At 66.7% G+C, this 54,497-nt stretch carries 51 protein-coding genes, 1 tRNA gene and 2 pseudogenes (1 of these 54 running past the window's edge); 30 read left to right on the top strand and 24 right to left on the bottom strand.

Annotated features, from left to right (window positions below; all coding sequences use genetic code 11):
* From apaG to AVHM3334_RS02865, 5 genes are all read left to right on the top strand, one after another.
* On the top strand, nt 1–231 hold the 3' portion of the coding sequence (gene apaG / locus AVHM3334_RS02885) for a Co2+/Mg2+ efflux facilitator ApaG/CorD (protein WP_284409490.1). It extends 177 nt beyond the left edge of the window; only the last 231 of its 408 coding nucleotides appear in the window; its start codon lies beyond the left edge, outside the window; the stop codon is at nt 229–231.
* Nucleotides 228–2,207, top strand: a complete 1,980-nt coding sequence (gene tlpB, locus AVHM3334_RS02880; protein ID WP_502869838.1) for a transporter-like protein TlpB — start codon at nt 228–230, stop codon at nt 2,205–2,207. The genes apaG and tlpB overlap by 4 nt, the downstream gene beginning before the upstream one ends.
* 179 nt (nt 2,208–2,386) lie before the next feature.
* Nucleotides 2,387–3,646: a cation:proton antiporter gene (locus AVHM3334_RS02875; RefSeq protein ID WP_284409489.1), complete on the top strand. Its 1,260-nt coding sequence runs from the start codon at nt 2,387–2,389 to the stop codon at nt 3,644–3,646.
* Nucleotides 3,636–4,760: a YbdK family carboxylate-amine ligase gene (locus AVHM3334_RS02870; protein WP_284409488.1), complete on the top strand. Its 1,125-nt coding sequence runs from the start codon at nt 3,636–3,638 to the stop codon at nt 4,758–4,760. Before AVHM3334_RS02875 ends, AVHM3334_RS02870 begins: the two co-directional genes overlap by 11 nt.
* Nucleotides 4,761–4,798: 38 nt before the next feature.
* Nucleotides 4,799–5,308, top strand: coding sequence for an O-acetyl-ADP-ribose deacetylase (locus tag AVHM3334_RS02865; RefSeq protein ID WP_284409487.1), 510 nt, complete (start codon nt 4,799–4,801; stop codon nt 5,306–5,308).
* Nucleotides 5,309–5,395: 87 nt separating this feature from the next.
* On the opposite strand, the gene rbp is transcribed toward AVHM3334_RS02865, so the two are convergent.
* Nucleotides 5,396–5,746, bottom strand: a complete 351-nt coding sequence (gene rbp / locus AVHM3334_RS02860; RefSeq protein WP_284409486.1) for an RNA-binding regulator — start codon at nt 5,744–5,746, stop codon at nt 5,396–5,398.
* A gap of 115 nt (nt 5,747–5,861) precedes the next feature.
* A complete protein-coding gene (locus AVHM3334_RS02855; RefSeq protein ID WP_284409485.1) occupies nt 5,862–6,071 on the bottom strand; it encodes a hypothetical protein in 210 nt (69 codons plus the stop codon).
* A gap of 318 nt (nt 6,072–6,389) precedes the next feature.
* Between AVHM3334_RS02855 and thiL the strand changes: the two genes are divergently transcribed.
* From thiL to AVHM3334_RS02830, 5 genes are all read left to right on the top strand, one after another.
* The gene (gene thiL / locus AVHM3334_RS02850; protein WP_284409484.1) at nt 6,390–7,364 is read left to right on the top strand and encodes a thiamine-phosphate kinase; all 975 of its coding nucleotides are present in this window, start codon (nt 6,390–6,392) and stop codon (nt 7,362–7,364) included.
* A 374-nt stretch (nt 7,365–7,738) separates the two neighbouring features.
* On the top strand, nt 7,739–9,511 hold the full coding sequence (locus AVHM3334_RS02845) for a pectate lyase (protein WP_284409483.1): 1,773 nt from the start codon (nt 7,739–7,741) through the stop codon (nt 9,509–9,511).
* Nucleotides 9,512–9,648: 137 nt separating this feature from the next.
* Complete coding sequence (locus AVHM3334_RS02840) at nt 9,649–11,325, top strand: DUF4139 domain-containing protein (protein ID WP_284409482.1); 1,677 nt, start codon at nt 9,649–9,651, stop codon at nt 11,323–11,325.
* On the top strand, nt 11,322–11,861 hold the full coding sequence (locus AVHM3334_RS02835) for a phosphatidylglycerophosphatase A family protein (protein ID WP_284409481.1): 540 nt from the start codon (nt 11,322–11,324) through the stop codon (nt 11,859–11,861). The genes AVHM3334_RS02840 and AVHM3334_RS02835 overlap by 4 nt, the downstream gene beginning before the upstream one ends.
* A 116-nt stretch (nt 11,862–11,977) precedes the next feature.
* On the top strand, nt 11,978–12,415 hold the full coding sequence (locus tag AVHM3334_RS02830; RefSeq protein WP_284409682.1) for a CinA family protein: 438 nt from the start codon (nt 11,978–11,980) through the stop codon (nt 12,413–12,415).
* 443 nt (nt 12,416–12,858) lie between these two features.
* Here the strand turns inward: AVHM3334_RS02830 and AVHM3334_RS02825 are convergent, their stop codons facing one another.
* Nucleotides 12,859–13,494, bottom strand: coding sequence for a TetR/AcrR family transcriptional regulator (locus tag AVHM3334_RS02825; protein WP_284409479.1), 636 nt, complete (start codon nt 13,492–13,494; stop codon nt 12,859–12,861).
* An 80-nt stretch (nt 13,495–13,574) separates the two neighbouring features.
* Here AVHM3334_RS02825 and AVHM3334_RS02820 point away from each other — a divergent pair, with 80 nt between their 5' ends.
* Nucleotides 13,575–14,471: an alpha/beta fold hydrolase gene (locus tag AVHM3334_RS02820; protein ID WP_284409477.1), complete on the top strand. Its 897-nt coding sequence runs from the start codon at nt 13,575–13,577 to the stop codon at nt 14,469–14,471.
* A 309-nt stretch (nt 14,472–14,780) separates the two neighbouring features.
* Here AVHM3334_RS02820 and AVHM3334_RS02815 read toward each other — a convergent pair whose 3' ends face one another.
* Complete coding sequence (locus AVHM3334_RS02815) at nt 14,781–16,268, bottom strand: SulP family inorganic anion transporter (protein ID WP_284409475.1); 1,488 nt, start codon at nt 16,266–16,268, stop codon at nt 14,781–14,783.
* Nucleotides 16,269–16,356: 88 nt separating this feature from the next.
* Nucleotides 16,357–17,199: a UPF0149 family protein gene (locus AVHM3334_RS02810; protein WP_284409473.1), complete on the bottom strand. Its 843-nt coding sequence runs from the start codon at nt 17,197–17,199 to the stop codon at nt 16,357–16,359.
* Between the two features lie 227 nt (nt 17,200–17,426).
* Here AVHM3334_RS02810 and AVHM3334_RS02805 point away from each other — a divergent pair, with 227 nt between their 5' ends.
* On the top strand, nt 17,427–18,254 hold the full coding sequence (locus tag AVHM3334_RS02805; protein WP_284409471.1) for a BUD32 family EKC/KEOPS complex subunit: 828 nt from the start codon (nt 17,427–17,429) through the stop codon (nt 18,252–18,254).
* 90 nt (nt 18,255–18,344) lie between these two features.
* Here the strand turns inward: AVHM3334_RS02805 and AVHM3334_RS02800 are convergent, their stop codons facing one another.
* Complete coding sequence (locus AVHM3334_RS02800) at nt 18,345–19,646, bottom strand: UDP-N-acetylglucosamine 1-carboxyvinyltransferase (protein WP_284409469.1); 1,302 nt, start codon at nt 19,644–19,646, stop codon at nt 18,345–18,347.
* Between the two features lie 336 nt (nt 19,647–19,982).
* Between AVHM3334_RS02800 and AVHM3334_RS02795 the strand changes: the two genes are divergently transcribed.
* From AVHM3334_RS02795 to AVHM3334_RS02785, 3 genes and pseudogenes are all read left to right on the top strand, one after another.
* Complete coding sequence (locus AVHM3334_RS02795; RefSeq protein ID WP_284409467.1) at nt 19,983–20,252, top strand: hypothetical protein; 270 nt, start codon at nt 19,983–19,985, stop codon at nt 20,250–20,252.
* A gap of 17 nt (nt 20,253–20,269) precedes the next feature.
* Complete coding sequence (locus AVHM3334_RS02790) at nt 20,270–20,407, top strand: hypothetical protein (RefSeq protein WP_284409465.1); 138 nt, start codon at nt 20,270–20,272, stop codon at nt 20,405–20,407.
* Nucleotides 20,407–20,538 (top strand): annotated as a pseudogene (locus AVHM3334_RS02785) (hypothetical protein); the annotation flags it as partial. The gene AVHM3334_RS02790 and the pseudogene AVHM3334_RS02785, both read left to right, overlap by 1 nt.
* On the opposite strand, the gene AVHM3334_RS02780 reads toward AVHM3334_RS02785, so the two are convergent.
* From AVHM3334_RS02780 to AVHM3334_RS02770, 3 genes are all read right to left on the bottom strand, one after another.
* A complete protein-coding gene (locus tag AVHM3334_RS02780) occupies nt 20,487–20,696 on the bottom strand; it encodes a hypothetical protein (protein WP_284409694.1) in 210 nt (69 codons plus the stop codon). The pseudogene AVHM3334_RS02785 and the gene AVHM3334_RS02780 sit on opposite strands and share 52 nt — an antisense overlap.
* Before the next feature lie 272 nt (nt 20,697–20,968).
* Nucleotides 20,969–21,448 (bottom strand): putative toxin-antitoxin system toxin component, PIN family, encoded by a 480-nt coding sequence (locus tag AVHM3334_RS02775; RefSeq protein WP_284409463.1) that lies wholly within the window; start codon nt 21,446–21,448, stop codon nt 20,969–20,971.
* A complete protein-coding gene (locus AVHM3334_RS02770; RefSeq protein ID WP_284409462.1) occupies nt 21,438–22,709 on the bottom strand; it encodes a THUMP domain-containing class I SAM-dependent RNA methyltransferase in 1,272 nt (423 codons plus the stop codon). Before AVHM3334_RS02770 ends, AVHM3334_RS02775 begins: the two co-directional genes overlap by 11 nt.
* Nucleotides 22,710–22,924: 215 nt before the next feature.
* On the opposite strand from AVHM3334_RS02770, the gene AVHM3334_RS02765 reads away from it, so the two are divergent.
* Together AVHM3334_RS02765 and AVHM3334_RS02760 are read left to right on the top strand one after the other, a co-directional pair.
* Nucleotides 22,925–23,458, top strand: a complete 534-nt coding sequence (locus AVHM3334_RS02765; protein ID WP_284409460.1) for a hypothetical protein — start codon at nt 22,925–22,927, stop codon at nt 23,456–23,458.
* 141 nt (nt 23,459–23,599) lie between these two features.
* Nucleotides 23,600–24,160: a TspO/MBR family protein gene (locus AVHM3334_RS02760; RefSeq protein WP_284409458.1), complete on the top strand. Its 561-nt coding sequence runs from the start codon at nt 23,600–23,602 to the stop codon at nt 24,158–24,160.
* Between the two features lie 103 nt (nt 24,161–24,263).
* On the opposite strand, the gene AVHM3334_RS02755 is transcribed toward AVHM3334_RS02760, so the two are convergent.
* The 6 genes from AVHM3334_RS02755 to argS form a co-directional block, all read right to left on the bottom strand.
* Nucleotides 24,264–25,868: an RNA polymerase factor sigma-54 gene (locus AVHM3334_RS02755; protein ID WP_284409456.1), complete on the bottom strand. Its 1,605-nt coding sequence runs from the start codon at nt 25,866–25,868 to the stop codon at nt 24,264–24,266.
* A gap of 88 nt (nt 25,869–25,956) precedes the next feature.
* Complete coding sequence (gene lptB / locus AVHM3334_RS02750) at nt 25,957–26,745, bottom strand: LPS export ABC transporter ATP-binding protein (protein ID WP_284409454.1); 789 nt, start codon at nt 26,743–26,745, stop codon at nt 25,957–25,959.
* A complete protein-coding gene (gene lptA, locus AVHM3334_RS02745; RefSeq protein ID WP_284409449.1) occupies nt 26,745–27,389 on the bottom strand; it encodes a lipopolysaccharide transport periplasmic protein LptA in 645 nt (214 codons plus the stop codon). The genes lptB and lptA overlap by 1 nt, the downstream gene beginning before the upstream one ends.
* A gap of 106 nt (nt 27,390–27,495) precedes the next feature.
* Nucleotides 27,496–28,155, bottom strand: coding sequence for a thiol:disulfide interchange protein DsbA/DsbL (locus AVHM3334_RS02740; protein WP_284409447.1), 660 nt, complete (start codon nt 28,153–28,155; stop codon nt 27,496–27,498).
* A 57-nt stretch (nt 28,156–28,212) separates the two neighbouring features.
* Complete coding sequence (locus AVHM3334_RS02735) at nt 28,213–28,857, bottom strand: SPOR domain-containing protein (protein ID WP_284409446.1); 645 nt, start codon at nt 28,855–28,857, stop codon at nt 28,213–28,215.
* A gap of 12 nt (nt 28,858–28,869) precedes the next feature.
* Nucleotides 28,870–30,579, bottom strand: a complete 1,710-nt coding sequence (gene argS, locus AVHM3334_RS02730; protein WP_284409445.1) for an arginine--tRNA ligase — start codon at nt 30,577–30,579, stop codon at nt 28,870–28,872.
* Nucleotides 30,580–30,695: 116 nt separating this feature from the next.
* On the opposite strand from argS, the gene AVHM3334_RS02725 reads away from it, so the two are divergent.
* Nucleotides 30,696–31,034, top strand: coding sequence for a PsiF family protein (locus AVHM3334_RS02725; protein ID WP_284409444.1), 339 nt, complete (start codon nt 30,696–30,698; stop codon nt 31,032–31,034).
* Between the two features lie 69 nt (nt 31,035–31,103).
* Here the strand turns inward: AVHM3334_RS02725 and AVHM3334_RS02720 are convergent, their stop codons facing one another.
* The 3 genes from AVHM3334_RS02720 to AVHM3334_RS02710 form a co-directional block, all read right to left on the bottom strand.
* Nucleotides 31,104–31,559 (bottom strand): DUF2214 family protein, encoded by a 456-nt coding sequence (locus AVHM3334_RS02720; RefSeq protein WP_284409443.1) that lies wholly within the window; start codon nt 31,557–31,559, stop codon nt 31,104–31,106.
* Between the two features lie 65 nt (nt 31,560–31,624).
* On the bottom strand, nt 31,625–32,335 hold the full coding sequence (locus tag AVHM3334_RS02715; protein WP_349816604.1) for a DUF3016 domain-containing protein: 711 nt from the start codon (nt 32,333–32,335) through the stop codon (nt 31,625–31,627).
* Nucleotides 32,332–33,312 carry a LysR family transcriptional regulator gene (locus AVHM3334_RS02710; protein ID WP_284409441.1) on the bottom strand — a complete coding sequence of 327 codons (981 nt, stop codon included), beginning with the start codon at nt 33,310–33,312 and terminating at the stop codon, nt 32,332–32,334. Before AVHM3334_RS02710 ends, AVHM3334_RS02715 begins: the two co-directional genes overlap by 4 nt.
* 310 nt (nt 33,313–33,622) lie before the next feature.
* Between AVHM3334_RS02710 and AVHM3334_RS02705 the strand changes: the two genes are divergently transcribed.
* Complete coding sequence (locus AVHM3334_RS02705) at nt 33,623–35,830, top strand: malate synthase G (protein WP_284409439.1); 2,208 nt, start codon at nt 33,623–33,625, stop codon at nt 35,828–35,830.
* Between the two features lie 58 nt (nt 35,831–35,888).
* Here AVHM3334_RS02705 and AVHM3334_RS02700 read toward each other — a convergent pair whose 3' ends face one another.
* Complete coding sequence (locus AVHM3334_RS02700; protein WP_284409437.1) at nt 35,889–37,106, bottom strand: type II toxin-antitoxin system HipA family toxin; 1,218 nt, start codon at nt 37,104–37,106, stop codon at nt 35,889–35,891.
* Between the two features lie 4 nt (nt 37,107–37,110).
* Complete coding sequence (locus AVHM3334_RS02695; protein ID WP_284409435.1) at nt 37,111–38,736, bottom strand: DUF262 domain-containing protein; 1,626 nt, start codon at nt 38,734–38,736, stop codon at nt 37,111–37,113.
* A gap of 135 nt (nt 38,737–38,871) precedes the next feature.
* Here AVHM3334_RS02695 and AVHM3334_RS02690 point away from each other — a divergent pair.
* The 6 genes and pseudogenes from AVHM3334_RS02690 to AVHM3334_RS02665 all read left to right on the top strand — a co-directional run.
* Nucleotides 38,872–39,336 (top strand): annotated as a pseudogene (locus AVHM3334_RS02690) (malate synthase G); the annotation flags it as partial.
* A 243-nt stretch (nt 39,337–39,579) separates the two neighbouring features.
* Nucleotides 39,580–41,193: a methyl-accepting chemotaxis protein gene (locus AVHM3334_RS02685; protein ID WP_284409433.1), complete on the top strand. Its 1,614-nt coding sequence runs from the start codon at nt 39,580–39,582 to the stop codon at nt 41,191–41,193.
* A 125-nt stretch (nt 41,194–41,318) separates the two neighbouring features.
* On the top strand, nt 41,319–41,657 hold the full coding sequence (locus tag AVHM3334_RS02680) for a cysteine-rich CWC family protein (RefSeq protein ID WP_502869837.1): 339 nt from the start codon (nt 41,319–41,321) through the stop codon (nt 41,655–41,657).
* Between the two features lie 42 nt (nt 41,658–41,699).
* Nucleotides 41,700–41,888 (top strand): 4-oxalocrotonate tautomerase, encoded by a 189-nt coding sequence (locus AVHM3334_RS02675; RefSeq protein ID WP_284409429.1) that lies wholly within the window; start codon nt 41,700–41,702, stop codon nt 41,886–41,888.
* A gap of 67 nt (nt 41,889–41,955) precedes the next feature.
* Nucleotides 41,956–43,422 carry a DHA2 family efflux MFS transporter permease subunit gene (locus tag AVHM3334_RS02670; protein WP_284409427.1) on the top strand — a complete coding sequence of 489 codons (1,467 nt, stop codon included), beginning with the start codon at nt 41,956–41,958 and terminating at the stop codon, nt 43,420–43,422.
* A gap of 52 nt (nt 43,423–43,474) precedes the next feature.
* Complete coding sequence (locus tag AVHM3334_RS02665) at nt 43,475–44,242, top strand: class II glutamine amidotransferase (protein ID WP_284409426.1); 768 nt, start codon at nt 43,475–43,477, stop codon at nt 44,240–44,242.
* Nucleotides 44,243–44,281: 39 nt separating this feature from the next.
* Here the strand turns inward: AVHM3334_RS02665 and AVHM3334_RS02660 are convergent, their stop codons facing one another.
* Nucleotides 44,282–44,434 (bottom strand): hypothetical protein, encoded by a 153-nt coding sequence (locus AVHM3334_RS02660; RefSeq protein ID WP_284409425.1) that lies wholly within the window; start codon nt 44,432–44,434, stop codon nt 44,282–44,284.
* A 203-nt stretch (nt 44,435–44,637) separates the two neighbouring features.
* Between AVHM3334_RS02660 and AVHM3334_RS02655 the strand changes: the two genes are divergently transcribed.
* Nucleotides 44,638–45,717 carry a YihY/virulence factor BrkB family protein gene (locus AVHM3334_RS02655; protein WP_284409423.1) on the top strand — a complete coding sequence of 360 codons (1,080 nt, stop codon included), beginning with the start codon at nt 44,638–44,640 and terminating at the stop codon, nt 45,715–45,717.
* Between the two features lie 188 nt (nt 45,718–45,905).
* Here AVHM3334_RS02655 and AVHM3334_RS02650 read toward each other — a convergent pair.
* From AVHM3334_RS02650 to AVHM3334_RS02640, 3 genes are all read right to left on the bottom strand, one after another.
* Nucleotides 45,906–45,981: transfer RNA gene (locus tag AVHM3334_RS02650), tRNA-Arg, on the bottom strand.
* Nucleotides 45,982–46,011: 30 nt separating this feature from the next.
* Nucleotides 46,012–46,704: a TetR family transcriptional regulator gene (locus AVHM3334_RS02645; RefSeq protein ID WP_284409421.1), complete on the bottom strand. Its 693-nt coding sequence runs from the start codon at nt 46,702–46,704 to the stop codon at nt 46,012–46,014.
* Between the two features lie 93 nt (nt 46,705–46,797).
* Complete coding sequence (locus tag AVHM3334_RS02640; protein WP_284409419.1) at nt 46,798–46,920, bottom strand: hypothetical protein; 123 nt, start codon at nt 46,918–46,920, stop codon at nt 46,798–46,800.
* Between AVHM3334_RS02640 and AVHM3334_RS02635 the strand changes: the two genes are divergently transcribed.
* From AVHM3334_RS02635 to AVHM3334_RS02620, 4 genes are all read left to right on the top strand, one after another.
* Nucleotides 46,919–48,223 (top strand): efflux RND transporter periplasmic adaptor subunit, encoded by a 1,305-nt coding sequence (locus tag AVHM3334_RS02635; RefSeq protein ID WP_284409417.1) that lies wholly within the window; start codon nt 46,919–46,921, stop codon nt 48,221–48,223. The genes AVHM3334_RS02640 and AVHM3334_RS02635 overlap by 2 nt on opposite strands.
* Before the next feature lie 15 nt (nt 48,224–48,238).
* Nucleotides 48,239–51,397: an efflux RND transporter permease subunit gene (locus AVHM3334_RS02630; RefSeq protein ID WP_284409415.1), complete on the top strand. Its 3,159-nt coding sequence runs from the start codon at nt 48,239–48,241 to the stop codon at nt 51,395–51,397.
* Nucleotides 51,398–51,420: 23 nt separating this feature from the next.
* On the top strand, nt 51,421–52,884 hold the full coding sequence (locus tag AVHM3334_RS02625) for an efflux transporter outer membrane subunit (RefSeq protein ID WP_284409678.1): 1,464 nt from the start codon (nt 51,421–51,423) through the stop codon (nt 52,882–52,884).
* Between the two features lie 336 nt (nt 52,885–53,220).
* On the top strand, nt 53,221–54,084 hold the full coding sequence (locus tag AVHM3334_RS02620; protein ID WP_284409413.1) for a c-type cytochrome: 864 nt from the start codon (nt 53,221–53,223) through the stop codon (nt 54,082–54,084).
* The last annotated feature ends 413 nt before the right edge of the window (nt 54,085–54,497 follow it).

Here is a 54,497-nt window from a genome sequence, read left to right as displayed (position 1 = left end):
GAGGTGAAAGGCGAGGGCGTCGTGGGGCAGCAACCGCTGCTCAAGCCCGGCGAGTCCTTCCAGTACACGAGTGGATGCCGCCTGCGCACCGCCAGCGGCAGCATGCATGGCCGCTATTTTTGCGTGGCAGAGGACGGCGAGGCCTTCGAGTGCCCCATCGCGCTCTTCGTGCTGGAAGCCGTCTCGGGGGGGCCGTCCGGCGCGCCCTTGAGCGGCCGAGTGCTCCATTGAAGCGCCAAGCCAACGACCTGGGCCACTTGCTGGCCCAGATGGACGCCAGCGCACCGCTGGCACAGCGCCACCTTTGGCTGATCGCGTTGCTGGACTGGGTGCGGGGCAACCGCCGCTCGGTCGAAGCGGCCCTCGGCCGCATGCAGTTGTTCGTCGAGGCCATCGAAAAGGACGAGGCCGCACGGCAACGCCTGCAGGCCTGGTGGAGCGCGCTGGTCGGCACCGTGGACATCACCACCTTGCTGGCCGACTTCGGCTTCGCCCCGCGCACCGCGCTGGCGAGCGAGGTGGCGGAACGCCTGCGCTACAAGCTGCTGCCGGGCAGCCCGGAGACCATCGATGCGTCCGAGCTGTTCATGCTGGCGCTGCCCTACGACTTCGACGCGCTGTGGCTACAAGCCTTGGACGAAGCCCTGCTCGTGCGGCTGCTGTCGGCCATGGCGCCGGCCGAGGCGCCTGGCGCCACCCGCTGGCAGCGCGCCCTGCTGGACGCGATCACCTACTGCGCGGGGCAGATCCTGTCCACCGGCTTCGCGCCGGAATTGCGCCTGCGCATGAGCGAGGCAGCGCGCGACGCGCAGCCATTCCACGCGCTGATTCGCGATGTGGAAAGCGTGCGGGTGGAGGTGACGCACCAGTTGCGCACCACCGACCGGCTCGACGAATCGGTGCAGCGCCTGCGCGAGCGGCTCGATGCCTGCCGCGCGGCAGCGGCCACCGTGTATTCGCATTTCGAGGACAACGGCATTTCCGTCGGCCTCGTGTTCCGGCTGCGCCAACTGCGCGAACGCATCCTGAGGGTGCGCGAATTGCTGGACTGCCTTCTCTCGCCCACACCCGCCCCCACTGCGGCTCGCCTGATGGCGCGGCTGGTGACGGTGGGCCGCGAGCGCCGCAGCCTGCGCGCGCTGCTGGCATCCAACTCATCGCTGCTGGCCGCCAAGGTGGCCGAGCGCAGCGCCGAGACGGGTGAGCACTACATCACACGCACCGGCGCCGAGTACCGCGCCATGGTCGGCAAGGCGGCAGGCGGTGGCCTGGTGATGGCCTTCACCACCCTGATGAAGTTCGGCATCGCGGCGCTGGCGCTGTCCGCCTTCTGGGGCGGCTTCTGGGCCGGCGTGAACTACTCGGTGAGCTTCGTGCTGATCTTGTTGCTGCATTTCACGGTGGCCACCAAGCAGCCCGCCATGACCGCGCCGGCCATGGCGGCGAAGCTCAAGGACCTGCGCTCCGACGAAGCGGTGGTGTCGTTCGTGGACGAGGTCACGCACCTGGTGCGCTCTCAGGTGGCCGCGGTGCTGGGCAACGTGCTCGTGGTGTTCCCCATGGTGATCGGCATCACCCTGATGATCGCCAAGGCATCGGGCGAGCCCGCCATCAGCACGGCGCAGGCCCGCCATGTGCTGGAGTCGTTGCACCTGCTGGGGCCCTCGCTGTTGTTCGCGGCCTTCACCGGCGTGCTGCTGTTCGCCTCCAGCATCATCGCGGGCTGGGCGGAGAACTGGTTCGTGCTGCACCGGCTGGATTCGGCCGTGCAATACAACCCACGCATCACCCGGCTGCTGGGCACGGTGCGCGCCGCACGCTGGGCGCACTTTCTGCGCGAGAACCTGTCCGGCTTCGCCGCCAACACATCGCTGGGCTTCATGCTCGGACTGGTGCCGCCGATCGCCTCGTTCTTCGGGCTGGGGCTGGATGTGCGCCACGTGACGCTGTCGTCGGGCCAGCTGGGCGCGGCCAGCACGGCACTGGGCCTTCAGGTGCTGCACCTGCCGCAGTTCTGGTGGGCCGTGGCCACGATTCCGCTGCTGGGGGCACTGAACGTGTCGGTGAGTTTCTACCTGGCATTCCGCCTCGCGCTGCGCGCGCACAGCGTGACCGGCGTGGAACGCGCACGCATCTACGCAGCGCTGCGCGCACGCATGCGCGGGGCGCCGCTCGAGTTTTTCATGCCTGCCCGGCGCACGGCCTGACCCTGCCGCGACGGCATTTTCCAGCCGTCCGAAGGGGGGCCTCCGTCCTACAGTAGGGGCATGGCTCAACGGGTAAATTCGGGCGACCCCAGGGTCGGGCCGCTGCGCGCCGAGGGGGCTTCGCGAAGGCCGACCCAACCCTGCAGGCTCTGCGCCTGCGCGAAGAGGATTAATAAAGAATGGATGAAATCCTGAGCTTCTGGGCGCAATGGTTGCGCCCTTCGGCCGGGTTGCCCACGGTTCAATGGTCACTGCTGCTCGCCGTGGCCGCGGTTTCGGGCTACCTTTTCCAACGTCACATCGGTCTGCCCAAAGTGGTGGGCTACACATTGGTCGGCACCATCGCCGGCCTGCTCGGTTTTACCGGCGCCGTCTGGCCGCTGCAGGGCATCAGTCTGTTCCTGCTGGAACTGGGCATCGCATTGGTGCTGTTCGAAGCGGGCGGGCGCATTCCGCTGCGCTGGTTCCGGCACAACCCCATGGTGCTGGTGCAGAGCATCGCCGAATCGGCGCTGGCCTATTTCGCCGTCTATTACGTGCTGATCTGGCTGGACGTGCCCCAGCGCGCCGCCGGCCCGCTGGCGCTGGTCTCCCTGGCAGCATCGCCCGCGGTGCTCAGCCGCGTGATCGCCGACACGCGCGCCGCCGGCCCCGTGACCGACCGCGCCATGGTGCTGGCCACGCTGTCCACGCTGTATGCCCTTACGCTGGGCAGCGCCACGGCGGAACTCATCAACCGCCCTGCCGCGCGCATCATGGACACCATGTACCCCGTGATGGTGGTGCTGGGCGTTTCGATCATCGTGGGCGCGGTCCTGGCTCTCGTGCTGCGCATGGCGCTGCGCTTCATGAGCCCCACGAGCGAGAACACCTCCTTCCTGCTGCTCACGCTCATCGCCGCCGGCACGGCCGTGGCGGCGCACATGGGCGGCTCCGCACCGCTGGCGGCGCTCTTGGCAGGCATGCTGCTCAAGCAGCTCAACCCACGCCCCTGGGCCTGGCCGCGCCAGATGGGCACGGCGTCCTCGCTGCTGACCATGCTGATGTTCGTGCTCGTCTCCACCGTGGCGGCCCAGGCCGACTGGAGCGGTCCGGTGGCCGGCGTGGTGCTGGCACTGATCGTGGTGCGGCTGGCGGCCAAGGCCGTCGGCGTGGCGGTCGGCAACGTGGGCAGCGGCGCCAGCTGGCGCCAGGCCCTGTGGGTGGGTTGCGCGATGACTCCCATGTCGTCGATCGCGCTGCTCATCGCTTCGCAATTCGTGGTGGCCTCGGCCTCCACCGGCCAGCTGATCGCCCGCGTGGCGCTGCCGGCCATCCTGCTCATGGAAGTGCTGGGGGCCGTGATCGCCACCGTGGCCATCTACCGCGCGGGCGAAAGTTCGAAACCCTGGGCGCCGCTTTCGCGCGCCGGCAACGGAGACAACAGCCGTGAGTCTTGAAGCCTTCCACCATTCCGAGCCACTGACGCTGGGGGTCGAGCTGGAGCTGCAGCTCGTCAACACGCACGATTACGACCTGGCACCCTACGCCGAAGACATGCTTCGCCTCATGCACAAGACGCCGCTGCCCGGCAGCGTCGTGCCCGAGATGACGAACAGCATGATCGAGATCTCCACGGGCGTATGCCACAGCAGCAGCGAGGTGCTGGGCCAGCTCACGCAGATCCGCGATGCGCTGGTCAAGAGCGCGGACAAGCTCAACATCGCCGTGGCCGGCGGCGGCACCCACCCGTTCCAGCAATGGCACGAGCGGCGCATCTACGACAAGCCGCGCTTTCGCGAGCTGTCGGAGCTGTACGGCTACCTGTCCAAGCAATTCACGATCTTCGGGCAGCACGTGCACATCGGCTGCCCCGATGCCGATGCCGCGTTGCTGATGCTGCACCGCATGTCGCGCTACATCCCGCACTTCATCGCGCTGTCGGCCTCCAGCCCCTACGTGCAGGGGCAGGACACCGCGTTCGACTCGGCACGGCTCAATTCCGTGTTCGCGTTCCCGCTGTCGGGCCGCGCGCCCATGGCGCTCACCTGGACCGATTTCGAGCACTACTTCGACAAGATGACGCGCACCGGCGTGGTCAAGAGCATGAAGGACTTCTATTGGGACATTCGCCCCAAACCCGAGTTCGGCACCATCGAGATCCGTGTTTTCGACACGCCGCTCACCGTGGAGCGCGCTGCCGCACTGGCGGGCTTCGTGCAGTCGCTGGGCGCGTGGTTCCTGGCCGAGCAGCCCTTCATGCCGACCGAGGACGACTACCTCGTGTACACGTACAACCGCTTCCAGGCGTGCCGCTTCGGAATGGATGCGGTCTATGTGGACCCGGCCACCGGCAACCACATGCCGCTGCGCGACCACATCCTGCAGACGATCGATCACATCGCGCGCCATGCCGGCGTCACCGGCGCTTCCGGCGCGCTGCACATGCTGCGCAGCGAGGCCGATGCGGGCCAGAACGACGCGCGCTGGCTGCGCGAGCGGCAGCGCAATGAACAACTGCTCGGCGAAGTGAGCCGGCAGGCGGCGCAGCGCTTTCGGGGCGCGGTGTCCTGAGCCCCGAAAGCGGCAACGCAGCGGACGGCAGGCTCCCGATGCTCCACGCCATTCGTGCCGACATCACCCGGCTGACGGTGGACGCCGTCGTGAACGCGGCGAATTCATCGTTGCTCGGGGGCGGCGGTGTGGATGGCGCGATCCATCGCGCGGCGGGCCCCGGACTGCTGCATGAATGCCGACTGCTGGGTGGATGCAAGGTGGGCGACGCGAAGGCCACCAAAGGCCATCGACTGCCCGCCTCGCACATCGTGCACACCGTCGGCCCCGTGTGGCGCGGTGGAGTGCACGGCGAGGCGGAGCTGCTGGCATCCTGCTACCGCAAGTCGTTGCTGCTGGCGAGCGAGCTGGGTGCGAAGACGGTGGCATTCCCCTGCATCAGCACCGGCATCTACGGCTACCCCGTCGAGGCAGCGGCCCAGGTCGCGATCGACACGGTGCGCGCCGCGTTGGCGCAAGCGCCCGGTATCGAAGCGGTGACTTTCTGCTGCTTTTCCGAAGACGATTTATCCATCTACCAGCGGATTCTCGCGGAGCGAGAACGCTAGCCCCCGGCAGCAGCCAGCAGGCTGGGGGGGCGAAAAAAAACCGACCTCGAAGGGTCGGCTTTTCATGGAGCCGATGGGCTCGGTCGTTCAGTAACGGCCGCCGCCATAGCCACCGGTGCCGTAGCCGACATCCGAGCGCTTGTTGGCGGTGTAGCCCGCGGGGCTGTAGCCACCCGAGCCGCCGCCTTCTTCGCGAGGGCGGGCCATGTTCACGACGATGGAGCGGCCATCGACGGACATTCCGTGCAGGGCGGTGATGGCGGCCTGGGCGGCGTCGGCTGAGGCCATTTCGACGAATCCAAAGCCCTTGGAGCGACCGGTTTCACGGTCCATCATGACCTTGGCGGAAGAGACGCTGCCGAACTCGGCGAAGTTGCTTTGCAAGATGGCGTCGGTCACGGAATAGGGCAGGTTGCCCACGTAGATTTTGCTGCTCATGGAAGAGCCTTTCTGAAGGAAGGTGCGCAACGGACGGCGCGTTGGAAGACAGGATGCGCGGACCGGGAGTCCGCGGCAACGGGCACAGGTGGATGCGATCTGCGGCAGCAGAGCATCAGCACGCAGGAGGGTGCAGCATGCACGTTTGCAGCCAGCCCTGGGTGATGGCGAAGAGCCGGGCGGCTTCGCGCGATGCGAAGGCTTTGTCGAAACGGAATACGCGGCAGTAGCTGCCGTTACCCTGGGAGCGATGGACCGAGAAGGAAGCGCGAAAGCGGCCACAGTCGGTCGGGTGTGTCGAGGGCGAGACGACGTACTTGCCCATGGGGATAGCGGTGATGGAAATCTAGTTCATTCAGGGTCGCGGGCTCGGGAAGCCTGCGTGAGCATCTAAAGACTCGGTTGGCTGCAGCTCGACAGACCAAACGGGCGACAAGGTCGCAAAAGGCGGCCGACTGGGATGGGGTGCCCCTTCTTGCCGGTATTGCGGTGCCGGCACGGGTCAGGCGCTGTCACTGCAACAGCCCGGATTATATTTCCCGTATTCATTTGGAGTCAACTTAATATTCTTGCCGGTTCTAAACAAGCTTGGCATCACGTCCGTGCGCGTGGCCTGCCTGCGCCTGCACCTTATGCTCCTGCCATGGGTGAATTCGATCTGATCCGGCGCTTCTTCCAGCGCCCCGTTCGCCGCGCCGTGCTGGGCGTCGGCGATGACTGCGCGCTCCTGGCACCTGCGCCCGGCATGCATCTGGCCGTTTCCAGCGACATGCTGGTGGAAGGCCGCCATTTCTTCGCCGATGTCGATCCCGAGGCGCTCGGCCACAAGGCCCTGGCGGTCAACCTGAGCGATCTGGCGGCCTGCGGCGCGCGCCCGCTGGCGTTCACGCTGGCTTTGTCGCTGCCCCGCGCCGACAGCGCGTGGCTGGAGCGTTTCTCGCGCGGGCTGTTGGCGCTGGCCGATGCGCATGGTTGCGAACTGGTGGGTGGCGACACCACGGGCGGGCCGCTCAATCTCTGCATCACCGTGTTCGGCGAAGTCCCTGCCGGTCAGGCCTTGCTGCGCAGCGGTGCTCGGGCGGGCGACGACCTGTGGGTGAGCGGCACCCTGGGGGACGCGCGGCTTGCGCTGGAAGCGCTGCGCGGCGAGCGGTCCCTGCCCTCGCCGCTTCTGGCGCAGGCCCGCGAGCGGCTGGAACGCCCCACGCCGCGTGTCGCCCTGGGCCAAGCCCTCCGGGGAATGGCCAGCAGCGCCATCGACGTGAGCGATGGCCTGGTGGGCGATCTGGGCCATGTCCTCCAAGCCTCGGGGGTCGGAGCCTGCATCGACACCTCGATTGCTACTAAATTAATAGCATTACAGGCAATGAATACTGCGGTGGAGGCCATTTTCGATACCGACACCCTGCTGCGCTGCACGCTGTCCGGAGGCGACGACTACGAACTGCTTTTCACGGCCCAGCCCGGCCAGCGCAGCGCGGTGGAAGCGGCCGGCCGAGCCACCGCCACCCCCGTGACCCGCATCGGCAGCATCGAAGCCGAGCCAGGCTTGCGGTTGGTGGGCTCGAAAGGCGAACCGATAGTGGCCGACGACCTGTCATACGACCACTTCCGCTGACAGCCTCCTCCGCAATCACCTCAGCGACAGTGAAATGACAAAAAGTCATTTGATGTCAGATGACTTTATGACGAAATACCACCAAAAACCCGTTTCCGCCTGTCAATCGCCGAGACGAATCAGCACTCGCGCAATCGTTTGCGCCGAAGTAAACACTAACTCGAAGCGCCTTACTCGACGCTGACTCGTGCCTCAGGAGACCTTCCTCGGGGTAAACGCTGATCGTGCGATTTCGCGCCCCTTTCAAAATCCCCACCAAGTTGTACGATGTCATTTAATTTAATCTGCACTAAAAGACAGCCGGGAACCCCAGGCTGCGATCGCCGCGCCGACGGCGCGTACATTCCTTGCACCAGAGACAAGAGGAAACATTCATGAAACGCAGAGATTTCGCGCTCACCGCGCTGGCACCGCTATGGCTCGCCGCTTGCGGAGGCGGTTCGGACGGCGCGTCCGGCCCCAAGGGCGAAGCGGCCACCGCGCTGCGGCGCGCCGCCGACTACATGGACGAAGTGGTGTCCTACCGCGGCGGCTACGTGTGGTCGTATTCGCCCGACCTGAAGCAGACCTTCGGCGAGATGGAGGCCTATCGCACCATGTGCTGGATCCAGCCGCCCGGCACGCCGTCGGTCGGCCACGTGTACCTGGACGCCTACCACGCGACCGGCGACGACCGCTTCTACCAGGCGGCCGAGCGCACCACGCTGGCCATCATCGCGGCGCAGCATGCTTCGGGCGGATGGAACTACATCCACGACTTCGCGGGTGAGGCGTCGCTGAAAAAATGGTACGACACCATCGGCAGGAACGGCTGGCGGCTGGAGGAGTTCCAGCACTACTACGGCAATGCCACGTTCGACGATGCGGGCACGGCCGTGGCCTCGCAACTGCTGTTGCGCATGTATGTCGAAAAACGTGACGTGCGCTTTCTCGCGCCCCTGCAAAAGGCCATCGACTTCGTGCTGAACGCGCAGTTCGGCCCCGAGTACGGCGTGGCCGACGGCGGCTGGCCGCAGCGGTTTCCGCACTTTCCGGGCTCGGTCGCCAGCATGCCTTCGCCCCATCCCGAGCAAGTGCCGGCAGGCGCGCATTCGGACATGGAAGACGGCGACTACACGCTGCACGTCACCTTCAACGACGACGTGATGGGCGAGAACATCAAGTTCCTCACGATGTGCGTGATGGCACTGGGCGAGACACGCCTTCTGGGCCCCGTCGCGCGCGCCATGGAATGCATGCGGCTGATGCAGCAAAGCGGCCCGCAGGCGGGCTGGAGCCTGCAGCACCTGTCGCGGCCCAAGGACGGGCGCCCCGCAGGCGCGCCAGCGGGCGCACGCAGCTACGAGCCCCGCTCGCTGGCCACGCACACCACGCAGACCAACATCCGCCAGTTGTTCAACTACTTCCAGCTCACGGGCGATCGCCGCTATCTCGCCCGCATTCCGCAGGCCATCGACTGGCTCAAGACCTGCCGCCTGCCGGCGGCCGCCGTTGCCGGCAATGCGCTGCTGGGCGGCGGTCGCACGCACCCCACGTTCGTCGAACTCGGCACCAACGCGCCGCTGTACGTACACCGCTACGGCTCCAACATCCACAACGGCGGCTACTACGCCGACAAGGACTGGAACAACACCGTGAGCCATTATTCGGCGGGCCGTGCCATCGACATCGCGGGCCTGGAGTCCACCTACCAGAAGCTCTCCGCGATGACCGACGCGGCCGTGGCCGACATGGCCTCGCGCTCGCCGCTCAAATCCGGCACGGCGGGGCGCGCGCTGCCCCGCTATTTTTCGATCCGCGAGGTGGACTTTCCCGATCTCTTCACTGGCGCCGCCATGCCCACGCCGAACGTGCCCGACGCCGAGGCCCGCACGCTGGTGGACGAGCTGGGCAGCAAGGGTTACTGGACCTCGCCCGTTCCCGAGATCGTCAACCCCTACCAGGGCGACGGCCCCGCCGCGGCCTACACCGGCACGGCCTACCGCAGCAAACACGTGGGCGATGCCTATGACACCTCGCCCTACCCGGCCGATGCCCCGCCCGAAGTCGCGCCCTACGTGAAGCGGGACAAGCCGCAGTTCATCGTGACCTCGGAATGGATTCGCCGCATGGGCCGGCTCATCGCCTACGTAGCGCCCCAGGCGTGATGGGCCCCGCCGGCCGGCTGAAGACGGCCGGCGCTCCGGGGACTGGCACGGGTGAATAATCGCCGGGACGCGGCAGGCCTGCCGCCTGCCCCGGATTCACCCCGCCCGCCCCTGAGGAGCCGCCTTTGATCCACTCCATGCCCCCCTTGAGGCCTTTGCTGGCCACGCTGCTGACCACGTTGCCCGGCACCCTGGCGCTGCTCGTTGCCGGTAGCGCCATGGCGCAAGACGGTGTTGCCTCGCGCATCACCCAGGTCACCGTCTCCCCCGGCAGCGCCACCGTGGAGCGGACAGCGCGCGTGGCGGCCGGCGCGCGCAGCGCCGTGTTCCGCTGCCTGCCCGCCTCCATCGACACCGCCAGCCTGCAGATCGCGGCCGGCGCGGGGGTGCGTGTGGGCGAGTTCAAGATCACCACCGAGGACCGCGACGTGGCCGCCGGCTGCGCCAGCCCGCTGGACGGGCGCATCCAGGACCTGGAAGACCAATTGGCCGCCGTGCGCGCCGAAACGTCTTCGCTGCAATTGGTGAACCGCTATTTGCAGGGCGTGGCCGGCAACGCCGGGGGCTCGGCCGATACGACTCCCACCGAACGCCGCGCCCCGGCCGGCACCGCACCGGTGGCCGTGAGCCCCGCGCAGATCGGCGCCACGGCCGATGCCCTGCGCAAAACCTCGCTCGATGCCCTTAACCGGTCCCACGCGCTCAAGCGCCGGCAAGAGGCGCTGGAACTGGCGCTCAAGCCCCTGGTGGCCGAGCGCAACCGCAATGCGGGCGGCCCCCGGGCGCGCGCCGTGTCGGTCGCCGTCAACCTGGCGGCCGAACGCGAGGGCGAGCTGCGCCTGTCCTACCAGGTGCGCGGCCCCGGCTGGCAGCCCAGCTACCGCGCCGTGCTGAACAGCGACACCGGCGCCGTGGTGCTGGAGCGGCTGGCGCTCGTCGCGCAAAACAGCGGCGAGGACTGGACCGACGTGCGCCTGACCCTCTCCACGCAAGCCGCCGCGCGCGTCACCCGCGGCCCCGCGCCGGGCAGCTGGACGCTCGACGTGGCCCCGCCGCCCCAGCCGGAGCCGCAAAGGTCCATGGCCCGCCTTGCCGCGCCCCCCGCACCGGCTGCGCCCGCCCCGATGGCCGAGGCGGCCGAAGCCGCCGACGTACCCAGCTTCGACGTGACCGCTTTCTCCGGCAACTACGCCATGCAATTCGCCGTGCCCCAGCGCATCACGGTGCCCTCCAACGGCCAGCGCACCACGCTGGCGCTGGGCACGCACAACGCCTCGGCCACGCTGCTCACGCGCGCCGTGCCCGCCCGCCAGGAAACGGCCTATCTCGTGGCCGAGATCGCGCCGCCGCCGGGCGCCTGGCCGGCCGGCCCCGTGGGCCTGTACCGCGACGGCGCCTTCGTGGGCAACGACACGCTGGATTTCGGGCAGGCCTCCACGGCCGGCGGCAAGGCCACCCTGTGGTTCGGGGCGGATGACCAGGTGATCGTGCAGGCCGAGCCCGAGCAGGAAAACACCGGCAGCGCCGGCTTCACGGGCGCCCGCACGGAGCGCCGCACCACCCGCGCCTACCGCCTTGAAAACCGCCACGCCCAGCCCGTGACGCTGCAGGTGCTGGACGTGGCCCCGGTCTCGCGCAACGAAAAGATCGAGGTCGAATCCCGCTACACGCCCACGCCGCAGGACACCGCTTGGAACCGCACGCCCGGCACCATCGCCTGGCAGCAGCCCCTGGCCGCCGGCGCCACGGCGCGCTTCACCGCCACGCACACCGTGCGCTACCCGAAAGAGATCGAACTGCGGGAGCACCAATGAACGCCGCCCCTTCCGGCGCGGCCCCGTCCGTCAGCGCACCGCGCCGTGCCACGGCCGCGTTCATGCGGTCGCACCCCGCGCACTGGATCGCCCTGGGCTTCGGCGCGGGCCTGTCGCCCAAGGCGCCCGGCACCGTGGGCACGCTGTGGGCGTGGCTCGCCTACCTGGTGCTGCAGCAATGGCTTACCCCCCTGCATTTCGGGGTGCTGATCGGGGCCGGCACGCTCGTCGGCTGGTGGGCCTGCACCACCACCGCGCGGCACCTGGGCGTGGCCGACCCGGGCAGCATCGTGTGGGACGAGGTCATCGCCTTCTGGCTCGTGCTGTGGCTGGCCATGCCCATGGGCTTTTGGGGACAGTGCGCGGCATTCGCGCTGTTTCGCTTCTTCGACGCCGCCAAGCCCGGCCCCGTGGCCTGGGCCGACCGCCAGTTCAAAGGCTTCGGCTGGCGCGGCGGCTGGGGCATCGTGTTCGACGACCTGGTGGCGGCCTTCTGCACCCTCGTCGTGATCGCGCTCTGGAGGCACCTGTGGTGAACCCCGGCACGGCACATGGAGATTTGCTATCAAAATCAGAGCAATGCCCCCTAGAAGATATTGCGCTGGAGGCCTGTTTGGCCCACATCGCACAAACGCTCGTCGAACGCGGCTGGATGCTGGCCACCGCCGAAAGCTGCACCGGCGGGCTCATCGCCGGCGCCTGCACCGATCTCGCCGGGTCGAGCCGCTGGTTCGAGCGCGGCTTCGTCACCTACTCCAACGCCGCCAAGACCGAACTGCTGGGCGTGCCCGCCACCCTCATCGAAGCGCATGGCGCCGTGAGCGAGCCCGTGGCGCGCGCCATGGCCGAAGGCGCCGTCGCCCGCTCGCCGGCGCAGGTGAGCGTGGCGGTGACCGGCGTGGCCGGGCCCGGGGGCGGCAGCGTGGACAAGCCCGTGGGGACGGTGTGGTTCGGCTGGTCGGTGGAGGGCGTGGTGCACAGCGAGGCGATGCGCTTTGCCGGCGACCGGGCCGCCGTGCGCGGCGCCACGGTGAAGCATGCGCTGGTGCGGCTGGCCGGTTGGCTCGGGTCAGGGACCGGCCTCGCCTGACTCGATGCGCGCAGCATCCCATCGCTTGAACTCGACGGCCTTCGCGAGCATTCCCAGCGTGAGCGGGACCTTCTTGTGCCGATCCCGAAAACGGCGGAAAGGCATCAGCAACACGAGAAAGGGGTTGAGCCCTTCGTCGTGGACATACCGTCCAAAGTCGAAGCCGCTGGATCCATGCCGAACGCCTCGAAGAATTTCTCCATGAACTCGGCAGCGTCGTCGCCCGTGATGCCGAGGTCATCCTCGATCGTGGTCGTCTCATCGAGATCGCGGCCCGGCAAATGCCAGACTCGGGCGATTACTTGACACGATCTATCGTGAGGCGCATGAACTCCCAACGGCTACCGTCTCTCGCCGAAGTGGGGGAACGAACTTCAGGTTGAGCGGTGGAATGAGGTACCTCACCTTGCAGGCGCTGGCTTGCGACGACGCTATCTACCTACCTACGCAGCCAGCGCCTTTGTCGATACCGAAAAATCCCCGCGCTCCAGCTGCGCCAGCAGTTTCTCACGGCACGCATGGAGTATCTCGTCGGCCAGTGCGGAGTTATCGGGGCAGCCGCGTGACAGCACCAGCGCGCCGACTGAGTGCGCCAGCAGATTGATCAACTCGCCTCGCTCCGCGTCACTGACGGTGTCTTCATCGTCACGCGGCGATACCCGAGCAACCTTCTGAGGCGTGGCTGGGAGCCGCACCGCTGCCAAGATCGATTCGATGCCCTCTGCGAAGACGGTTTTGACGGCCTCAGACTGGCGAGCCGTGTCACTGCCCAGACGCGACAAAGAGCAGCCGGTCTTGAGCGCATCGCGCTCTGCACGGGACACGTAGTGCTGCACGAACTGGGCAGCGTCTGCACCGCCCACCGCTGCCGCCGTCTGCTCCAGACCACAGGCCAGCGCCTCTTTGATCAGGTCGGCTTTAGACCGGAAATGGTTGTAGAAGCCGCCATGGGTAAAACCCGCAGCCACCATCAGGTCTGCCACTCCGACGCCATCGAAGCCCCGCTCTCGAAACAGCGCTGAAGCATGTTCAACGATGGAGCCTCGGTTTGCCTGAGCCTGCGCCTTGGTGACTCTCATATATATGCGGTTACAGGAGGGTTTTGACGAGTCCAACTATACATTGATGTTCATCGTCATCAAAGTCATTGACTTTTAAAATGACGATCGTCATCATAATGACTCATCAACTTTTTCGAAACATTGCCATGTCCGACACGCACGTCACCGCACCAACCCGCTTCGTCGATATCGAGGGCAGCCGCTTCGCATACCGCCGCTGGGGCACAACTGACACAGCGCAGCCGCCCGTGCTGCTCCTGCAGCACTTCCGTGGTGGCATGGATAACTGGGATCCTCTGCTCACCGACGGTCTGGCGGCGAGCCGCGAAGTGATCCTCTACAACTACCGCGGCTGTGCATCCTCGACCGGCACACCCCGCAATCGCCTGGAAGATATGGCGGAAGATGCTTTCAAGTTCATCGGTGCGCTGAAGCTGGCCCAAGTCGACGTGCTGGGCTTCTCGCTGGGGGGCGCTGTCGCCCAGGATCTGGCGCGCCTGTACCCGCAGGTCGTCCGCAAGGCCCTGCTGCTGGGCACAGGGCCACGCGGTTCGGTGCCCGCCGAGAACCCCGAGAGCGTTTTGAAAGTGGCCATCAACCCCGTCCCGACCCAGGAAGACTTTCTCTTCCTGTTCTTCGGTCGGTCTGAAGCCGCCGTGCAAGCGGGCAAGGAGTTCTGGGCGCGCCGGCACGAGCGCGCAGACCAAGACACCCCTAGCTCGCCCGAACTGATGATGACCCAGGCTGAAGCAATGCAGGCGGCCTACACCTCGGTAGACCCAAACAGCCCGTTTGCGCACCTTAAAGACATCAAGCAGCCGACTTTGATCCTCAATGGCAACGACGACGTGATGATTCCGTCGATCAACTCGTGGCACATGGTGCAGAACATTCCGAACGCCCAGTTGTTGATCTATCCGGACGCCGGACACGGCGCACAGTTCCAGTATCCGCAACGGTTCCTTCAGCACGCCACGCAGTTCCTGGCAGAGTGAGTCCACGCCTTGTATGCATGCGCTCGTCCGGAGCGCGTGTGACAAGAGCATGCCGTCAGGATATACGCCTGCAGGCAGCCTGCAGTTGAACGCTTCATCCATCGCGACTCACGCACCGCAAAGCCGCTGGCGACGTCGCTGAGAGACGTCTATCACTGTCGGCCGCAGCACCGAACTGCGTGGCCGCGAAGGATTGCGCAATCGGGTGCTACGTACACCCCAGCCAGGTTAATTTCTAGAAAAAATGGGCGCTTTTGCAAAAGCTGCATTAACCGATCAAGGCATCACGGTCCCGAAACGCCTTGCGCCTTAAGCCGCGCCCGGCCCCAGCCGGTCCACCAGCCCCGCGCTGGCCTCATTCAACCCCACCACCTCCACCACCGCCCCGTGGTGCCGCAGCCGCTGCACCACCTTCTCCAGCGCGGCCACGGCCGTCACGTCCCAGAAGTGCGCGCGGGACACGTCGATGCGCACCGGGCGCCCCTCGGCCGCGAGGATGTCGAACGCGTCGATGAAGGCATCGGCCGAGGCGAAGAACACCTGGCCCGACACGCGCCAGGTGCGCAGGCCGGTGGCGGCATCGTCCTCGGCCCGCACGTCGAGCAGGCGCGCCACCTTGAACGCGAAGAACACGCCGCTCAGCACCACGCCCGCCCCCACGCCTGCGGCCAGGTTGTGCGTGGCGAGCGTCACGGCCACGGTGGCCAGCATCACGGCGCTGGACAGGCGCGGGTGGCGCACGACGGCGCCCAGCGACTTCCAGTCGAACGTCGAGGCCGACACCATCACCATGATGGCCACCAGCGCGATCACCGGCACGCGCGACACCCAGTCCTTCAGGGCCACCATCAGGATGAGCAGGAACACGCCGGCGAACAGCGTGGACAGGCGCCCGCGCCCGCCGTACTTCACGTTGCCCACGGCCTGGCCGATCATTCCGCAGCCGGCGATGCCGCCGAAGCAGCTGGCCGCGATGTTGGCCAGGCCCAGGCCCGCGCACTCGCGGTTCTTGTCGCTGGGCGTGTCGGTCATCTCGTCCACCACGGCGGCGGTGAGCACGGATTCGAGCAGCCCCACCATGGCGATCGCCAGCGCCGGCAGAGCGATGATGCGCAGCGTCTCCAGCGACACCGGCACCGCGGGCAGGCCGAACAGCGGCAGCGCATCGGGCAACCGGCCCAGGTCCGCCACGGTGGGCAGGTGCAGCCCCATGCCGGAGGCGATGAGCGTGAGCGTCACCACGCAGATCAGCGGCGACGGAATGGCGGTGAGCGCCCGCACTTTCAGCCGCTGGCCCAGCCACGGCAGCCCGTAGATGACGGCCAGCCCCAGCGCCAGCATGCCCCAGGTGGCCGCGCTGGCGCCGCGCAGGTGCGGCAGCTGCGCGGAGAAGATGAGCACGGCCAGCGCGTTGACGAAGCCCGTGCGCACCGAGCTGGAGACGAAGCGCACCAGCACGCCCATGCGCAGCAGCCCGAACGCCACCTGCACCGCCCCCGCCAGCAGCCCCGCCGCCAGCAGATAGCCCAGCCCGTGCGACTGCACGAGCGGCGCCGCCACCAGCGCCACAGAGCCCGCCGCGGCAGACACCATGGCCGGGCGCCCGCCCGCGAAGGCGATCACGATGCTGATGACGAACGAGGCGAACAGCCCCACGGAGGGATCGACACCGGCCACGAACGAAAACGCGATCACCTCGGGAATCAGCGCGAACGTGGCCACGGCACCCGCGAGCAGTTCGCGCGGAATGCTGGGCGCCCATTCGGCGCGCAGGCGCGCCAGGAAAGCAGGGGTCATGAACGGAAACGCGCGCCGAAGCGCGCGTGGGAAGAGAAAAGAAAAAAGCAAGGAGCAGTAGCGCCCGGTCAGGCCGCGGCGTCGCCCGTCAGGCGCCGCAGCACTTCTTGTACTTCTTGCCGCTGCCGCAGCTGCACGGATCGTTGCGGCCGGGCGTGTCGGCGCGGCGCACGGCTTCCACGCGCGGGCCGATGCTCTTCCAGAGCTGGCGCAGGTCGTACACGGCCCAGGTGGCTTCGCTGAACGATTCCAGGCGGCTTTCGCTCACGCTGGCTGGGCCGTCTTCGGCATACAGGTTGTGCTCGGGCTTGCCGGTGTCGTCCTCGGTCAGCACCACGATGTTTTCCAGCGCGCCATCGAGCCACTGGGCGGCGTCCTTGTCGCGCGGGGCGGCCCATTCCTCGGGCCAGTTCTCCACGGCGAACATGAAGCCGAGCGCCCAGACCTGGCCGAACGAGGGAATGTCCTGGCCGGCCATCTCGGCCCGCTCCGCCTCGGGCAGGCAGGCGACGGCGCCGCGCATGTCCATCACCTCGGGCTGGAACACCCGGTCGTCTTCCAGCGATTCCACCTCGGTGGCGAGCTGGCGGCTGACCTCGTCGAACCGCAGCGTCCACAGCTCCATGAAGCGCGCCTGCTGGGCCTCGTCCTTGAAGGCGGGCAGCAGCGGCAGCGGGACGCCCGCGCCTTCGGTCACATCGATGGGGCCGCCGTCGTCCAGCAGCATGGGCAGGTATTCGGCGGGGGGAATGGCGCGGCGCGTGCAGGCCAGCGCGGTCAGGAAGCCGTCGCAGAACTCCCACTGCGGGATCTCTTCGGCGCGCGAGCGAAGGTCGTCCAGCAGCGTGTCCAGCTCGTCGAGCGCGTCGTTGTCGAGGGCGGGATCGATGCCGGCGGATTCGGTGGCGTTGTCGTGGGAGGAATCGGTCATTGCGGGCGGCTCCAAGGGCGCGGAGGGGGGAGAAAAAGGCTTCGTTATGATGCCGCAGCCCGCGCAAGGGCCGCGAACCGGGGCTGGCGCAGGCGCGGCGCTGGGCAGGGTCGTTCCGCCAGGCCACGGCCCGGCCGCAGGCGGCGATTTTATCCGCCCGCCCCGGATCGCCGCCCCGCCCCTGCCGCCAAAGCCCGACGAAACACCATCGCGCTCCACCCAACGACATGCCGCACCACGCCGACCCTTCGCCTTCCCCCGCGGCCCCGACCGACCCGGCGGCTTTCCTGCGCGAGCACGCGGCCACCCAGGCGCCCAACGTGCAGAGCTACCGCCTGCCGGGCCAGCAGTGGTGGCTCAAGCGCGCGGGCGCCAGCCACGGCGCCGGGCGCTACCGCGCCATGGCCGTGCTGGCGCGCCTGCTGGGCCTGGCGGTATTGCGCCCGGTGCCCACGCCGGGCGGGCCCGCCGCCATCGCCATCGAGGTGCGGCGCCTGCAGGACTTCGCCGCGCGCGGCCTGCGCGCGCCCGAAGTGCTGGCGGTGCAGCACGACGCCTTCCTGATGCGGCACTTAGGAGCCCCCGACGAGGAAACCCATTCCCTGGGCAACGAGATCGACCATGCCGTGGCCGAAGGCCCAAAGGCCGTGCTGGCGCTGTGGCGCCAGGGCCTGGACGCCATTGGGCTGGTGCATGCCAGCGGCACCTGCCTGAGCCAGGCGTTCGCGCGCAACCTGGTGCGCTGCCCCGACGGCGTGGTGGGCTACGTCGATTTCGAGGACGACCCCATCACCGCGCTGCCGCTGCCCGTGTGCCATGCGCGCGACGCGCTGTGCTATGTGCAGTCCACCGCGCTGTACCTGCGCCAGGCCGGCGCGCTGGAATGGGCACGCACGCTGTGGGCCGCGTGGCTCGCCGCCCAGGGCCCGGAAGTGCGCGCGGTGCTGGCGACCACGGTGCGCCGACTGGCCTGGCTGCGCCACCTGCCGCAAAGCCGCCGCCTGGGCCGCGACCTGCAGCGCGTGCGCGCCGCCTACGACCTGCTGGCGCCCTGAACCGCCCTGTGGCACTGAGCCGCCAGTGCCGCGCGTGCCGCGCAGCGCCGCAATGCCGTTGCGCAGCGTGAGCCGGGGGCTTTTACTTCTTCATTCCTCGCTCGTCCACTCCACCTGCACGCCCAGGCTGCGCAGGTTTTCCACGAAGCGCGGGTGCGCGCGCCGGATGGGCGTGGCGTTGCGGATCTCCGAGCGCCCGTCGATGCTGGCCGCCACCATGAAGAGGGCGATGGCCACGCGGATGATGTAGGGGCTTTCCACCACCGCGGGCGTGAGCGCATTGCCGCCGAAGGTCACGATGCGGTGCGGGTCCGACGAGAACACGTGCGCGCCGAACTTCGACAGCTCGCCCGTCCAGCCCAGCGCGCCGTCGTACACCTTGTTCCAGAACATGGCGTTGCCCTGCGCCCGCACGCCCAGGGCGATGAAGATGGGCAGCAGGTCCACCGGAAAGTACGGCCACGGCGCCGCCTCCACCTTGGTGAGCACGTTGCTGGTGAAGGGCGTCTGCACCGTGAGCGGCCCCTCGCGGTGCGCGCGCGACCAGCCGTTCGCATGCTCGATGCGCACGCCGAACTTGGCGAAGGTGCGGTCGATCAGCGGAAAGTTCTCCGGCGCGCTGTTGCGCACCACCACGTCGCCGCCGGTGATGGCGCCCAGGGCGAGAAAGGTGGTGATCTCATGGAAGTCTTCATCGAAGCGGAACTCGCCGCCGCCCAGCACCGCGCCGCCGTGCACGGTGAGGCGCGAGGTGCCGATGCCGTCGATGCGCACGCCCAGCATGGCCATGAAGCGGCAGAACTCCTGCACGTGCGGCTCCGACGCGGCGTTGTTGAGCGTGGACACGCCGCTGGCCGAGGCCGCGCACAGCACGAAGTTCTCGGTGGTGGTGACCGAGGCGTAGTCGAGCCAGTGGTGCGTGGCGTGCAAAGGCCCCGCGCAGCGCACGAGCAGCGAGCCCTGCGCACGCTCCACCGCGCCGCCGAAGCTGCGGAACACCTCCACGTGCGGATCGATCTCGCGCACGCCGAGCGTGCAGCCCTTCACGTTGTCTTCGAGCCGCGCCACGCCGAAGCGCGCCAGCAGCGGCGGCACCAGCATGATGGACGAACGCATCTCCTCCGGCAGGCGGTGGGCGGCGGCATCGAAGGCGGTGTCCCGGTGGTGCAGATCCAGCGTGCCGCTGGCGTGGTCCATGCGCACGTCGCTGCCCAGCGTGCGGAAGATGTCCAGGATCTTGCGCACGTCGGTGATGTCGGGCACGCCGTGCAGCTTGAGCGGGGCCTGGGTGAGCAGCGTGGCGCACAGCACCGGCAGCACGGCGTTCTTGTTGGCGGAGGGAGTGATGCGGCCACGCAGCGGCGTGCCTCCATGCACGATGAGATTGGACATGGCGGGATGCGGGGGACGCCCGAAAAGAAAACAGCCGGCACTGTATACCCCCGCGGCGTACCGAGGCGGCACACGGCCGGTCCCCCGCGCATTCGAGCGGCCATCTCCGCATTCACCGATCGCCGGCCCACGGGTCGCGGGCGATTCCTTGGCCGGGCGTGGGCCGCGTCCGACAGGGCCGCCCACTCCCGCGCACTATCGTCCTGCAGCGCTCCCGCCTTTCTTTTTTGCCCACTGCATGTCTTCCTCCGCTTCTGCTGCAGCGCCTTCCACGGCAGCCACCCCGGCACCCGCCCCCCAGGCTTCCCGGCGCGCTCCCACTTTTTCCATCGCCGCGTGGAAGCAATTCATGAGCGTGGCCAAGCCCTACTGGCAGGGCGGCTGGGCTTCGCGGTGCCGGTGTACGCCCTCTACTACGACATGCGCGATGCGTTTTCCAACCACTGGCGCCGCTGGCTCACGCACCGGTTCCTGGACGGCTACCTGGGCGGGCGGCGCTACTACGAGCTGAACACGCAGGGCGGCATCGACAACCCCGACCAGCGCATCAGCGCATCAGCGAAGACATCAGCACCTTCACCGGCCGCTCCACGCACTTCCTGCTGATCTTCGTCGGCGCGGGCATGCAGCTGGTCGCGTTCAGCACCGTGCCGTGGTCCATCTCCAGGGTGCTCGTCGGCTTTCTGGCGGTGTACGCCCTGCTGGCCACGGTGGTGGCGCTGTATGTGTTCGGCGCGAGGCGGACTTCCGGTTCGGGTTGATGCGGCTGCGCGAGAACGCCGAATCGATCGCGTTCTACCGCGGCGAGTCGCAGGAGCGCGCGCAGCTCGACCATAGCTTTCAGGCCGTGTTCAACAACTGCGCGCGGCTCATCAAGCGCCCGCGTTCGCTCCACCTGTTCCAGCGTGCCTTCAGCCAGCTCACGGTGGTGATTCCCGCCGTCATCCTGGCCGACGCGGTGCCGTCGGGCGACATGGAGGTGGGCCGCGCCATCCAGGCCGCCGGAGCGTTCGCCGCGGTGCTGGCCGCCGTCTCGCTGATCGTGGACAACTTCGAGAGCCTGAGCCGGTTCGTGGCCGGCCTCGGCCGGCTGGACACGCTGGCCCAGGCCCTGCTGGGCGCGCCCGCGCGGCGGAAAGAGCCCGCCGAGCCCGAGGCCGTGTCCGCCGGCCGGCGGTGCTCGCGCACCACACGCACGTGCTCAATCTGCTGGGCGAAGGCCGCTGGGAACTGCTGCCGACCGAGGGCTTTCAGTTCGACGCCTGAAGGCGGTGCGTGCCAGCCGGCCGGCCGCCGAGCCAACGGCGGCAACCGTGTGCGGCTCAGGCAGCGCGCTCGGCGGGCTCCAGCACCAGCAAGGTCGCCACGTGCGCTTGTTGCGCCAGCAGGCGCTTTCGCATGCAGATGACGGCCTTGTCCTTGGACAGCAGGATGGCGCGGTGCGCCACCGCCAGGTCGATGAACTTCTGATCGTCGGCGTCCTTGCAGACCGAGGCCACGCGCGATGCCTCGGGAACCTGGCGCGTGCGGGCGTCGAAGGCCGCGAGCACCACAGCCGCGTTCAGGCCATGGAACGCCAGGCGCGGCACGATCTTCGGGTAGGCCAGCACGCGCTCCAGTTCGTCGCGCATGGCCTGCGTGGCCACCCACTGCAGCCGCCCCTGGGCGAGCAGGTCTCGCAGCGGCGCCACGGCGGGGTCGGCGAACACCAGCAGGTCCAGCACGATGTTGGTGTCCACCACCACCGCGCGCGCAGCCTCGCCGCCCGCCGCCTGCGCCGGCAGGCGCAGCTCAACCCGCATCGGGCGGGCTTTCGGCAGGCCGGGGCGGGCGCTCGCGCGCCGAGCCGCGCACCATGTCGAAGCGGAACAGGCGGCATTCGATGGGGCCGTTCCACATCGGCACGCGGCGCGACTCCTTCAGGCGCATCTTGCCGGGCAGCTTGAGGTCGGGCGTCAGCATCCAGCCCTGCCAGCCGGAAAAGTTCTTCTTCCAGTGCGTGGCGAGCTGGCTGAAGAACTCGCCGCCGTCCTCGGTCTGGGCCGTCTCGCGGCCCGCGCGCTCCACATGCCCCGCGCGCTCGGACGCACTGCGCCCGGCAGTGCCCGCAGCGGCGATGCGCTCGCCATACGGCGGGTTCAACAGCATCACGCCGGGCTGCTCGGTGGGCGGCATGCGCTGCAGGGCGTCGCCGCCGCGCAGCTCGATCGCCTGGGCCACGCCCGCGCGCTCGGCATTGCGCTGGGTGAAGTCCACCATGCGGTGCGACACGTCCGAGCCGAAAATGCCCACCGCCGCCGGTTTGATTGCCTTTTCTGCTTCATTTTTGATAGCAGACCAGACATGGGCCTGAAACGGCAGCAGTTTCTCGAACGCGAACCGCCGCTGCATCCCGGCCGGGATGTTGCAGGCCATCTGCGCGGCCTCGATCAGCACGGTGCCGCTGCCGCAGCAGGGGTCGTACAGCGGCACATCGCCCTGCGGGTCCCAGCCGGTGGCCGCGATCATGGCGGCGGCCAGCGTTTCCTTGAGGGGCGCATCGCCCTTGTCCTCGCGCCAGCCGCGCTTGAACAGCGGCTCGCCCGAGGTGTCGATGTACACCGTGGCCTCTTCGGTGGTCAGGTGCAGGTGGATGCGAACGTCGGGCCACTGGGTGTCCACGTCGGGCCGCACGCCGGTCTTGGCGCGAAAGCGGTCGGCCACCGCGTCCTTCACGCGCAGCGCGGCGAAATTCAGGCTGGTGAGCGGGCTGTGCTGGGCCGTGACGTCGATCTTGAAGCTCTGGCGCGGCGTGAACCAGATCTCCCAGGCCACCTCGCTCGCGGCGGCGTACAGATCGTTTTCGGAGCGGTAGGGCCGATGGCCCAGCTGCACCAGCACGCGCTGGGCGAGCCGGCTGTGCAGGTTGAGCAGCAGCGCATCGCGCCAGGAGGCCCGCAGCAGCACGCCACCGCGGCCGGTGAGCAGGTCCTGGCCGGTCAGGCCGGTGATGCGGTGCACCTCGTCGGCCAGAAAGCCCTCGACGCCGGCGGCGCAGGGCAGGAAAAGTTGCAGTTGATTCATAGACGGCCCCGAGGATACGCGCTGGCGGCGTCCTGGCGAGCACCCGATCGTCCCGATCCACGCCATGGACAAGCCGACCCCGGTTGACCATGCAGGACTTCGAGCTGCAGCAACATCAGGGTTTCCACCTGGCACAACCGCCGGCTTGCCATTTGTTGGGGGTCAACCAATTGTCAGAATGAACCTTTTTGTGCATCCATTTGCAAAGGCACTCCATGTTCAAAAGCCTGCGTGCGCGCCCCATCGGCATCTGCGTCGCCATCACCGTGCTCTCGCTGCTGGCCCTGGCGCTGGTGACCTTCTTCGCGGTGCGCAACGACACGCTGGCGCAACTGGACGAGCATGTCGGCGGCCTGACCCGCCTGCACGCCGACGAAGTGTCCGAATGGGTGCGCGAGAAGCAACGGATCACCTCATCCCTCAAGGTCGCCACCGAGCAGCCGGACCCGCTGCCCATGCTGCGCGCCATCAAGCAGGCCGGTGCGTTCGACCTGGTGTATTTCACCCATGCCGACAAGCGCCACATGGCGCTCACGAAGGTACCGGACGGGTATGACGGCACGTCGCGCCCCTGGTACCAGCAGGCGGCACAGGCGGGCGGCCCCGGCACCGTCGCACGCAGGCGGTGGATCGATGCGGGCGTTGGCATCGCGGTGAACCACGGGCTTGGGTGCTGGTTGCTGGTTGATTGCTTCCAGCGCGCGTTGAGCGTTTATGGCCAAAAAGGCTTCCAGCGCAATAAAATCTAGGGCATATAGCTATCAATATAGGAGCGCGCCCGCGCGTAGCGCTCAGGACGAAGGCTGCCGCTGATCGCTGCGTGCTTTTCCGACACCGCGGCAGCCCTTTTCCGCCAGCCCCGGCGCCCTGCCTGCTGCCATGATGGCGCGATGACCCCAAACCACCCGCCCCCGCCTCCCACCCCCAAAAACACGGGAGCGCTGCGCCGCACCGCCCGCGCTCCGCTCTCGCCACGCACCTGGCTGGCCCTGGCCGGCTGGCTGGCCCTCGCTTTCGTGGCCGCCGCGGTGGGCAGCGTCGCATCGGTGCAGGCGCCGCAGTTCTACGGGCAGCTGACCCAGCCGGCCTGGGCACCGCCCGCCTGGCTGTTCGGCCCGGTGTGGAGCACGCTGTACGCCATGATGGGCATCGCGGCGTGGCTCGTCTGGCGCGAGCCGGCAGGGCCCGTGCGGCGGCGCGCCCTTGGGCTGTTTTGCGTGCAATTGGCGCTGAATGCGCTGTGGAGCTGGCTGTTCTTTCAGTGGCACCAGGGCGCCTGGGCCCTGGCGGACATCGCCCTGCTGTGGTTCTGCGTGGCCGCCACGCTGGCGGCGTTCTGGCGGCTGCGACCCGTGGCGGGCGCGCTGCTGGCGCCTTACCTGGCCTGGATCACGTTCGCCGCAGCCCTGAACTTCACGGTCTGGCGGTTGAATCCGCAACTGCTGGGCTGAATGCCAGCGGCCGGTGGCGGTGGCGGTGTGGGTGTGGGTGTGGGTGTGGGTGTGGGTGTGGGTGTGGGTGTGGGTGTGGGTGTGGGTGTGGGTGTGGGAGCGCCTACAGCGCCTTGCGCAGGTTGGCCGGCGCGATCTTGAGCGCCTCGCGGTACTTGGCCACGGTGCGGCGGGCGCACTCGATGCCCTGCTCTTTCAGCATTTCGGCGATCTGGCTGTCCGACAGCGGCTTGGCCGCGCTTTCGGCCGAGACGAACTGCTTGATGAGCGCGCGCACCGCCGTGCTGGAGGCATTGCCCCCGGTTTCGGTGCCCAGGCCGGAGCCGAAGAAATACTTGAGCTCGTACGTGCCCTGCGGCGTGGCCATGTACTTGGCCGTGGTCACCCGGCTGATGGTGGATTCGTGCAGGCCCAGTTCGTCGGCGATGTCGCGCAGCACCAGCGGCCGCATGGCCAGCTCGCCGTGCACGAAGAAGTTCTTCTGCCGGTCCACGATGGCGCGCGAGACGCGCAGGATGGTGTCGAAGCGCTGCTGGATGTTCTTGATGAACCAGCGGGCCTCCTGCAGCCGCTGCTGCAGCCCCTGGTGGCCCTCGCCGCCGCGGTTGCCGCGCAGCGCGCCGGCGTAGATGTCGTGCACGCGCAGGCGCGGCATCACATCCGGGTTGAGCTGCACGCTGAAGTTCTGCTGCGTGCCGCGCCCGATCTTCTTCACGATCACGTCGGGAACGATGATGTTGCGCTCCACCTCCACGAAGGCGCGGCCGGGCCGGGGCTCCAGCCGCGCGATCAGCGCCATGGCCGCGCGGGTGCGCTCCTCGCCGCCGCCGCAGGCCTGCGCCAGGCGCCGCACATCGCGGCGCGCGAGCATCTCCAGCGGCTGCTGGCAGATGCGCAGCGCGGTCTGCACGACCTCGGGGTCGCCCTCGCCATCCTCGCGCAGCGCCTTCAGTTGCAGGGTCAGGCATTCGGCCAGGCCGCGCGCGCCCACGCCGACCGGGTCCAGGCTCTGCAGCAGGCCCAGCGCCATGGTGAAGCGGTGCACGAGTTCTTCGACCTGCTCGGTGTCTTCCTCGCCCGCCAGGCTCACGGCCAGCGACTGCAGCGACTCGTGCAGGTAGCCGTCGTCGTTGAGCGATTCGATGAGAAAGCGCAGCGCGGCGGTATCGACCTCGGACAGGCGCAGGCCCAGCGCCTGCCGGTGCAGGTAGGCGGTGAGCGATTCGTGGCTGCGCGCCAGTTCGGTGGCATCGGTCTCGTCGCCCTCGCCGGCCGTTCGCGTGCGGGCCGGCGCATCGCCGCCCCACTCGCCATCGTCGGGCGTCATCTCGACGGTGCCGTCGCCTTCCCAGTCGGGCGTGTCGGGGGTGTCCGGGCCGTCGGAACTGCCGGGCGCCTCGGCAGCACCGGACGGCTCGCCTTCGGAAGAGGCCGCTACCGCCGTCGTGGCGTCGCCGGACGCTCCTGAATAAATAGCATCTTCGGTGTGGCGGTCGTCCTCGCTCACCGGCGCATCGGCCTGCGGCAGGCCGAATTCCTCGCGCGCGGCTTCGTCTGCGGTGCGCTCCAGGAAAGGGTTTTCGTCGAGCATCTGCTCGACTTCCTGCGACAGTTCCAGCGTGGACAACTGCAGCAGCCGAATGGACTGCTGCAACTGCGGCGTCAGTGCCAGATGCTGCGAAACGCGCAGCGACAACCCAGGCTTCATCACGCCAGTGCCGCCAGGCCGCCCCGGGGCACGCCGCCCCGCGCTCGGGCCAGCGCTGTCCACACGGTGAAAAGCATGCGGGCCATGCTCACATCCTGAAATGCTCGCCGAGGTACACGCGCCGCACCTCGGCGTTGTCCACGATCTCCGAGGGCGTGCCCCGCGCCAGAACGCGTCCATCGCTGATGATGAACGCGTGGTCGCAGATGCCCAGCGTCTCGCGCACGTTGTGGTCGGTGATCAGCACGCCGATGCCGCGCGCCTTCAGGAAACCGATGATGCGCTGGATCTCGATCACGGCGATGGGGTCGATGCCGGCGAACGGCTCATCGAGCAGGATGAACCGCGGCTGCGTGGCCAGGGCCCGCGCGATTTCCACGCGGCGGCGCTCGCCGCCGGACAGGGCCAATGCGGGAGAGGCCCGCAGGTGCTCCACGCGCAGCTCCTGCAGCAGCGCCGTGAGGCGTGCCTCGATTTCGTCGCGGTTGAGCGCCTTGCCGTTCTCGTCGCGCTGCAGCTCCAGCACGGCGCGCACGTTTTCTTCCACGGTGAGCTTGCGGAAGATCGACGCTTCCTGCGGCAGGTACGACAGCCCCAGCCGCGAGCGGCGGTGGATGGGCATGTCTGCCACCGAATGGCCGTCGATGCGGATGTCGCCGCCATCGCTGCGCACCAGGCCCACGATCATGTAGAACGACGTGGTCTTGCCCGCGCCGTTGGGACCGAGCAGGCCGACGACTTCGCCCTTTTGCACGACCATCGACACGTCCTTGACGACCTTGCGGCTGCCGTAGGATTTCTCGAGGTGCTCGACCTCCAGGCGGCTGACCGGGCCGGACTCGGCCGGGGCTCCTGTGGTGGGGGTGGCCGATTCCATCACTTGGCGCCGCTGCCCAGTTCACCGCTGGGCCGAAGCGCCGGGGCGGGAGAGGTGGGCGCGGGAGCGGGCTTGCCGGGCGTTTCCTTGGGCGACAGCACGGCGCGCACGCGGCCGCCAGGGGTGGCCGCCGTGTTGCTGCCGGCCGGAGCCGACTTCTGGCCATCGACGGTGAAGACGTCGGTCAGGTTGTTGTAGATGATGAGCGCGCCGGCCATCTCGTCGGTCAGGGTGGTTTCGCGGTAGCGGCGCAACTCCGAGCGGCGGATCAGGCGCACGAGATCGGCACGGCCGTCGTACTCGATGACCTCGCCCTCGCCTTCGACGAACTCATCGGGCAAACCGGGCACCGTATCGCGTTTTTGCCGGAAGAAGGCCCGCTTGCCGGACTCGGCCGTCATGGTGCCGTACTGGAAGCCGTCGGGGTCCTGCCGCACGTCCAGCCGCGCACCGCGCAGCACGATCGTGCCCTTGGTGACCACCACGCGCCCGGTGAACACGCTGGTTTGCTTGAGCTCATCGTGCCGCAATGCGTCGGCCTCGATGTTCATGGGTTTGTTGCGGTCAGCCTTTTCGGCACGGGCGCCCCCCATGGCGAAAGCCAGGGCGGCAAGCAGGAGGATCGGTAGGAGGCGTTTTCTCATAGGGCACGAATCTTGCAAAGATTGTAGCCACCCCTTGGCGCGATCCGGGAGCGGCAAAGAAAAAGCCCGCAAAAGCGGGCTTTCGGCCAAACGCAAACCGCGGGGCTCAACCGCCCTTGGCAGCCGTCGTGGCGAGGTATTCCACCACTTGCAGCACGCCTTGCATGTTGCCGGCCATGGTGCCGTCGGTGTAGTAGCGGCCCGCCACGCCCATGGAAGGCACGCCTTCCACGCCGTAGGCTTCCTGCAGCTGGGCGGCCTTGCGCAACTGGTTGGAGACCGAGAACGAGTTGTAGGCTTCCTTGAACTTGGCCACGTCCACGCCCTGCTTGCCGATCCATTCGAAGATCAGGTCGTCCTTGTTGAGGGCCTGCTTTTCCACGTGCACGGCACGGAACACCTTGGCGTGCAGATCGCCCACCTTGCCCATGCTCTCCAGCGCGAAGTACAGCTTTTGCTGCGGGGCGAAGCTGGAGTTGAAGGCGACGGGCATGCGGCGAATCGCCAGATCCTTGGGCGCCGACTTGATCCAGGCTTCCAGCGTGGGCTCGAACGCATTGCAGTGCGGGCAGCTGTACCAGAAGAACTCGATGACCTCGATCTTGCCGGCCGGCACATCGCTGGCCACGGGCTTGGCGAGCTTGACGTAGTCCTTGCCTTCCTTGAATTGGCGGGCCTGGGCCATGGCGGGCGTCGCCAGGGGCAGCGTCAGGGCGGAAGCGGCCACGGCCGTGGCGGTGGACAGGGAAAACTCGCGGCGTTTCATGAAAAAGACACTCCTTGTTCGGTCAGAGGGTTGTGAGCGGCAGCCCGCGGGAAAAGTTCAGCGCTGTACGCGCACCAGCGCGGATTCGACGCCCGCGCCATCGAGCTTGTCCTTGAGCATTTCGGCATCGTCTCGCTTGGTGAAGGGGCCCACGCGCACCCGGAACACCGTGCGGCCGCTCTGTTCGCGCTCGCTCACGCGGGCTTCCCAGCCCAGCATGGCCAGCTTGGCGCGCTGTGCGTCCGCATCGCCCTGGGTGCGAAACGCCCCGGCCTGCACGAAGTAATCGAACGGTTCGCCCGCGGGAGCGCTGGCAGCCCTGGCCTTGGCCAGATCACCCAGCGGATCGGCCGAAGCGGCAGGCTTGCTGGCCGCGCCGCGCGGCACCGACGCCGCAGCGACGGCCGCAGGCGACGAGGCGCCGCTGGCGGGTGCCGGCGCCACACCGGCCACGGCCGGCGTCGAGCTGGCGGCCACGGGTGGGTGGGCCGGATTCTTGCCGTACAGCGGCGAATTCGGGTCCCAGTTCTTGTTCTTCTGGGATTCGGCGGCATCCTGATCGGCGCTGCGCGCACCGCCCTTGTTGAGGAACGGGACCGGCACCTTGGTCACATACACGGCCACGCCCAACGCCGCCCCCAGGCCGACGACCACCCCGAGGATGAAGCCGATGGCGGTGCCACCACGCTGCTTTTTAGTCATATCCGTAAACACTCACATTCTGGCTGGCGCCGATACGCCCAGCACGGCCAGGCCATTGTGCAATACCTGTGCGGTGGCGGCGACGAGCGCCAGGCGGGCGCGCTTGACGGCCTCGTCGTCCACCAGGATGCGCTCGGCATCGTAGTAGCTGTGGTAGCTCGCGGCCAGGTCGCGCAGGTAGAAGGTGACGTCGTGCGGCGCCTCGCCGTCGGCCGCGGCGGTGAGCATCTCGGGATACTTGGCCAGTTGCAGCATCAGCGCCTGGGCCTGCGGGCCTTCGAGCGCGGAAAGGTCCACGCCCTGGAGGGACGCCACATCGCCGCCGCCCTGCTCGGCCCAGCTGCGCAGCACCGATTGAATGCGCGCATGCGCGTACTGCACGTAGTACACCGGGTTGTCGTTGTTCTGCGCCACGGCCAGATCGACGTCGAAGGTGTATTCGGTATCGGACTTGCGGCTCAGCAGGAAAAAGCGCACGGCGTCCTTGCTGGTCCACTCGATCAGGTCGCGCAGCGTCACGTAGCTGCCGGCGCGCTTGCTGATCTTGACCTCTTCGCCGCCCTTGACCACGCGCACCATGGTGTGCAGCACGTAGTCGGGGTAGCCCTGCGGAATGCCCACGTCGGCGGCCTGCAGGCCGGCGCGCACGCGGGCGATGGTGCCGTGGTGGTCCGTCCCCTGGATGTTGACGACCTTGGTGTAGCCCCGCTCCCATTTGGAGATGTGATAGGCCACGTCGGGCACGAAGTAGGTGTAGCTGCCGTCCTGCTTGCGCATGACGCGGTCCTTGTCGTCGCCGTAGTCGGTGCTCTTGAGCCAGAGCGCGCCGCCCTGCTCGTAGGTCTTGCCGTTGGCGACCAGCCGGTTCACGGTGGCCTCGACGCGACCGCTGCTGTACAGGCTCGACTCCAGGTAGTACTCGTCGAACCTCAGGTTGAAGGCCTGCAGGTCCTTGTCCTGCTCATGGCGCAGATAGGCCACCGCGAAGTTGCGGATGGACTCCACATCGTCCACGTCGCCGCTGGCCGTGAAAGCGCGGTCGGTGGCCTGCACCGTCTTCTTCGCCAGGAAGTCGTTGGCGATGTCCTGGATGTAGTCGCCGTTGTAGAACCCCTTGCTGGCCGGGTTCTCGGGATCGGTGGGCCAGCATTCGTCACCGGGCTTGAAGCCCTTGGCGCGCAGCTGCGTGCTGTGCGTGAGCGTGTGGATCTGCACGCCCGCGTCGTTGTAGTAGTACTCGCGGTGCACGCTCCAGCCCTGCGTGGCGAAGAGGTTGCAGATGGCGTCGCCCAGCGCGGCCTGGCGGCCATGGCCCACGTGCAGCGGGCCGGTCGGGTTGGCGGAGACGAATTCCACCAGCACCTTCTGCCCGTTGCTCGGCTGCTGCCCGAAGCGCTCACCGGCGGCCAGCACTTCGCGCACCACTTCCTGCTTGGCGGCGGGTTTCAGCCGGATGTTGATGAAGCCGGGGCCGGCGATCTCCAGCGCCTCGACCCAGCGGCCGAAGGCCGGCGTGGCCAGCAGGGCCTCGCGCAGCGTTTCGGCCAGTTGCCGCGGGTTCTGCTTGGCGGCCTTGGCCAGCTGCATGGCCGCGGTGCAGGCGAAATCGCCGTGCGCGGCCACCTTGGGGGATTCAAAAGCAGCGCGCCCGGCACTGCCGGGCGACAATTTTTCCAGCTCGTCGGCGAGCGCCGCGAGCAATTCCTGTTTGACGGAGAGCATGCGGCGATTCTACGGGCCGTCCGTCATCCAAACTTTCGGCCATGACGTTATGCTGAACAGCCTCGCGGTGTGTGCGTCGACGGGGGGCTTTCTATCCACTTTGCAGGAAATACGACATGAAGAATCTGCTCTCCGTGGTGGCCGCCGCCGGCCTCGCCCTCTCCCTCGTCACGGCCCACGCGGCCGACGCGCCCGCAGCCGCCGCTTCCGCACCGGCCAAGGCGCCCACCGCCCAACAGGGCAAGATGGCCACCTGCAATGCCGATGCCAAGACCAAGGCGCTCAAGGGCGATGAACGCAAGGCCTTCATGAAGGACTGCCTCAGTGCCGACAAGCAGGCGGCCCAGCAAAGCAAGATGACGACCTGCAACGCCGACGCCAAGACCAAGGCGCTCAAGGGCGACGAACGCAAGGCCTTCATGAAGCAGTGCCTGAGCAACAAGCCCGCCGCCTGATCCGGCACCCGGCCCGCCCTTTCGCCCCAAAGCCCCGCACGCGGGGCTTTTTCGCTGGGGCCGCGCCGTTCAGCGGTTGCCCACGCCACGCGCCAGGAAAGTGGCCGCCAGCGGGATCAGCACCAGCAGGTGCGCCTCGATCATCACCAGCCGCCGCGTGCTGCGGATCGCCGCTTCGTCCGGCAAGGCGCCCGTGGCGCGCAGGGCTTTGCGCCAGCGCAGGAACCGCAGGGTGGGCGCGATGGAGATCAGCCCGACCACCACGAACAGCCCCACCTTCACATGCAGCAGCGGCTGCATTCCATACCATGGCGCGCCCTTGATGCCCCAGCCGATGCGCGCCAGCCCCGTGGCCATCACGGCCAGGGCCGCGATGCCGTAGAACCGGTCCACCTGCGCCAGCCGCTCCACCACCGCAGCGTTCAGCCAGGCAGGGCGGCACAGCGCGGCTTCGCTGGCCAGGAAGGTGACCATGGTGAGAATGGCCAGGAAATGGACGCAGGCCAGCAAGGCTTCGGTGGTCATGCAGGGCTCCTTGAAGTGGATGGCGGCGGCATGGTAGCGCGATGGCCGGGCTGCCGCCCACCCCGTCACTGCGGCAAAGGCGCTCCGATTTCGGTGCGCACCCAGTCGTCGATCAAGGCCTTTTCATAGCGCAGCGCATCGCCGGACCCGCGCCCCGCCCGTGGCAGGAAAGAGGGGTCGCGCAGCTCCCGGCGGCCCGACTGCAGCACGCTGCCATCGGCCGCCAGGCGCTTGAACTCCAGGTCGATGCTAGGCGGATAGATGTCGCGCACGATGCGCACCTGCGACAGCTGGGGGCCGCGCGCGGGCTCGAAGCCGCCCGCGCGCTGCACGTCGGTGAGGCGAACCTCCAGCCGCTGCCCGTCCGGCAGCGCCGCAGCCGCGCGCTCGGACAGGTACTGGCACAGGGCATCCACCCAGGCCCGGCGCGCGCGATCGGATTCGTGGGGGGCCATGCGGGTGTCGCTGAAACGGGACGGGTCGTCATAGACCACGCTGACGATGCCGGGCGGGATGGCTTGCGCGCCACGGGCTGCGGGCGCGGCCGGCGCAGCGGCAGGCCGGGTGGATTCCGCCGCCGGCCCCTGCGTGGACACGGGCACCGGCGAGGATTGCGGAGCCGCCGTCGGGCCGCCCGCGCAGCCCGCCAATGCAGCCGCGGCGACCACGGCGGCCAGCGCTGCCAACGCACCGCGGCCATGGCCCCGGCGCGGCCACGCCGTGCGGGCGGCCCGGGCGGCTCCGAGCCGGCTCGGCTTCATTGGGTGGGTCGTCATGGCAGGGCTCCTTCTTGGATGGGTGGTGCGGCAGGGGCGGCAGGGGCGCCTGCCGCGCGGCGCCAGAACTCCGGCTGGCCGTAATGGTGCTTGAGGTAATCGATCCACAGGCGCACCCGCAGCGGCATGTGCTTGCGCTGCGGGAACACCACGTAGATGCCGTTGGGTGGCGCGGCGAACTCTTCCAGCACGGCCACCAGGCGCCCCGCGGCGATCTCGGCCTCGACCTCCCAGGTGCTGCGCCAGGCGATGCCCCAGCCGCCCAGGCACCAGTCGTGCAGCACCTGGCCGTCCGAACAATCCAGCGGGCCGCCGGGCTTGAAATGCACGACCTCGGCGGCGCCGCCCTCGGGCGCAGGCATGCGAAAGGCCCAGCCGCGCGTCTGAGAGGCGTCGCTGGACAGCGTCAGGCACGCGTGCTGCGCCAGATCGCCGGGATGGCGCGGCGTGCCGTGGCGCTCCAGGTAGGCCGGCGTCGCCACGCACAGGCGGCGGTTGTCGGCGATGCGCACGCTCACCAGCGAGGAATCGGGCAGGTCGCCCACGCGCACCGCGCAATCGAACCCCCCGCCCGCCAGATCGACCACGCGGTCGCTCAGATTGAGCGAGATGGTCACTTCGGAATGCAGATCGCGAAAACGCGGCACCAGGGGCGCCACGTGGCGCCGGCCGAAGCCTGCCGGCGCGGTGATGCGCAGATGCCCGGTGGCCTTCACGCCGCCTGCGGACACGCTGGCTTCGGCATTCGCCACGTCGGACAGAAGGCGCTGGCAATCCTCCAGGAACGCGCTGCCTTCGTGCGTGAGGTGGATGCGCCGCGTGGTGCGCACCATGAGCTTGACGCCCAGGTGCTCTTCCAGCGCATCCAGCCGGCGGCCCATGATGGCCGGCGCCACGCCCTCGGCCTTGGCGGCGGCGGTGAGGCTGCCGCGCGTCGATACCGACACGAATGACTCGAAGGCCTTGAGCTTGTCCATGGGCGCCGATTATGGAGATGGAAGTTACGGATTGGCACGGGTTTCACGCCGATTCCGCACGCAGGACCCATGGTCAAAATGGCATCCAGCACAATATTTACTAGGGCATTTAGCTATTAAATACATAGCATCAACGTGCAACAAAGCCCTTTGCCGCCCGATTCGTGCGTAAAAGTCATTGGTTATGAGATTTCGAGGCGGTTTATGTGGCTAAAAAATTCAAATACAGTGGGCTTCACGGTGCCTTGATGGCGCCATCGCTTCCTGCCCGTCCTTCTTTCCTTCTTTGATTCCACCGAGACCCTTCACCATGACCGACCGCACCCCCGCCCACGGCCTGCAAGTGGCCACCTCCCTGCACCGCTTCGTCGAGGACCGGGTGCTGCCCGGCACGGGCGTGGACAGCGAGTCGTTCTGGAAGGGCTTCAGCGCCCTGGTGACCGACCTGGCCCCCCGCAACATCGGCCTGCTGGCCGAGCGCGACCGATTGCAGGCCGAGCTGGACACCTGGCACCGCGCCAACCCGGGCCCGGTGCAGAACATGGCGGCGTACCGCGCCTTTCTGGAGCAGATCGGCTATCTGGTGCCTCAGCCCGACGATGTGCAGGCCACCACGTGCAACGTGGACGACGAACTCGCCACGCAGGCCGGCCCGCAGCTGGTGGTGCCGATCCTGAATGCGCGCTACGCTCTGAACGCCGCCAACGCACGCTGGGGCTCGCTGTACGACGCGCTCTACGGCACCGATGCGATCCCGGAGACCGATGGCGCCGAAAAGGGCCAGGGCTACAACCCGATTCGCGGCGCCCGCGTGATCGCCTTCGCCCGCGAAGTGCTCGACCAGGCCGCGCCGCTGGCCCAGGGCTCGCACAAAAACGCCACCGGCTACCGCGTGGAAGGCGGCCAGCTCGCCGTCGCGCTGGAGGATGGCGGCACCACCGGCCTGCAGGAGCCCGGGCAGTTCGCGGGCTACCAGGGCGAAGCTTCGGCGCCTTCGTCCGTGCTGCTGCGCCACCACGGCCTGCACCTGGACCTGCAGATCGACCGCACCACGGCCATCGGCAAGACCGATCCTGCGGGCGTGAGCGACCTGGTGGTCGAAGCCGCGCTGTCCACCATCCTCGACCTGGAAGACTCCGTGGCCGCCGTCGATGCCCAGGACAAGGTCAACGGCTACGCCAACTGGCTGGGCATTCTGAAAGCCGACCTCACCGAGCCAGTGAGCAAGGGCGGCAAGACCTTCACGCGCGGCCTGAACCCCGACCGCCTCTACACCGCGCCCGATGGCCGCGGCGAGGTGCGGCTGCACGGACGCTCGTTGATGTTCCTGCGCAACGTGGGCCACCTGATGACCAACCCGGCCGTGCTGTGGACCGACGCGCAAGGCACGCAGCGGGAGATTCCGGAAGGCATCCTGGACGCGGCCATCACTACCACCATCGCACTGCACGACCTGCAGGGCAAGGGCCAGGGCGGCATCCGCAACTCGCGCAAGGGCAGCGTGTACATCGTCAAGCCCAAGATGCACGGCCCGGCCGAGGTGGCCTTCGCCAGCGACCTGTTCGGCCGCGTGGAGCAGTTGCTGGGCCTGCCCCGAAACACCGTGAAGCTGGGCATCATGGACGAGGAGCGCCGCACCAGCGTCAACCTGAAGGCCTGCATCGCGGCCGCCAGCGCGCGCGTGGCGTTCATCAACACCGGCTTTCTGGACCGCACGGGCGACGAGATGCACACCGCCATGCAGGCCGGCCCCATGGTGCGCAAGGGCGACATGAAGGCCAGCGCCTGGATTCAGTCGTACGAGAAGAACAATGTGCTGGTCGGCCTGTCATGCGGTCTGCGTGGCAAGGCGCAGATCGGCAAGGGCATGTGGGCCATGCCCGACCTGATGGCCGAGATGCTCAAGCAAAAGATCGCCCACCCCAAGGCCGGTGCCAACACCGCCTGGGTGCCCAGCCCCACGGGCGCCACGCTGCACGCGCTGCACTACCACCAGGTCAACGTGGCCGAAGTGCAGAAAGAGCTTGAAAAGACCGACGCCAATGCCGAGCGCGACACCCTGCTGACCGGCCTGCTCACGGTGCCCGTCGCCGCCGCGCCGCAGTGGAGCGATGCCGAAAAGCAGCAGGAGCTGGACAACAACGCCCAGGGCATCCTGGGCTACGTCGTGCGCTGGATCGACCAGGGCGTGGGTTGCTCCAAGGTGCCCGACATCCACAACGTGGGCTTGATGGAAGACCGCGCCACGTTGCGCATCAGCAGCCAGCACATGGCCAACTGGCTCCTGCACGGCGTGGTGACCGAAGCGCAAATCAAGGAAACCTTCGAGCGCATGGCCGCCGTGGTGGACCAGCAGAACGCCGGCGATCCGCTGTACCAGAAGATGGCGGGACGCTTTGCCGAATCGGCGGCTTATCGGGCCGCTTGCGACCTGGTCTTCAAGGGGGTGGAACAGCCCAGCGGCTACACCGAGCCGCTGCTGCACGCCTGGCGGCTGAAGGTGAAGGCGGCGGCCTGAGTATTTGCTTGCAAAAAAAGCTGCCAGCGACTTATTGATAAGCGCTAGCAGCTATTTTTCATGCGACCTTCAAGACAGGAATTTCATTCATATGGCTTTCGATCTTTTTTCTGGTCATTTGGTCATACCCGAAGTCGGTCGCAGCTGCGCTCCAAGCTCCACACACGGCAGTCACAGCCTCACCCACCCAGTCGCCCATTTCGCGCTCATCAAATCCAATCTTCCGCGCCAATCGCACAAAGGTTTCTACGCGCTTGTCCGCCCATAACTTGGTTCCTCCCAAATTGAGCGCCAACGAATCACTGGTCATGTACTGGATTGTTGAAACTTGATCATAGGCAGGGGATAGTTCGGCACGGACACCATCGGGGTACAAGAAACTCCAGTTCTTGTGGTGAGCATCACCATTGCCACTAGCCAGCATGAAGACCAACCTCGTCACCAGTTGCTTGAGTGCCGCGTGACCTGCCAACTCCAAGGTCAAGCGGGCGATCGTTTCATAGTTGAATTGACTGTACTTCTGCTCGGGGTAGAGATTCAAAACCTGAGCAAGGTCTTCCATATGCACGCGCCCATCCGCGCTCGGGCGATCAAATCTCCGAATAGCAAATGCTTGCGTCTCATGCCTAGGAACGCCTTCTTGTGGTAATCCAATGACTGAACTCAAGTCTAGTAAATCAATCTCTGGAATGTTGATGCCGCTGGCTGCTGCCCAACGCATAGTGGCGTACTCGTTAGCAGGCACATTAGGGAATCGGGGGTCTGGCAACTTCAATATCCAATCGCCTCCTTGCCCAGAAACTGGAATCGTCATTCCCCGGTCTACGCGGTTCGCAGAGAACTTCAGCTGAACACCTGCAAGCGAAAAATGCCATGTCCCGTCATCTAATGGTGATGCAGGGTCGCTGTCCGCCATCCAATCGGCGCTCTCCTCAGTGCCCCCCACGTTGGGCTCCACTTCGATGCGTACAGCCCCTGGAAGATCTTTTCCCAAACGCACCAACAGATCAAACTCTCGATGACCTGCTTGCTCCTCCACCAACTGCCGCAACGCCCCCTCGGGCAATAAATTGGAGAACCAGCGCGGCAAACGCGACCGCGCACGGTAATGCTTGAACAAATCATCCTCAAACTGTTGCCCTAGCACCAAGCGAGGCGATGATTTGCGATAAGACTCATAAAGATGGAACTCGCAAATTTCTGCGTCGTCAAGCGTCAAACGACCTACCGGGACTTCATTGAGCAACACTCGAAGCTGCCTGATGACCTTGCTCATCGCCCTAGCTTTCGTCTGTAATGACCAGCGCACCGATGGACGGGCGATCCGAATCCTGCCAACGTGCTTGACGAGCAAACACCTCCGCGAAGCGCGTTTGCAAGTGGCGGGCACGCTGCTTCAAGAATTCGGCGAGATCGTCGCGCTGAAGCGCTCGTAATGCTGGCTCTTGAATGCCATGGGAAGCTAATATCGCCATGTCCGCCTCTTCTACGGCTTTGCGCAACCCTGGCCGATTTGGATGTGCTATGCGATTGGCACCCGTCAAAAGAAGCGGAAGCATATCTGCCGTGGACTTGATGATCGTAGGATATGGGGGATCCTTTTTTTCTTCACGGTAGTTCAATAGGCTTGCGATATCTAACACCTCGCCTGACTCCAGATCTCGGGGAGCCAAATCCAACAAGGCCAAAGCCTGCAATTTGCTGGCCGCATAGCGAAAGTGAAACCGGTCTTGAACCTGCGGCAAGCTGGGCTCTGTGCGCCCAACCATTGCCAACATGCGCTGAACAGACCCCTCTTCATCACCTGCAACCACGTGATCCAACGCCGTACGGGTAGAAACAGAATCACCCCGATGTGCGCCTGTGAGGGCTCCGCGCCAAATCCAGCGAACCAACAACTCTCGAGAGCGAGGCTTGGGCTCTGGATGGAAATGAAAGAACTTACCCAACGTCACAAGCGGCTGCTTATAAGGCAGGAGCAGATAGTGTGGGATTCCCGCATCTCTAGAGATGAAGTCCATTGCGAGTCGCACAGCGTGCTCGGTCTGGGTATACAAGCTTTCCGCCAGTGCCCCGTCCAAGCGAAGCGGATCATCTCGACCACTTTGAATCACATCTACGCCATGCAAAACGCGGAGTAAACGATACAGAATGTCATCGTCTAGGCGCCCAAAATTGGTCGATTGCATTAACTCCAAGGCCATCTGGGACAAAGTCGAAGGTCGTTGCCCATTACGCGCTCCATTGAGCGCATCGAACACTTCCGACGCCTCTAGGCGCTTTCCCATAGAGTTGAGACGACCAAAAATCTCACGTAAGGTACCTTCGCTTTCACTGCGAACAATGTACGCAGGAATGTCGTATTCCCTTAACCGCTTTCCCAACTGCAACGCACGCTCTCGGCGTTCCTTGCTTGGTTCCTTCTCGTACAACCACTCAAACAGTTTCTCGGAGTCCAACACACGATTCAATGGCAACCATCGGGATGCATCCTCCTCCACGGCTCCTTGCGAAGGTGGAAAGACGAACTCGGATGAGTCCAAATCAAAGTACAACGCAAAGTCTTCCGACTGCGTGTCCGAAGTCAACAGAACACGGGCCAACGAAACAAGCCTTTGCTGACCATCCACGACCAACCAAGCATCCTGCCGCTCATCTGCTCGAATTTCGAGCGCCCCCCAACGCCACTGGTCTGCAGGAGCACTGGTTTGCCAGAACAGTAAGGTACCCACCGGATATCCACGATATAAGCTATCAACCAACTTGCGTGAGTCGGAACGATCCCAAGCTAAACGGCGCTGAAATGTGGGAATCCGAAGTCTCCCTAGCGTTATCTCCAGCATTAAATCTTCGATTTTGAAAGCACGCGCTTCCGGCCGATATGCCAAAAGCTCGGGTTCTTGCATTTGCCTAACGGCTACAGATGTATTAATCGCAGGCATGACAACTTTCACTTAAACGAATGGTGCATTATGGTGAGCAACTCGGCTAGGTTGCACAAACCGCGATGAAGAGGTTTGATCGCAAGGAATGCCGACATTTTGACCCGGTTGTTGATGCTTCCCATCACCGCCAACCCAAAGTGGAGCGATGCCGAAAAGCAGCAGGAGCTGGACAACAACGCCCAGGGCATCCTGGGCTACGTCGTGCGCTGGATCGACCAGGGCGTGGGTTGCTCCAAGGTGCCCGACATCCACAACGTGGGCTTGATGGAAGACCGCGCCACGTTGCGCATCAGCAGCCAGCACATGGCCAACTGGCTCCTGCACGGCGTGGTGACCGAAGCGCAAATCAAGGAAACCTTCGAGCGCATGGCCGCCGTGGTGGACCAGCAGAACGCCGGCGATCCGCTGTACCAGAAGATGGCGGGACGCTTTGCCGAATCGGCGGCCTATCGGGCCGCTTGCGACCTGGTCTTCAAGGGGGTGGAACAGCCCAGCGGCTACACCGAGCCGCTGCTGCACGCCTGGCGGCTGAAGGTGAAGGCCGGTACGGCCGTGCGCTGACACCCAGCGGTCGTTTTCGCAGGCAGCGCGCTGGCCTTCGATCTGGCGCGGACCACGGGTCGCTCCAGCGGGTGCCCCGTTTTCATTGTTGCGCCAGCCGCCAATTCAGCGCACGCCCCGTTTTCCTAGCAGGGTCATGCGGGTAAACACGTATGTTCCGTCGATGCGTAAGGGCATGTAGTTGCGGTTGAGCAATGCGGAGACAATCTCCCACCTTACCAAGGGTTTTCCCTTAGCACCATCATGACACTCCAAAACATTTCCATCGGAAAACGCCTTGGCCTGGCCTTCGGCGTGCTCATCCTGTTCATCATCACCATGCTGGGCGTGGGCACCTGGAAGCTGCAGTCCGTGGCCGACGAGACGGCTTCGATGATGGCCCAGCCGCTCACCAAGGAACGGCTGATCTCCGACTGGTACCGCACCATCTTCAGCAACGTGCGCCGCCACAGCGTGGTGGCACGCAGCAGCGATTCCACCCTGGCGCAGCAGTTCGCGGCGGACAACGCGGCGGCGTCCAAGATGTCCTCCGAACAGCAGAGCCAACTGTCCAAGCTCATCAGCAGCCCCCAGGAGCAAGCCCTTTTCGATGCGGTGGGCGAAGCACGCAAGCGCTTCGTGACCGCGCGCGATGCCATCTACAAAGCCAAGGCCGAAGGCCGCGCGGAGGACGCCGAGCGCATTCTGAACGCCGACTTCACGCCGGTGGGCGAGCAATACCTGCAGGCGCTCCAGGCGCTGCTGGACTTCCAACGCGCAGAGATCAACGAATCCTCCGAATCCGTGCAGGCCAACTACAAAAGCGGCCGCCTGCAGCTGATCGCGCTCGGCGCATTGGCCACGCTGATGGCGCTGGCGCTGGCCGTCGCCATCACCCGCAGCATCACGCACCCGCTGCACGATGCCGTGACGATGGCCAAGACCGTTGCCACGGGCGACCTCACCGTGACCTCCCAAAGCACGGCCCAGGACGAAACCGGCCAGTTGCTGCGCACGCTGAACGCCATGGGCGAGCAGTTGCGCGCCACGGTGGGCCAGGTGCGCCATGGCGCCGAAGGCATCGCCGTGGCCTCCAGCGAGATCGCACGCGGCAACCTGGACCTCTCCAGCCGCACGGAAGAACAGGCCAGCGCGCTGCAGCAGACCGCAGCGTCGATGGAGCAGATGACCGCCACGGTGCGCCAGAACGCCGACAACGCGCGCACCGCCAACCAGCTAGCCCAGGCCACGTCGGACAAGGCGGTGCGCGGCGGCGAAGTGGTGGGCAACGTGGTGGCCACGATGGGCGAGATCCACACGGCCTCGCGCAAGATCGTGGACATCATCGGCGTGATCGACGGCATCGCCTTCCAGACCAACATCCTCGCGCTGAACGCGGCGGTGGAAGCCGCCCGTGCGGGCGAGCAGGGCCGGGGCTTCGCCGTGGTGGCCAGCGAAGTGCGCATGCTCGCGCAGCGCAGCGCCGCGGCGGCCAAGGAGATCAAAGGCCTGATCGACGACTCGGTGCAGCGCGTGGACTCGGGCAATCGGCTGGTGGAACAGGCCGGAGAGGCCATGCGCGAGGTGGTGGACGGCGTGCGCCGCGTGACGGACCTGGTCGGCGAGATCAGCGTGGCGAGCCAGGAGCAGACCACCGGGCTGGAGCAGGTCAACCAGGCCATCTCGCAGATGGACACGGTGACGCAGCAGAACGCGGCACTGGTCGAAGAAGCCGCTGCCGCCACGGGCTCGCTGGAATCGCAGACCGCGCAGCTGGTGCGTGCGGTCGACGTGTTCCGCATCGGCAATGCGCAGGAGACCCGGGGCAATGGCGCGGCCCTGGCAGCGCGCCGCGCCATGCCAGCGATCGCCGGCTGAGCGGCCAAGCGCTCCGGCGCTGCCGCTGCCGCTGCCGCGGCGGGGCCAGCGGAACGCGCCTGTGGCGTTTGCTATTTTATTGATAGCAACACCCCCTAGAGGAATATGCGCTGCACGGCATTTTCATGCATTCCCCTGTGCGGCACCTCGGCGGTCCGGCCGGGGCTACACTGGCGCCTTTCGACGCCATGACCGCCGCAGCGCCCGCCCCGTCCGCCCCACCCTCTTCTTTCGCCGCCGATCCGTCGCGCTGCCCTTTGTGCGGCCAGCGAAACGCCTGCGCGATCACGGCCGGCGCACCTGCTGCGGATTGCTGGTGCATGGCGGCCCCCGTGTCGCCCGAGGCCCTGGCGCGACTGGCACCGGCGCAGCGGGGCGTTGCCTGCCTGTGTCCGGCCTGCGCCGCCGGCCCGTCGGCTTCTTCCGCTTCGTCCGACGCTGAAGCGCCTGCCGCGCCGATATGATGGCCGCTCCCTTTTTTGAACCCTCCCGAAGGACTCACTGACATGCCGACGTACCACATCGAAATGATGGAAGGCCGCACCATCGAGCAGAAGAAAAAGCTGGTGGAAGAGATCACCCGCGTCTCCGTCGAGATTCTCGGCGGCGCTCCCGAATCGGTGGACATCCTCATCACCGACGTCAAGCGCGAGAACTGGGCCACCGGCGGCAAGCTCTGGTCCGAGCGCACCTAACGCACCTAACGCACCTGACGCACCTGACGCGCCACCGCGCTTCGCCCTGCGCCCCTGAAACCCACCGATGACCGGCCCCGGCTCCGCCGCCCTTTTGCGCGAACGCTACGGCGAGCGCTACCGCTGGCTGCTCCTGCTGTCGGTGATGGTGGGCACGATGGCATCGATCATGTCGTCCACCATCGTGAACGTGGCCATTCCCGACATGAGCCACTACTTCACGCTCGGCCAGGAGCGTGCGCAATGGGTGTCGTCGGGCTTCATGGTGGCCACCACGGTCTCCATGCTCACCACGCCCTGGCTGCTGGCCCGCTTCGGCTACCGCGCGACCTACGTCGGAGCGATGGTGCTGCTGCTGGTGGGCGGCATCGGCGGCGGCGTCGCGAGCCACTACGGCCTCGTGCTGGCCGCCCGCGTGCTGGAAGGACTGGCCGCAGGCGTGGTGCAGCCGATTCCGGCAGTGATCACCCTCTACGCCTTCCAGCCCCACGAACAGGGCCGTGCGAGCGGCATCTTCGGCATGGGCGTGGTGCTGGCGCCGGCCATCGGCCCGAGCATCGGCGGGCTCCTGGTGGACTGGTTCGGCTGGCGCTCGATCTTCTTCATGGTGGTGCCGTTCTGCATCGCCTCCATCGTGCTGGCCTACCGGTTCGTGCCGGTCAGCAGCCCCGGCGGCGCAGTGGCCGGCCAGTCCGGCACCGCGCTGGACTGGCGCGGACTGCTGCTGGGCGGGGTCGGCACGCTGTGCCTGCTCAATGGCCTGGTGGCACTGCACGGCGGGCCGGGACTGCAGGCCGGCGCATTGCTGCTGGCGGCCTTCGCGGCGCTGGCCGTCTTCATCGCATGGCAGCGCCGGCAGCTGGCGCGGGGCGCCACGCCGCTCATGGACCTGCGTTTGTTCGAATACCGGCAGTTCGCCATGGGCAGCATCGTGGCGTTCATCTACGGCACGGCGCTGTTCGGCTCCACTTACCTGCTGCCGGTGTTCATGCAGCTGGGCCTGCAGCTATCGGCATCGCACGTCGGCACCATCATGCTGCCGGCGGGCATCGTGCTGGCCATCACGATTCCCATCGTGGGCCGGCTGGCGGACCGCCAGCCCACGCACCTGCTGGTCGGCACGGGGCTGGCGCTGCTCGCGATCTCTTTCGCGCTCATGGTGCTCGTCGATCTGACGAGCGGGCTGTGGATGCTGGTGGTCTTCGCCGTGCTCGGGCGCATCGGGCTCGGGTTCATCCTGCCCTCGCTCAACCTGGGCGCCATGCGGCCGCTGGCCAAACCGCTCATCGCGCAAGGCTCCAGCGCCATCAGTTTCGTGCGCATGCTGGGCGGCGCCGCCGGCGTGAGCCTGTGCGGCATCGTGCTGGAATGGCGCATCGCCGCACATGGCGATTCGCTGCAGAACGCCGTCAGCAGCCCGGCGCGCATCGCGGCCTTCGGGGAAACCTTCCTGCTGCTCACCGGCTTGTGCCTGCTGGCCCTGGTGGCCGCGTGGCAGCTGCGTACGCCCAAGGCCGCAGCGGCGAGCCGCTGACGCGGCTCACGGTTGCCATCCTTTTTTCTCCCTCTTTTTCGCCAAGCCCACCATGTGCCAGTTGCTCGGAATGAATGCGAATACGCCGACCGACGTGACGTTCAGCTTCACGGGGTTCGCACAGCGCGCCGGCAACACGGCGGACCACTCCGACGGCTGGGGCATCGCGTTCTTCGAAGACAAGGGCCTTCGCCATTTCGTGGACCACCAGCGTGCCGTGGACTCGCCCGTGGCCGAGCTGATCCGCCGCTACCCGATCCAGAGCCGCAACGTCATCGCCCACATCCGCAAGGCCACGCAGGGCAGCGTCTCGCTGCAGAACTGCCATCCTTTCATGCGCGAGCTGTGGGGCCGGTACTGGGTATTCGCCCACAACGGCGACTTGAAGGACTTTCGCCCGCGGCTGCATTCGCACTTCCACCCCGTGGGCACGACCGACAGCGAGCACGCCTTCTGCTGGATCATGCAAGAGCTGGCCAAGTCGCACGCCGGGGTGCCGAGCATTTCGGAGTTGACGATCACCCTGCGCGAGCTGGCTGCGCAAATCGCGCCGCACGGCACGTTCAACTTCCTGCTGTCCAACGGGCAGGCGCTGTGGGCGCATGCGTCCACGCAGCTTTACTACATCGAGCGGCGGCATCCCTTCTCGCAAGCCAAGCTGTGCGACGAAGATCTGCGCATCGACTTTTCCGCCTACACCACGCCGCAGGACCGGGTGGCCGTGGTGGTGACGGCGCCGCTCACGAGCGACGAGCAATGGACCGCGTTCCAGAGCGGCGAATTGCGGGTCTTCGTGGACGGCACCTGCGCCGCGCCGTAGCGCGCGGCAGCGACCGTTCAAACCAGCAGCCGGAAGCGGTTACCCGAGCGGTTTCCACACGGGAGGTTCGGGTTCGGGGTAGAAGATCATGCCGCCACGGCCCGGCGGCTTGAACATCGCCTCGCGCTGGCGCTGGCGCTTGATGTCACGGGGCTTGGGCTTATCGGAACACTGGCGGTGCGATCGGGACATGCACGGACCTCGCAAAAGATCTGAGAGATGCCTGCATTAGCGCACCGCGCGCTGCGGCCTTCTTGTGGGACAGCGCCCCTGCCCTCCATCGGACGCGCGGCCCGCGCCGCGGCACCGGGCCCCATTGGGGGTGCTGCCGGCCCCCTCCTACAGGCCAAGGCGGTGCGATTGGTTACACCAGAGCATTGACCGCCCGACACGCCATGAACGCCTCCACACTTTTTCGCCTCGCCAAAAAATCCTGCCAAGCGTGGATCGACGATTACGCCCCGAGCATGGGGGCGGCCATCTCCTACTACACCGCCTTCTCGATCGCACCGCTGCTGGTCATCGTGATCTCGATCGCGGGCGCGGTCTTCGGCCAGGACGCGGTGCGCGGCACGATCGAAGGACAGATTTCCGGGCTGGTCGGACGCGACGGCGCGCTGGCGATCCAGGGCCTCATCAAGAGCGCCCGGGAACCCACAGAAGGCATCATCGCCAGCACCATCAGCATCGTGCTGCTGATCGTCGGCGCGACGACGGTCTTCGGCGAAATCCAGAGTGCGCTCGACCGCATCTGGCATGTGCCGGAGCCGTCCAAGCCGCGTGGCATCTGGGGCCTGCTGCGCGCGCGCTTTTTGTCGTTCGGACTCATCCTGGGGCTGGCGTTTCTGCTCATGGCATCGCTCACCGTCAGCGCTGCGGTGGCGGCTGCGGGCACATGGCTCGGCGCGCTGATGCCGGGGTGGGAGCTGATGCTGATGGGCATCAACACCCTGCTGTCGATGAGCATCAGCTGCGTGCTGTTCGCGATGATCTTCAAGTTCATGCCCTCGGTCCCCATCGCCTGGCGCGACGTGTGGGTGGGCGCTGCGGTGACGGCAGTGCTGTTCGAGGTGGGCAAGGTGCTCATCGGCCTGTACGTCGGCAAGGCGGGGCTGAGTTCGACGTACGCCGCAGCGGGCGCCATCGCCGTGGTGCTGATCTGGGTGTACTACGCTGCGCAGATCTTTCTGCTGGGCGCGGAGTTCACCAAGGTCTATGCCGCCGAGCACGGCTCGCACGCGGCCGCCCCTGAAAACCTGCTCGATCCCGTCGAGCCCCGCAAGGGTGCGACCCGCGCGGACACCGCCCTCACGCCAGTGACACCATTGCCCGCCCCTGTCCATGCCGCGCCAGCCGCCGCACCGTTGTCCACGGGTGCCCTGGCCACCACGGTCGCGCTGCTGGCGGCGCGGGTGGCGCTGTCGCTCTGGCTGGAGCGGCGCGAAAAGCGCGACGCGATGCGGGCTCGGCGGTGAGACGTAACGTTGGCAGGCGGCTTTGCGCTCAGTCAGGCACCGTTTACGGCAATGGCGAAGGGCAATGGCTAAAAGCCATGGCTTCACCACTGAACGGAACCTGGGACGTTCAACAACGTCTGGCGGTAGGGAAGACTGAAACGAGAAGCGGGCGCAGCAGGCTGTGCGCTGTCTCGAAAATCCGATGATGGTGCGGCTGGCGGGGATCGAACCCACGACCCTTGGCTTCGGAGGCCAATACTCTATCCACTGAGCTACAGCCGCACGGGAGGGCCGTTGCGGCCCAGTCGGCGATTATGGCACGGCCCTTGCGGCATGCGGGCACATGCTATGCAACGAGCAATCCTGCAGCCAATCCGGCAGGGGTGGAAGATCCAGCCCCAGCCCACGCAGGTAGGCGTCCACGGACGCCCGGCCGGTGGCCGGCAGATCGAAGTTCGCGCGGTTCAAGATCCAGCCTTGAACCAGCCCATCGAAGATCGCCTGCAAGGCAATCGCGGCAATTTCCGGCGCCATGGGCAACACCAGCTTCTGGCCTTCTGCAGCCAGGTGCAGGTCGCGGGCAAGCTGATTGCGAAATGCACTGCAGGCAGCGATGTGCCGGTCGCGCACGCCTGCCAGTTCTTCCACGTACTCCACCCGAAAAAACGCGATTTCGAAAACGCGCTGCATGCGCTCGTCCTGCGACAGATTGCGCAGCACCAGATCGATCACCCCACGCATGCGCTGCAGAGGGGCCATGTCTTCGTTGCTTTCGCACTCGCCATTGGCGCGCTCCAAAGGCAAGGTCACGCGTTCCATCATCGCGTTGAACAAGTCCACCTTGTCCTTGAAATGCCAGTAGATGGCGCCCCGGGTGGCGCCTGCGGCCTGCGCGATCTCATTCAATGACGCATGCGACACACCCTTCTGGTAAAAAACCCGCTCGGCCGCATCCAGCAAACTATTGCGTGTCGCAACGGCATCTTCTTTGGTGCGTCGGGCCATGGGGGCGTGTCTCCTTCGTGTTCGATAGCAGCGTTCATGGCGTGATTCAGCCCTTGGAAAGGGCGGCGCCAGTGCTTCGTCACAATTATACATTCATGTTTGTATGTATAATCGCGCACCGAATTCAAGGGCTATCTGCGTGGTTTGATGCCGATCAAAGACATCTCCTGCCTGCATGGCCTTTTCAATCAGCGCAATTTCCGGAAGGACTTTCATGCCTCGCCTCAGTGACGATCTTGGCGTTTTCCCTGCCGCACCCCACGCAGCCCTTCGGGTTGCAGCGTTTTGTCTCAGCCTTGTCGCCGCGACCGCCCTGGTGGCCTGCGGCAAGAGCGAGGCCCCCGCCCAAGCCGGCGGAGGCGCTCCGCCGCCGCCCCAGGTCGGCGTGGTCACCGTGGCCCCCGGCGATGTCGGGCTGGTGACGGAATTGCCAGGCCGGCTGGAAGCCTCTCGCATGGCGGAAGTCCGTGCACGGGCTGCCGGCATCCTGCAAAAGCGCCTGTTCACCGAAGGCAGCGATGTGAAGGCTGGCCAGAAGCTGTTCACCATCGACGACGCGCCTTACCGCGCATCCCTGGAAAGCGCCCGGGCCAGCGTGGCCCAGGCCGAGGCCAACGTCACCCAGACTCGCGCGCTGGCCGAGCGCTACAAGCCCCTCGTGGCCGTCAACGCGATCAGCAAGCAGGAATACGACAACGCGGTCGCCTCTCAAAAGACGGCCGAAGCCAACCTGGCCGCAGCCAGGGCGTCCGTGACCACCGCGCAGATCAATGTGGGCTACGCGGCCGTGACCGCCCCCATCTCCGGCCGCATCGGCCGTGCGCTGGTGACCGAAGGCGCGCTGGTGGGCCAGGGCACCGCCACCGAGCTGGCGGTCATCCAGCAGATCGACCCCCTGTATGTGAACTTCACGCAGTCTGCGTCCGAAGCGCTCAAGCTGAAGGCCGGCCTGGCCAGCGGCAAGTACAAGCAGGCCGGCAAAGGCTCGGCCAGCGTGAGCGTGGTGCTGGAAGACGGCAGCCTCTATCCCCAGAACGGCAAGCTGCTGTTCACCGACCTGACGGTGGACCCGACCAGCGGCCAGGTCACGCTGCGCGCCGAGATTCCCAACAACGACCGCCAACTGCTCCCGGGCCTGTACGTGCGCGTGCGCCTGGAACAGGCACAGGTGGCCGGCGGCGTTCTGCTGCCGCAGCAGGCCGTCACGCGCTCCGCCAAGGGCGACACCGTGATGGTGGTGGGTGCCGACAACCATCTCGCGCCCCGTCCCGTCAAGCTCGGACCGGCGCAAGGCACGAACTGGGTGGTGCTGGAAGGCCTGCAGACCGGCGAGAAGGTCATGGTGGACGGCTTCCAGCAGCTGCCACGCGGCAAGCCCGGCGACCCGATCGTCGTGCAGCCCGTGGCATGGCAAGCTGGCGGGGCCGGCGCCCAGGCGTCCGATGCACCTGGCGCACCCGCCTCCGCTGCTGCTCCCGCTACGTCCGCCGCTTCCGCTGCCGCTCCGGCCAAGTCCTAAGAAGGAGCGCGGCACATGGCCAAGTTCTTCATTGAGCGCCCCATCTTTGCGTGGGTGATCACCATTTTCATCATCGTGATGGGGGCGATCTCCATCACGCGGCTGCCGATTGCGCAGTACCCCGCCGTGGCGCCACCGACCATCCAGGTCTCGGTGGCCTACCCTGGCGCGAACGCCCAGACGCTGGAGGACAGCGTGCTCGCCGTCATCGAGCGCGAAATGAACGGCGCGAGCGGCCTGGCCTATGTCGAAACGACCAGCCAGGCCAACGGCACCGGCAGCATCGTACTGAGCTTCGAGCCCGGCACCAACGCTGATCTGGCCCAGGTGGACGTGCAGAACCGGCTGTCTCGCGCCACACCGCGGCTGCCGAGTGCGGTAACGCAGCAAGGGGTGCGCGTGGAGCAGTCGCGCTCCAACTTCCTGATGTTCGCCATGCTCACCACGGAAAACCCCGATGTGAGCATCGAAGCGCTGAACGACTATGCGGCACGCAACGTGGTGCCCGAGCTGCAGCGCGTGGCCGGCGTCGGCACGCTCACGCAGTTCGGCTCCGAGCGCGCCATGCGGATCTGGGTGGACCCGACCAAGCTCAAGGGCTTCAGCCTGTCGCTCGATCAGGTCAACGCCGCCATCCGCGCGCAGAACGCGCAGGTATCGGCTGGCAACCTGGGCGATCTGCCTGCCGAAACGGGCCAGCCCGTTGCGGCCACCATCGTGGTGCAGGGCCAGCTGTCTTCGGCCGAACAGTTCGGCAACATCGTGCTGCGCGCCAACACCGACGGCTCCGCCGTTCGCCTGAAAGACGTCGCGCGCATCGAACTGGGCTCGCAGAGCTACAACACCAGTGCGCGGCTGAACGGCAAGGACGCCGTGGGCCTGGGCGTGCAGCCTACGCCTTCCGCCAACGCCCTGGCGACTGCCAAGGCGGTGAAGGCCAAGCTGGAAGAGCTCAAGAAGTTCTTCCCGCAGGGCGTGAACTACGTGGTGCCCTACGACACCTCCAAGTTCGTGTCCGTCTCCATCGGAAAAGTGGTGAACACACTGATCGAAGCCGTGGTGCTGGTGTTCATCGTGATGTTCCTGTTCCTGCAGAACTTCCGCTACACCATCATTCCGACGATCGTGGTGCCCGTGGCGCTGCTGGGCACCTTCGGGGTGCTGATGGCAATGGGCTTTTCGATCAACGTGCTCACCATGTTCGGCATGGTGCTGGTGATCGGGATCGTGGTGGACGATGCCATCGTGGTGGTGGAGAACGTCGAGCGGATCATGTCCGAAGAAGGCCTGCCGCCGCTGCAGGCCACGCGCAAGGCGATGGGCCAGATTTCGGGCGCCGTGATCGGCGTGACCGTGGTGCTGATTTCGGTGTTCGTGCCGCTGGCGTTCTTCGCTGGCTCCACCGGCAACATCTACCGCCAGTTCGCGGCCACGATGGCCACGTCGATCGCCTTCTCGGCCTTCCTCGCGCTGTCGCTCACGCCGGCCCTGTGCGCCACCCTGCTCAAGCCGATCGATCCCGAGCACCACGCCGAGAAGAAAGGCTTCTTCGGCTGGTTCAACCGTTCGTTCAAGAACGCCACGCACGGGTACGAAAACCGCATGGGCAAGATGCTGCGCCGCAGTGGTCGGATGATGATCGTCTACCTCGCCCTCATCGGTGCAGTGGCCGTGGTGTTCATGCGCCTGCCGACGTCCTTCCTGCCCAATGAAGACCAGGGTTACATCATCACCAACGTGCAGTTGCCGCCGGGTGCCGCGCAGTCGCGCACCAGCGAAGTGCTGCGCCAGGTCGAGGGCTACATGCTCAAGCAGCCCGAGGTCGAGAACATCGTGACCGTGGCGGGCTTCTCGTTCTCCGGCCAGGGACAGAACGCGGGCCTGGCCTTCGTGATCCTGAAGGACTGGGGCGAGCGTTCGGGTGCGGAGCACGCGGCTTCGGCCGTGGCAGGCCGCGCGTTCGGCGCGCTGTCGGGCATTCGCGATGCATTCATCTTCGCGCTGAGCCCTCCGCCCATCCCTGAATTGGGGACGGGCACGGGCTTCAACTTCCGCCTGCAGGACCGCGCGGGCCAGGGGCACGACGCACTGCTGGGGGCACGCAACCAGCTGCTCGGCATGGCGGGGCAGAGCAAGATCCTGGCCGGCGTGCGCCCGGACGGCATGGAAGATGCGCCGCAGATGCAGATCGACATCGACCGCGACAAGGCCAACGCCTTGGGCATCGGGTTCGACAGCATCAGCTCCGCGCTCTCGACCGCACTGGGTTCGAGCTACATCAACGACTTTCCGAACAAGGGCCGCTTGCAGCGGGTCGTGGTGCAGGCCGATGCGGCCGCACGGATGCGTCCTGAATCGGTGCTGGACCTGCCGGTCGTGAACAACCAGGGCCAGACGGTGCCGCTGTCGACCTTCGCCACCACGCGCTGGATCACGGGCGCCATGCAGACGGTGCGCTACAACGGCTACCCATCGATCAAGATCGCTGGCGACGCCGGCCCCGGCTACACCACGGGTGATGCGATGAACGAGATGGAACGCCTGGCGGGCCAGCTGCCACCGGGCTTCGGCTTCGAGTGGACGGGCCAGTCCCGCGAAGAAAAGCTCGCGGGCTCGCAGGCCATGATCCTGTACGCGTTCTCGCTGCTGGCGGTGTTCCTGTGCCTGGCAGCGCTGTACGAGAGCTGGACGATTCCCGTGTCCGTGATGCTGGTGGTGCCGCTGGGCGTGCTCGGGGTGCTGCTGGCCACGCTGATGCGAGGGCTGTCGAACGACGTGTACTTCCAGATCGGGCTGGTGACCATCATCGGCCTGTCCGCGAAGAACGCGATCTTGATCGTCGAGTTCGCCAAGGACCTGCAGGCCGAGGGCAAGAGTGCGCTCGAGGCCGCGCTCGAAGCCGCCCACCTGCGTTTCCGGCCGATCATCATGACCTCGCTGGCGTTCACGCTGGGCGTGGTGCCGCTGTTCATTGCCACGGGCGCCAGCTCGGCCAGCCAGCGCGCCATCGGTACCGGCGTGATCGGCGGCATGATCACCGGCACCGTGCTGGCCGTGATCTTCGTGCCTGTCTTCTTCGTGCTGGTGCGCACCCTCTTCAAGGGCAGCAAGCGCCAGCAGGAGCATGACGCCAAGCAGGTCCAGCACCACCACGCCTCGGAGAACCTCGAATGACGAACGATCTGCTGGAGATCTCCATGTCCCTCCCCTCGTCCCTGCGCGCTAGCGCGCGCCTGGCACGCCCCCTGCTGACCGCAGTGGCCGCCGCCGCGCTGCTGGCAGGCTGCAGCTTCATTCCGACCTACGAGCGGCCTGCCGCGCCAGTCCCGGAAGCGTTTCCCAACGCCACGGCCGCTGGCGGCGCCGCGACGGCCAAAGCCGCCGCGGACATCGACTGGAAGGAATACTTCGCCGATGCGCGCCTGCAAAAGCTGATCGCCGTCGCGCTGGAAAACAACCGCGACCTGCGGGTGGCCGCGCTCAACATCGAGCAGGCCCGCGCGCAGTTCCAGATCCAGCGCGCCGGACAGTTCCCCACGGTGAACGCCGCCGTGAACGCCACCCGCCAGCCGGATGCGTCTACGGGCTCGTATGCCAACAACTACCAGGTCGGCCTGGCCGTCTCGGCATGGGAAATCGACTTCTTCGGGCGCATCGCCGCCCTGAAGGAGCAGGCGCTGGCGCAGTATTTCGCCACCGAAGAGGCCCGCCGGTCCACCCAGCTCAGCCTGGTGTCGTCCGTCGCCACGGCCTGGTTCAACCTGCTGGCGGATGAGGAATTGCTCGACATTTCCCGCCGCACGCTGGGTACGCGGGAAGAGTCGGTCAAGCTGACGCGCCTGCGCCTGGAAAACGGCGTGAGCTCCGAGCTTGACAACAGCCAGGCCGAGGGCCTGGCGCAAGCGGCGCGCGCCACCTACGCGCAGCAGCGGCGCCAGCGCATGCAGGACGAGAACGCCCTGGCGCTGTTGCTAGGCCAGCCTGTGCCGCAAGATATCCGCGACAGCCTGGGCAGCACGGTGGCACGGCTGGCGGATGCACCGGCCATGCCAGCCTTGCCGGCGGGCCTGCCGTCCGACCTTCTCACGCAGCGGCCGGACATCCGCCAGGCCGAGCAGCAACTGATCGCCGCCAACGCCAACATCGGTGCGGCCCGCGCGGCGTTCTTCCCGCGCATCTCGCTGACCGCGAGCGTGGGCACCGCGAGCAACGAACTGTCGGGCCTGTTCAAGAGCGGCTCCTGGGCGTTCTCGCTGGCACCGCAGATGGCCCTGCCGATCTTCGATGCCGGGCGCAATCAGGCCACGCTGGAGTCGGCACGCGCGGCGCGCTCCATCACGGTGGCGCAATACGAGAAGTCGATCCAGACCGCCTTCCGCGAAGTGTCCGACGCCCTTGCGGGCCAGGCCACCCTCGGCGAACAACTGGCGGCGCAGCGCGCGCAGGCCGATGCGGATGCCAAGCGCCTGCAACTGTCGGACCTGCGCTACCGCAACGGCGTCTCCAGCTATCTGGACCTGCTGGATGCACAGCGCTCGCTGTTCACGTCGGAGCAACTCGTGGTGCAGACGCGCCTGATCCAGCTGCAAAACCAGATCACGCTGTACAAGGTGCTGGGCGGCGGCTGGACGCCGCAGGACGAGCGCGCCGCCGGCTCCTGATCTGGGGCCGCAGCCCCTGAGCAGCGGCGCAAAGCCACCGCTCCCTGAACGCCCGGCGAAGGATGCCTTCCTTGCCGGGCGTTTGCGTTGACGCGGCCCACTGCATTGCGTGGCGATCTCGGGCGTTTCATCGCGGCACGCAGGCCGGCAGCGGGCCCGCGCCGCCGCTGGATGCCCAGTGCACGATGCGGGCGATGCGATGGAAGCCCCCGACCAGACCTTGATGCAGCGCAACCACTCCGGAAAGCCGGCCGTTTTCCCTAACGGCCGGCCCTGAAAGCCCTTCCTATAATCCACGGTTGGTTCCCATCAAGCCCCCGATACATAGAGGACGTCATGAGCGACACCCCCCACGAAGAAGCGCACACTGGCCCCATCAAGAACCCCAAGCAACTGCTGTTGACGGTCTTCTTTTCGTTTGTGGTCCCGATCTTCGCCATCATCGGGCTCGTGTTGTATGTCACGTCGGGCACCAAGCCGGCCGATGGCGCGGCCAATCCGGAGCGGGCGCTGGCGGAACGCATCCAGAAGGTGGGCATGGTGGAAGTGCGCGACGCCAATCGCCCGCTGCGTCCTGGTGAGGAAGTTTTCAAAGGCCAATGCGCCGCCTGCCATGCCACCGGCGCGGCCGGTGCTCCCAAGCTGGGCGACGCCGCAGCCTGGGCACCGCGCATCAAGACGGGCTTCGAAGCGCTGGTGCACTCGGCCCTCGCCGGCAAAGGCGCGATGGCCCCGCAAGGTGGCGGCGAGTTCAACGACACCGAAATCGCTCGCGGCGTAGCCTACATGGCCAACGCGGCCGGAGCCAAGTTCGAAGAGCCTGCAGCGCCCGCCGCCGCAGGCGCTTCCGGTGCGGCGGCTGGCGCATCCGCCACGGCCGAAGCCCCCGCAGCCGCCTCGGCACCGGCCACCGCGGCCGCTCCAGCAGCCGCGCCTGCTCCTGCCGCAACGGCGGTGGCGGCGGGTGTCGGCGAAGCCCTGTACAAGCAGGCGTGCCAGGTGTGCCATGCGGCCGGCGTGGCCGGGGCCCCGAAGTTCGGCGACAAGGCCGCCTGGGCCGAGCGTTTGAAGGACGGCATCGATGGCATGACCCGCATCGCCATCGCGGGCAAAGGTGCGATGCCCCCGCGCGGCGGCACGCAAGCCTCCGACGCGGAAATCCGCGCGGCCGTCGAGTTCATGGCCAACGCGGCCAAATGAAGCGAGGCGTTCGCGCTCACACCGAACAAAGGGGCTTCATACAAACTCATGCCATCTAGAAGCCCTAGGAGTTGCGAGGGGCTACTTTAAAACTGATACGCGGGTGCTGAAGCAGACGACGAACAATACGTTTTTGTTCAAGCGCTAAGAACCATGGAACACCAAAGGGTATCGCGCTATCGATTCGCAGCCTTGCTTGTTGCCGTAGTGCTCGGGGTCTGTGTGTGGCTATCGTTCACGCCCAGCGGGCGCAAGCTATGTTGTTCCAACGTATACAAAACCTTCACTAGTTGTGATGTCTCAATAGGTTGTTCACCCGAATGGGTCTGGGAAACTGGAGTTAACACGCTTCAGAGTCACAGAGGGATCCCACCGGATGAACAGCCATAAGAATGCCAGATTGACATTGGAAG

It is taken from the genome of Acidovorax sp. SUPP3334, from assembly GCF_030159055.1.
In the GTDB taxonomy this organism is placed as follows: Bacteria; Pseudomonadota; Gammaproteobacteria; order Burkholderiales; family Burkholderiaceae_C; genus Paracidovorax.
This window is presented reverse-complemented; position numbering and strand designations above follow the sequence as displayed.

Excerpts from the sequence above, each read along its gene's own strand:
- AVHM3334_RS02875 (WP_284409489.1), top strand. The coding sequence starts at position 2,387 with ATGGATGAAATCCTGAGCTTCTGGGCGCAATGGTTGCGCCCTTCGGCC.
- AVHM3334_RS02865 (WP_284409487.1), top strand. The coding sequence starts at position 4,799 with ATGCTCCACGCCATTCGTGCCGACATCACCCGGCTGACGGTGGACGCC.
- rbp (WP_284409486.1), bottom strand. The coding sequence starts at position 5,746 with ATGAGCAGCAAAATCTACGTGGGCAACCTGCCCTATTCCGTGACCGAC.
- AVHM3334_RS02855 (WP_284409485.1), bottom strand. The coding sequence starts at position 6,071 with ATGGGCAAGTACGTCGTCTCGCCCTCGACACACCCGACCGACTGTGGC.
- thiL (WP_284409484.1), top strand. The coding sequence starts at position 6,390 with ATGGGTGAATTCGATCTGATCCGGCGCTTCTTCCAGCGCCCCGTTCGC.
- AVHM3334_RS02845 (WP_284409483.1), top strand. The coding sequence starts at position 7,739 with ATGAAACGCAGAGATTTCGCGCTCACCGCGCTGGCACCGCTATGGCTC.
- AVHM3334_RS02840 (WP_284409482.1), top strand. The coding sequence starts at position 9,649 with ATGCCCCCCTTGAGGCCTTTGCTGGCCACGCTGCTGACCACGTTGCCC.
- AVHM3334_RS02835 (WP_284409481.1), top strand. The coding sequence starts at position 11,322 with ATGAACGCCGCCCCTTCCGGCGCGGCCCCGTCCGTCAGCGCACCGCGC.
- AVHM3334_RS02830 (WP_284409682.1), top strand. The coding sequence starts at position 11,978 with ATGCTGGCCACCGCCGAAAGCTGCACCGGCGGGCTCATCGCCGGCGCC.
- AVHM3334_RS02825 (WP_284409479.1), bottom strand. The coding sequence starts at position 13,494 with ATGAGAGTCACCAAGGCGCAGGCTCAGGCAAACCGAGGCTCCATCGTT.
- AVHM3334_RS02820 (WP_284409477.1), top strand. The coding sequence starts at position 13,575 with ATGACGATCGTCATCATAATGACTCATCAACTTTTTCGAAACATTGCC.
- AVHM3334_RS02815 (WP_284409475.1), bottom strand. The coding sequence starts at position 16,268 with ATGACCCCTGCTTTCCTGGCGCGCCTGCGCGCCGAATGGGCGCCCAGC.
- AVHM3334_RS02810 (WP_284409473.1), bottom strand. The coding sequence starts at position 17,199 with ATGACCGATTCCTCCCACGACAACGCCACCGAATCCGCCGGCATCGAT.
- AVHM3334_RS02805 (WP_284409471.1), top strand. The coding sequence starts at position 17,427 with ATGCCGCACCACGCCGACCCTTCGCCTTCCCCCGCGGCCCCGACCGAC.
- AVHM3334_RS02800 (WP_284409469.1), bottom strand. The coding sequence starts at position 19,646 with ATGTCCAATCTCATCGTGCATGGAGGCACGCCGCTGCGTGGCCGCATC.
- AVHM3334_RS02790 (WP_284409465.1), top strand. The coding sequence starts at position 20,270 with ATGCAGCTGGTCGCGTTCAGCACCGTGCCGTGGTCCATCTCCAGGGTG.
- AVHM3334_RS02775 (WP_284409463.1), bottom strand. The coding sequence starts at position 21,448 with ATGCGGGTTGAGCTGCGCCTGCCGGCGCAGGCGGCGGGCGGCGAGGCT.
- AVHM3334_RS02770 (WP_284409462.1), bottom strand. The coding sequence starts at position 22,709 with ATGAATCAACTGCAACTTTTCCTGCCCTGCGCCGCCGGCGTCGAGGGC.
- AVHM3334_RS02765 (WP_284409460.1), top strand. The coding sequence starts at position 22,925 with ATGTTCAAAAGCCTGCGTGCGCGCCCCATCGGCATCTGCGTCGCCATC.
- AVHM3334_RS02760 (WP_284409458.1), top strand. The coding sequence starts at position 23,600 with ATGACCCCAAACCACCCGCCCCCGCCTCCCACCCCCAAAAACACGGGA.
- AVHM3334_RS02755 (WP_284409456.1), bottom strand. The coding sequence starts at position 25,868 with ATGAAGCCTGGGTTGTCGCTGCGCGTTTCGCAGCATCTGGCACTGACG.
- lptB (WP_284409454.1), bottom strand. The coding sequence starts at position 26,745 with ATGGAATCGGCCACCCCCACCACAGGAGCCCCGGCCGAGTCCGGCCCG.
- lptA (WP_284409449.1), bottom strand. The coding sequence starts at position 27,389 with ATGAGAAAACGCCTCCTACCGATCCTCCTGCTTGCCGCCCTGGCTTTC.
- AVHM3334_RS02740 (WP_284409447.1), bottom strand. The coding sequence starts at position 28,155 with ATGAAACGCCGCGAGTTTTCCCTGTCCACCGCCACGGCCGTGGCCGCT.
- AVHM3334_RS02735 (WP_284409446.1), bottom strand. The coding sequence starts at position 28,857 with ATGACTAAAAAGCAGCGTGGTGGCACCGCCATCGGCTTCATCCTCGGG.
- argS (WP_284409445.1), bottom strand. The coding sequence starts at position 30,579 with ATGCTCTCCGTCAAACAGGAATTGCTCGCGGCGCTCGCCGACGAGCTG.
- AVHM3334_RS02725 (WP_284409444.1), top strand. The coding sequence starts at position 30,696 with ATGAAGAATCTGCTCTCCGTGGTGGCCGCCGCCGGCCTCGCCCTCTCC.
- AVHM3334_RS02720 (WP_284409443.1), bottom strand. The coding sequence starts at position 31,559 with ATGACCACCGAAGCCTTGCTGGCCTGCGTCCATTTCCTGGCCATTCTC.
- AVHM3334_RS02715 (WP_349816604.1), bottom strand. The coding sequence starts at position 32,335 with ATGACGACCCACCCAATGAAGCCGAGCCGGCTCGGAGCCGCCCGGGCC.
- AVHM3334_RS02710 (WP_284409441.1), bottom strand. The coding sequence starts at position 33,312 with ATGGACAAGCTCAAGGCCTTCGAGTCATTCGTGTCGGTATCGACGCGC.
- AVHM3334_RS02705 (WP_284409439.1), top strand. The coding sequence starts at position 33,623 with ATGACCGACCGCACCCCCGCCCACGGCCTGCAAGTGGCCACCTCCCTG.
- AVHM3334_RS02700 (WP_284409437.1), bottom strand. The coding sequence starts at position 37,106 with ATGAGCAAGGTCATCAGGCAGCTTCGAGTGTTGCTCAATGAAGTCCCG.
- AVHM3334_RS02695 (WP_284409435.1), bottom strand. The coding sequence starts at position 38,736 with ATGCAAGAACCCGAGCTTTTGGCATATCGGCCGGAAGCGCGTGCTTTC.
- AVHM3334_RS02685 (WP_284409433.1), top strand. The coding sequence starts at position 39,580 with ATGACACTCCAAAACATTTCCATCGGAAAACGCCTTGGCCTGGCCTTC.
- AVHM3334_RS02680 (WP_502869837.1), top strand. The coding sequence starts at position 41,319 with ATGCATTCCCCTGTGCGGCACCTCGGCGGTCCGGCCGGGGCTACACTG.
- AVHM3334_RS02675 (WP_284409429.1), top strand. The coding sequence starts at position 41,700 with ATGCCGACGTACCACATCGAAATGATGGAAGGCCGCACCATCGAGCAG.
- AVHM3334_RS02670 (WP_284409427.1), top strand. The coding sequence starts at position 41,956 with ATGACCGGCCCCGGCTCCGCCGCCCTTTTGCGCGAACGCTACGGCGAG.
- AVHM3334_RS02665 (WP_284409426.1), top strand. The coding sequence starts at position 43,475 with ATGTGCCAGTTGCTCGGAATGAATGCGAATACGCCGACCGACGTGACG.
- AVHM3334_RS02660 (WP_284409425.1), bottom strand. The coding sequence starts at position 44,434 with ATGTCCCGATCGCACCGCCAGTGTTCCGATAAGCCCAAGCCCCGTGAC.
- AVHM3334_RS02655 (WP_284409423.1), top strand. The coding sequence starts at position 44,638 with ATGAACGCCTCCACACTTTTTCGCCTCGCCAAAAAATCCTGCCAAGCG.
- AVHM3334_RS02645 (WP_284409421.1), bottom strand. The coding sequence starts at position 46,704 with ATGGCCCGACGCACCAAAGAAGATGCCGTTGCGACACGCAATAGTTTG.
- AVHM3334_RS02635 (WP_284409417.1), top strand. The coding sequence starts at position 46,919 with ATGCCTCGCCTCAGTGACGATCTTGGCGTTTTCCCTGCCGCACCCCAC.
- AVHM3334_RS02640 (WP_284409419.1), bottom strand. The coding sequence starts at position 46,920 with ATGAAAGTCCTTCCGGAAATTGCGCTGATTGAAAAGGCCATGCAGGCA.
- AVHM3334_RS02630 (WP_284409415.1), top strand. The coding sequence starts at position 48,239 with ATGGCCAAGTTCTTCATTGAGCGCCCCATCTTTGCGTGGGTGATCACC.
- AVHM3334_RS02625 (WP_284409678.1), top strand. The coding sequence starts at position 51,421 with ATGTCCCTCCCCTCGTCCCTGCGCGCTAGCGCGCGCCTGGCACGCCCC.
- AVHM3334_RS02620 (WP_284409413.1), top strand. The coding sequence starts at position 53,221 with ATGAGCGACACCCCCCACGAAGAAGCGCACACTGGCCCCATCAAGAAC.